At 65.3% G+C, this 57,342-nt stretch carries 52 protein-coding genes (1 of these 52 only partly in view); 23 read left to right on the forward strand and 29 right to left on the reverse strand.

Annotated elements, in window-relative coordinates:
- A partial coding sequence (locus ABB33_RS07355) for a ParB/RepB/Spo0J family partition protein (RefSeq protein WP_161809413.1) occupies positions 1–876 on the reverse strand: 876 nt, incomplete at its 3' end.
- A 78-nt stretch (positions 877–954) separates the two neighbouring features.
- Complete coding sequence (locus ABB33_RS07360; protein WP_056931701.1) at positions 955–1,779, reverse strand: DUF932 domain-containing protein; 825 nt, start codon at positions 1,777–1,779, stop codon at positions 955–957.
- Between the two features lie 600 nt (positions 1,780–2,379).
- Here ABB33_RS07360 and ABB33_RS07365 point away from each other — a divergent pair.
- From ABB33_RS07365 to arr, 3 genes are all read left to right on the forward strand, one after another.
- The gene (locus ABB33_RS07365; protein WP_056931702.1) at positions 2,380–2,592 is read left to right on the forward strand and encodes a ParD-like family protein; all 213 of its coding nucleotides are present in this window, start codon (positions 2,380–2,382) and stop codon (positions 2,590–2,592) included.
- Positions 2,589–3,356, forward strand: coding sequence for a type I methionyl aminopeptidase (gene map / locus ABB33_RS07370; protein WP_056931703.1), 768 nt, complete (start codon positions 2,589–2,591; stop codon positions 3,354–3,356). Before ABB33_RS07365 ends, map begins: the two co-directional genes overlap by 4 nt.
- A 114-nt stretch (positions 3,357–3,470) precedes the next feature.
- Positions 3,471–3,923, forward strand: coding sequence for an NAD(+)--rifampin ADP-ribosyltransferase (gene arr / locus ABB33_RS18180; protein ID WP_082595029.1), 453 nt, complete (start codon positions 3,471–3,473; stop codon positions 3,921–3,923).
- Positions 3,924–4,096: 173 nt separating this feature from the next.
- On the opposite strand, the gene radC is transcribed toward arr, so the two are convergent.
- Positions 4,097–4,603 (reverse strand): RadC family protein, encoded by a 507-nt coding sequence (gene radC / locus ABB33_RS07375; RefSeq protein ID WP_056931704.1) that lies wholly within the window; start codon positions 4,601–4,603, stop codon positions 4,097–4,099.
- A 433-nt stretch (positions 4,604–5,036) separates the two neighbouring features.
- Here radC and ABB33_RS07380 point away from each other — a divergent pair, with 433 nt between their 5' ends.
- From ABB33_RS07380 to ABB33_RS18185, 11 genes are all read left to right on the forward strand, one after another.
- Complete coding sequence (locus ABB33_RS07380; protein WP_056931705.1) at positions 5,037–6,131, forward strand: hypothetical protein; 1,095 nt, start codon at positions 5,037–5,039, stop codon at positions 6,129–6,131.
- Positions 6,132–6,174: 43 nt separating this feature from the next.
- Entirely contained in the window at positions 6,175–7,041 is an 867-nt protein-coding gene (locus ABB33_RS07385) for an antitoxin (protein ID WP_225546621.1), read from the forward strand.
- Positions 7,038–7,955 (forward strand): restriction endonuclease, encoded by a 918-nt coding sequence (locus ABB33_RS07390; RefSeq protein WP_056931706.1) that lies wholly within the window; start codon positions 7,038–7,040, stop codon positions 7,953–7,955. Before ABB33_RS07385 ends, ABB33_RS07390 begins: the two co-directional genes overlap by 4 nt.
- Before the next feature lie 12 nt (positions 7,956–7,967).
- The gene (locus tag ABB33_RS07395) at positions 7,968–8,744 is read left to right on the forward strand and encodes a Hachiman antiphage defense system protein HamA (protein WP_056931707.1); all 777 of its coding nucleotides are present in this window, start codon (positions 7,968–7,970) and stop codon (positions 8,742–8,744) included.
- Positions 8,728–12,249: a DEAD/DEAH box helicase gene (locus ABB33_RS07400; protein ID WP_056931708.1), complete on the forward strand. Its 3,522-nt coding sequence runs from the start codon at positions 8,728–8,730 to the stop codon at positions 12,247–12,249. Before ABB33_RS07395 ends, ABB33_RS07400 begins: the two co-directional genes overlap by 17 nt.
- Before the next feature lie 51 nt (positions 12,250–12,300).
- Positions 12,301–14,235 (forward strand): Qat anti-phage system ATPase QatA, encoded by a 1,935-nt coding sequence (gene qatA / locus ABB33_RS07405; RefSeq protein WP_056931709.1) that lies wholly within the window; start codon positions 12,301–12,303, stop codon positions 14,233–14,235.
- Positions 14,235–15,119: a Qat anti-phage system associated protein QatB gene (gene qatB, locus ABB33_RS19230; protein ID WP_056931710.1), complete on the forward strand. Its 885-nt coding sequence runs from the start codon at positions 14,235–14,237 to the stop codon at positions 15,117–15,119. Before qatA ends, qatB begins: the two co-directional genes overlap by 1 nt.
- Complete coding sequence (gene qatC / locus ABB33_RS07415) at positions 15,116–16,483, forward strand: Qat anti-phage system QueC-like protein QatC (RefSeq protein ID WP_056931711.1); 1,368 nt, start codon at positions 15,116–15,118, stop codon at positions 16,481–16,483. Before qatB ends, qatC begins: the two co-directional genes overlap by 4 nt.
- Before the next feature lie 13 nt (positions 16,484–16,496).
- Positions 16,497–17,246, forward strand: a complete 750-nt coding sequence (qatD, locus tag ABB33_RS07420; protein WP_056931712.1) for a Qat anti-phage system TatD family nuclease QatD — start codon at positions 16,497–16,499, stop codon at positions 17,244–17,246.
- Between the two features lie 70 nt (positions 17,247–17,316).
- A complete protein-coding gene (locus ABB33_RS07425; RefSeq protein ID WP_056931713.1) occupies positions 17,317–18,576 on the forward strand; it encodes a hypothetical protein in 1,260 nt (419 codons plus the stop codon).
- A gap of 112 nt (positions 18,577–18,688) precedes the next feature.
- Positions 18,689–19,093 carry a helix-turn-helix transcriptional regulator gene (locus ABB33_RS18185; RefSeq protein ID WP_082595030.1) on the forward strand — a complete coding sequence of 135 codons (405 nt, stop codon included), beginning with the start codon at positions 18,689–18,691 and terminating at the stop codon, positions 19,091–19,093.
- Here ABB33_RS18185 and ABB33_RS07430 read toward each other — a convergent pair.
- The 14 genes from ABB33_RS07430 to ndk all read right to left on the reverse strand — a co-directional run bounded on the left by ABB33_RS07430 (position 19,065) and on the right by ndk (position 33,643).
- Positions 19,065–19,586, reverse strand: coding sequence for a helix-turn-helix transcriptional regulator (locus tag ABB33_RS07430; protein WP_056931714.1), 522 nt, complete (start codon positions 19,584–19,586; stop codon positions 19,065–19,067). The two genes, ABB33_RS18185 and ABB33_RS07430, sit on opposite strands and share 29 nt — an antisense overlap.
- 4 nt (positions 19,587–19,590) lie before the next feature.
- The gene (locus ABB33_RS07435) at positions 19,591–19,866 is read right to left on the reverse strand and encodes a hypothetical protein (RefSeq protein ID WP_056931715.1); all 276 of its coding nucleotides are present in this window, start codon (positions 19,864–19,866) and stop codon (positions 19,591–19,593) included.
- Between the two features lie 60 nt (positions 19,867–19,926).
- On the reverse strand, positions 19,927–21,186 hold the full coding sequence (locus ABB33_RS07440; RefSeq protein WP_056931716.1) for a tyrosine-type recombinase/integrase: 1,260 nt from the start codon (positions 21,184–21,186) through the stop codon (positions 19,927–19,929).
- 300 nt (positions 21,187–21,486) lie between these two features.
- Positions 21,487–23,052, reverse strand: a complete 1,566-nt coding sequence (gene guaA, locus ABB33_RS07445) for a glutamine-hydrolyzing GMP synthase (RefSeq protein WP_056931717.1) — start codon at positions 23,050–23,052, stop codon at positions 21,487–21,489.
- A 109-nt stretch (positions 23,053–23,161) separates the two neighbouring features.
- A complete protein-coding gene (gene guaB / locus ABB33_RS07450; protein WP_054668697.1) occupies positions 23,162–24,619 on the reverse strand; it encodes an IMP dehydrogenase in 1,458 nt (485 codons plus the stop codon).
- Positions 24,620–24,814: 195 nt separating this feature from the next.
- Positions 24,815–25,699, reverse strand: coding sequence for a bifunctional methylenetetrahydrofolate dehydrogenase/methenyltetrahydrofolate cyclohydrolase FolD (folD, locus tag ABB33_RS07455; RefSeq protein ID WP_054666247.1), 885 nt, complete (start codon positions 25,697–25,699; stop codon positions 24,815–24,817).
- An 81-nt stretch (positions 25,700–25,780) separates the two neighbouring features.
- Positions 25,781–26,920, reverse strand: a complete 1,140-nt coding sequence (moeB, locus tag ABB33_RS07460) for a molybdopterin-synthase adenylyltransferase MoeB (protein WP_056931718.1) — start codon at positions 26,918–26,920, stop codon at positions 25,781–25,783.
- 99 nt (positions 26,921–27,019) lie between these two features.
- Positions 27,020–28,420, reverse strand: a complete 1,401-nt coding sequence (der, locus tag ABB33_RS07465) for a ribosome biogenesis GTPase Der (protein ID WP_056931719.1) — start codon at positions 28,418–28,420, stop codon at positions 27,020–27,022.
- Positions 28,421–28,432: 12 nt separating this feature from the next.
- Positions 28,433–29,629: an outer membrane protein assembly factor BamB gene (gene bamB, locus ABB33_RS07470; RefSeq protein WP_056931720.1), complete on the reverse strand. Its 1,197-nt coding sequence runs from the start codon at positions 29,627–29,629 to the stop codon at positions 28,433–28,435.
- Positions 29,629–30,270, reverse strand: a complete 642-nt coding sequence (locus tag ABB33_RS07475; RefSeq protein WP_054666255.1) for a YfgM family protein — start codon at positions 30,268–30,270, stop codon at positions 29,629–29,631. The genes bamB and ABB33_RS07475 overlap by 1 nt, the downstream gene beginning before the upstream one ends.
- Positions 30,271–30,328: 58 nt before the next feature.
- Positions 30,329–31,186, reverse strand: a complete 858-nt coding sequence (locus ABB33_RS07480) for a helix-turn-helix domain-containing protein (RefSeq protein WP_054666256.1) — start codon at positions 31,184–31,186, stop codon at positions 30,329–30,331.
- Between the two features lie 6 nt (positions 31,187–31,192).
- Positions 31,193–31,984 (reverse strand): type IV pilus biogenesis/stability protein PilW, encoded by a 792-nt coding sequence (gene pilW / locus ABB33_RS07485; RefSeq protein WP_056931721.1) that lies wholly within the window; start codon positions 31,982–31,984, stop codon positions 31,193–31,195.
- On the reverse strand, positions 31,977–33,194 hold the full coding sequence (gene rlmN / locus ABB33_RS07490; protein WP_054666259.1) for a dual-specificity RNA methyltransferase RlmN: 1,218 nt from the start codon (positions 33,192–33,194) through the stop codon (positions 31,977–31,979). Before rlmN ends, pilW begins: the two co-directional genes overlap by 8 nt.
- A gap of 23 nt (positions 33,195–33,217) precedes the next feature.
- A complete protein-coding gene (gene ndk, locus ABB33_RS07495; protein WP_054666262.1) occupies positions 33,218–33,643 on the reverse strand; it encodes a nucleoside-diphosphate kinase in 426 nt (141 codons plus the stop codon).
- Between the two features lie 209 nt (positions 33,644–33,852).
- Here ndk and ABB33_RS07500 point away from each other — a divergent pair, with 209 nt between their 5' ends.
- The 3 genes from ABB33_RS07500 (at position 33,853) to ABB33_RS07510 (ending at position 38,187) form a co-directional block, all read left to right on the forward strand.
- Positions 33,853–34,506, forward strand: coding sequence for a TetR/AcrR family transcriptional regulator (locus ABB33_RS07500; RefSeq protein ID WP_056931722.1), 654 nt, complete (start codon positions 33,853–33,855; stop codon positions 34,504–34,506).
- A gap of 31 nt (positions 34,507–34,537) precedes the next feature.
- On the forward strand, positions 34,538–36,910 hold the full coding sequence (locus tag ABB33_RS07505; protein ID WP_054666270.1) for a 3-hydroxyacyl-CoA dehydrogenase/enoyl-CoA hydratase family protein: 2,373 nt from the start codon (positions 34,538–34,540) through the stop codon (positions 36,908–36,910).
- Between the two features lie 68 nt (positions 36,911–36,978).
- Positions 36,979–38,187 (forward strand): acetyl-CoA C-acyltransferase, encoded by a 1,209-nt coding sequence (locus ABB33_RS07510; RefSeq protein ID WP_056931723.1) that lies wholly within the window; start codon positions 36,979–36,981, stop codon positions 38,185–38,187.
- A gap of 386 nt (positions 38,188–38,573) precedes the next feature.
- Here the strand turns inward: ABB33_RS07510 and galU are convergent, their stop codons facing one another.
- The 8 genes from galU to cmk all read right to left on the reverse strand — a co-directional run bounded on the left by galU (position 38,574) and on the right by cmk (position 46,859).
- Entirely contained in the window at positions 38,574–39,452 is an 879-nt protein-coding gene (galU, locus tag ABB33_RS07515) for a UTP--glucose-1-phosphate uridylyltransferase GalU (protein ID WP_056931724.1), read from the reverse strand.
- Positions 39,452–41,353: a polysaccharide biosynthesis protein gene (locus tag ABB33_RS07520; protein ID WP_056931725.1), complete on the reverse strand. Its 1,902-nt coding sequence runs from the start codon at positions 41,351–41,353 to the stop codon at positions 39,452–39,454. Before ABB33_RS07520 ends, galU begins: the two co-directional genes overlap by 1 nt.
- Before the next feature lie 3 nt (positions 41,354–41,356).
- A complete protein-coding gene (locus ABB33_RS07525) occupies positions 41,357–42,343 on the reverse strand; it encodes an MraY family glycosyltransferase (protein ID WP_056931726.1) in 987 nt (328 codons plus the stop codon).
- A 3-nt stretch (positions 42,344–42,346) separates the two neighbouring features.
- Positions 42,347–43,525: a lipopolysaccharide assembly protein LapB gene (gene lapB, locus ABB33_RS07530; RefSeq protein WP_056931727.1), complete on the reverse strand. Its 1,179-nt coding sequence runs from the start codon at positions 43,523–43,525 to the stop codon at positions 42,347–42,349.
- A gap of 6 nt (positions 43,526–43,531) precedes the next feature.
- Positions 43,532–43,822, reverse strand: a complete 291-nt coding sequence (locus ABB33_RS07535; RefSeq protein ID WP_054666284.1) for a lipopolysaccharide assembly protein LapA domain-containing protein — start codon at positions 43,820–43,822, stop codon at positions 43,532–43,534.
- A gap of 79 nt (positions 43,823–43,901) precedes the next feature.
- Positions 43,902–44,207 carry an integration host factor subunit beta gene (locus ABB33_RS07540; RefSeq protein WP_056931728.1) on the reverse strand — a complete coding sequence of 102 codons (306 nt, stop codon included), beginning with the start codon at positions 44,205–44,207 and terminating at the stop codon, positions 43,902–43,904.
- A gap of 89 nt (positions 44,208–44,296) precedes the next feature.
- The gene (rpsA, locus tag ABB33_RS07545; protein WP_054666289.1) at positions 44,297–45,988 is read right to left on the reverse strand and encodes a 30S ribosomal protein S1; all 1,692 of its coding nucleotides are present in this window, start codon (positions 45,986–45,988) and stop codon (positions 44,297–44,299) included.
- Between the two features lie 193 nt (positions 45,989–46,181).
- Positions 46,182–46,859 carry a (d)CMP kinase gene (gene cmk, locus ABB33_RS07550; RefSeq protein ID WP_054666292.1) on the reverse strand — a complete coding sequence of 226 codons (678 nt, stop codon included), beginning with the start codon at positions 46,857–46,859 and terminating at the stop codon, positions 46,182–46,184.
- Between the two features lie 189 nt (positions 46,860–47,048).
- Here cmk and ykgO point away from each other — a divergent pair, with 189 nt between their 5' ends.
- The 6 genes from ykgO to ABB33_RS07580 all read left to right on the forward strand — a co-directional run bounded on the left by ykgO (position 47,049) and on the right by ABB33_RS07580 (position 51,683).
- The gene (ykgO, locus tag ABB33_RS07555) at positions 47,049–47,174 is read left to right on the forward strand and encodes a type B 50S ribosomal protein L36 (protein ID WP_005409283.1); all 126 of its coding nucleotides are present in this window, start codon (positions 47,049–47,051) and stop codon (positions 47,172–47,174) included.
- A 234-nt stretch (positions 47,175–47,408) separates the two neighbouring features.
- On the forward strand, positions 47,409–47,741 hold the full coding sequence (locus ABB33_RS07560) for a hypothetical protein (protein WP_056931729.1): 333 nt from the start codon (positions 47,409–47,411) through the stop codon (positions 47,739–47,741).
- 118 nt (positions 47,742–47,859) lie between these two features.
- Entirely contained in the window at positions 47,860–48,894 is a 1,035-nt protein-coding gene (locus ABB33_RS07565; protein ID WP_056931730.1) for an agmatine deiminase family protein, read from the forward strand.
- Positions 48,895–49,030: 136 nt separating this feature from the next.
- Positions 49,031–49,915, forward strand: a complete 885-nt coding sequence (locus tag ABB33_RS07570; protein WP_054666300.1) for a carbon-nitrogen hydrolase — start codon at positions 49,031–49,033, stop codon at positions 49,913–49,915.
- A 15-nt stretch (positions 49,916–49,930) separates the two neighbouring features.
- Positions 49,931–50,461, forward strand: a complete 531-nt coding sequence (locus ABB33_RS07575) for a GNAT family N-acetyltransferase (protein WP_054666303.1) — start codon at positions 49,931–49,933, stop codon at positions 50,459–50,461.
- Entirely contained in the window at positions 50,454–51,683 is a 1,230-nt protein-coding gene (locus tag ABB33_RS07580; protein WP_054666304.1) for a TraB/GumN family protein, read from the forward strand. The genes ABB33_RS07575 and ABB33_RS07580 overlap by 8 nt, the downstream gene beginning before the upstream one ends.
- Positions 51,684–51,707: 24 nt before the next feature.
- Here the strand turns inward: ABB33_RS07580 and ABB33_RS07585 are convergent, their stop codons facing one another.
- The 4 genes in view from ABB33_RS07585 to ABB33_RS07600 are tightly spaced (at most 52 nt apart) and all read right to left on the reverse strand, a layout consistent with a single transcriptional unit that may run on beyond the window.
- Positions 51,708–52,127: a DUF6326 family protein gene (locus tag ABB33_RS07585; RefSeq protein ID WP_056931731.1), complete on the reverse strand. Its 420-nt coding sequence runs from the start codon at positions 52,125–52,127 to the stop codon at positions 51,708–51,710.
- A gap of 7 nt (positions 52,128–52,134) precedes the next feature.
- The gene (locus ABB33_RS07590) at positions 52,135–52,848 is read right to left on the reverse strand and encodes a DUF4386 family protein (RefSeq protein ID WP_056931732.1); all 714 of its coding nucleotides are present in this window, start codon (positions 52,846–52,848) and stop codon (positions 52,135–52,137) included.
- Between the two features lie 52 nt (positions 52,849–52,900).
- The gene (locus tag ABB33_RS07595; RefSeq protein WP_056931733.1) at positions 52,901–55,978 is read right to left on the reverse strand and encodes an efflux RND transporter permease subunit; all 3,078 of its coding nucleotides are present in this window, start codon (positions 55,976–55,978) and stop codon (positions 52,901–52,903) included.
- A 5-nt stretch (positions 55,979–55,983) separates the two neighbouring features.
- Positions 55,984–57,342 carry the 3' portion of an efflux RND transporter permease subunit gene (locus ABB33_RS07600; RefSeq protein ID WP_056931734.1) on the reverse strand. It continues 2,133 nt past the right edge of the window, so 1,359 of the gene's 3,492 nt are visible here — the last part of the coding sequence; the start codon falls outside the window, past its right edge; its stop codon occupies positions 55,984–55,986.

Below are 57,342 nucleotides of genomic sequence, written 5' to 3' on the forward strand. Positions count from 1 at the left end.
CGGAACTCTGGCCGGTCCACGCACGTCCTCGGCCAGCGTTGCCAGCTTGTCACGCACCAGCGTTTCCAGCACTGCGGTATCGGTGAGGTAGGTTCCGGCATCGCCTTCGGCGAACAGGTCGCGGCGGATGCCGCCGCCTGCCTGCCGGTAAGTGTCCAGCCCGACGAAACGCACCAGCGCGTGCGCGGCGTCGATTTCGCGCTCGGTCAGGCGCTCGCGCAGCTTGGACGGGCTGCGCTGCCATTCCGGCGCACCATAGAACGCGGCTTCCTGCGCGGCGTGGTCGTCGGTGATGGTCAAGGCCATCAACTGTTCCAGCGTCACGCCACCGGCCCGATAGTCGGCCATCAGGCGCGGCGAGACGTTCGCCAGCTTCAAGCGCCGCTGCACCACCAGCGGGGACACGCCGAAGTCGGCGGCAATGTCCTCGATGGGTCGGCCTTCCTCGACCAGCGCGGCGAACGCCTCGAACTGGTCGGCGGGGTGCATCTGCTCGCGCATCAGGTTTTCCGCGAGGCTGACGGTACGAGCGGAAGCATCGGGCACCAGCAGGCACGGCACTTCGTAGTCGGCGGGAATGCGCTTCTTCTTCGCCAGCAGCTTCAAGGCGGTCAGGCGGCGATCACCGGCCACCACCTCGTAAGTCTCGCCATCGGCGGAAAGGATGACGATCAGGTTTTGCAGCAGGCCGATGCGGGCAATGCTCGCGGCCAGTTCGGGGATGGACTGGCGCGGCGTCGTCCGCACGTTGCGCTTGGAACGGCGCGGGAGCAACTGCGAAAGGGGAACCAAGATCAGGTTCTTGGTCGGGTCGGCCACTTCCAGCGGTGCGGCGGTTTCGATGGCGACGGTTTCGGTTTTCAGGACTGCGTTCATGGTGATGACTCCTAGAGGTTGGGATGCAGCAGCGAGAGAAGCGGCAAGGGCTGCTGCCTGCCCCTGCCGCGTGAGGATTCAGGCTTTCAACTGGCGCAGGCCATCGGCCAGCAGCCACAGGGCGCGGTTCAGGCGCACGCTTTGGTCGATGCCCTGCACGGGCCGGGTGGTCTGGCGGCGGCCATTCGCGGCGCGGGCGGACAGGCCGCCTTTGGTCAAGTTCTCCTGCGTGCGGTTGAACACGCTCCACAGGTCGCGGCGGTCGTCGTCATGGCGGCGCGGCATCAGAATTTGCGATTCCGTGATGGGCGCGGGCTTGTCCTTGTCGTACTTCAACGCCAGCGCAGCGCGGGCGAACACTTCCGATTCCCCGGCGTCGAGCGTGATGGCGCGCATGGCATCGCGCGATTCCTGCGCCCGGTCGAAGCCGTGCAGGACTTCGTAGGCGCCTTCGATGACGTGCCCGGCTACGTCGCCCTTGTGGGGAACGCGCACGTCGGCCACGGTGTCGCCACAAACAAGGCCATTGCTGCAAACGAAGCGGAACATCCCGGCCAGCATCTGGTAGCTGCTGGTGCCGTCATGGGAGTTCAGCAGGATGATTTCGTTGGCCTCGCGGCCGTTGATCTGGCTCGCGTGACGCAGCCGGATCATGTGCTTGGTGTAGTCGCGGCGGTCGTCGTGACGCACGCGGGTTTGCGTCACCATGAAAGGCTCGAAGCCTTCCCCGCGCAGTTCTTGCAGCACGGTGGCGGTGGGGATGTAGCTGTACCGCTCGGAGCGGCTTTCGTGCGGGGCCTCCGCGAAGATGGACGGGGCCACGGCCCGGATTTGGTCATCGGACAAGGGACGTTCCGAACGCAGCACCGGGGAACGGGAAGCGAAGCGGGATGCGAGTTGCATGGCATTTCTCCTGACAAAGAAAAAAAGGTTTGCTGTTAACCGCACACCGGATTCCTAGATTCGGAAGCCCAGCCTTTCGGCTGTTCGGTGCGGTCGGCACGAGGAACCCGGTTGGCCCTGTTGCCACCGTCTTTCCTGAGTTCATCGCCCGCGACGGTCAGGAGCGCGCGAACGGGGGCCGTCAAGGAGGCAAGCGCAGGGTTGGTGCGGCCCGCAGCGAAGCGAGGACACGGCCCTGCGCGCCTTGACGGCACACAGGCGCGGGCTACAGTCGCGGCGAAGGTGATGAAGTCAGGGGAGACGGCTGGACATGGCAACGGCCTCCAGCACGCCGACCGCACGGCAAGCGAAGCGCGCAGGCCCGAAGCTGGAAGCCGGGCCGGAGGCGTCAGCCGAGCGGAGCGAGGGAACGATGGAAGCCCGTCAGGGGCGAGACGCCGCAGGCGGCTCGATGCGCAGCACGACAGCGCGGCCGGCCATGTTTCTTGGCCGGAAACGCCCAGACATCAATGCTCCAGTCTTTGGTCACGTCAGCAGTTCACTTGCGCCATAGCCAGACTGACTATATGATTCGTATATGTTTCATATAGATCAAAACACATGGGTATCGTGAACATCGACGACGATCTGCATGACCAACTGCGCAAGGCAAGCGCGGTGTCGTGCAGGTCGATCAATGCGCAGGCGGCCTTCTGGATCAGGATCGGCATGCTGTGCGAAATGAATCCGATGCAGAGCTTCAACGATATCGTTGCTCGTGAACTGCGGGCCGCAGGCGTTGTGGCGCAACCCATCAAGATGGGGTCGGCATGACCAAGCGGCCAGAAGAAATCGCGCTGATGGCGGAGTCGGGCCAGCTTTTGGCGCAGGTGTTCGGCCATCTTGATCGGCTGAACCTGATCGGCATGTCCACGATGCAGGTCAACGATCTGGTCGATGGCCTCATCGTCCATGAACTCAAAGCGCGCCCGGCCAGCAAAGGGCAATACGGGTACGCCTACGCGCTCAACGCTTCCCGCAACCATGTGGTCTGCCACGGCGTTCCTTCCACCGAGGACATCCTGCAGGACGGGGACATCGTCAATTTCGACATCACGTTGGAAAAGAACGGCTACATCGCCGATTCCAGCAAGACCTATCTCGTGGGAGAAGTGCCTCTTCCTGCCAGGCGGCTCGTGCAGACGGCCTACGAGGCGATGTGGAAAGGCATCCGGACCGTCCGCCCCGGCGCCACGCTCGGCGACGTGGGCCATGCCATCGAACGGCATGCCCGCCGCCATGGCTACTCGGTGGTCAGGGAGTATTGCGGCCACGGCATTGGCCGCGAGATGCACGAGGAACCCCAGGTGCTGCACTGGGGCCAGCCGGGCACCGGCCTGAGACTGCGGGAAGGCATGGTGTTCACCATAGAGCCCATGGTGAACCAGGGGAGGCACGCCGTGCGCACCGAAGCCGACGGCTGGACGGTCGTCACGCGCGATGGGCGGCTGTCCGCCCAGTTCGAGCACACCGTGGTCGTCACTGGGCACGGCGTACAAGTGTTGACCCTGCGTGCCGATGAAAACAGAATGTACTGAACCCCCGGGGGGGGGTGGAATTCAGCCTTGCGTATCCCATGTCGGCAACTTACCTCAGGTGAGGGTGTTGCGCTTCAAAGTTGAGACCGCCCCGATCTTCTCTTGGATCAAGCAATGACGACAGACTGGACGGCCATCACACATGAAAACTATCGTAGTGTAAGCGGTCCGTTCTATCACGGAACCAGAGCTAAATTGTCAGTCGACGATTTGCTTACGACTGGATATACATCGCATTTTGAAAGCGGAAGAATGCTCAAGCATGTATATTTTTCCGCGACGTTGGAGCCCGCCATTTGGGGCGCGGAGCTTGCAATGTCTTTGTCGTGCCTGCATGGCCGTGGCTACGTATACATCGTCGAACCAACCGGACCATTTGAGGACGATCCGAATCTTACGAACAAGAGATTTCCGGGGAATCCAACACAGTCATACCGAACACAGGAGCCATTAAGAATCATTGGCACTGTTGCGGACTGGCAAGGTCACTCTCCCGAAGCGATTCAGAAAATGCTTGATTCCTTGGCGGACCTTAGACGCCGCGGTCTGGCCGCTATTGAGGACTGACTGACATTGTCGTCCAGTATGCAACATCTAGGAAGTCGGCCCTGCTCGACTCAGTTTCGCTGCAGCTGTTCCTGACTGACGGCCAGAGGCCGCCAGCATGCTTGCGCGCGCAGGCCCGCGAGGGCCGGAGCTGCAACACCGGGCGCAGCAAAAGGGGGCCGAAGCCCCCAAGATCAAAGCAGGCCGCGTTCGGCGAATGACGTGGTACAGCTCCCGGAGACGATGATGTGATCCAGCGTGCGAACGTCCACCAACGCCAGCGCCTGCCGGAGCTGCGAGGTCAGTGCCTTGTCTGCCGCGCTCGGCTCGGGGTTCCCGCTCGGATGGTTGTGCGAAACGATGACAGCCGCCGCGTTGAGCCGAAGCGCCTGCTTGACGACCTCACGCGGATGCACCTCGGCAGCGTCGATCGTGCCGTGGAACATCTCCACGTACTCGATCAGCCGATGGCGCGTGTCGAGGAACAGGATTGCGAAGACCTCATGCTCGAAGCCGGCTAGCTTGGTGCGCAGGTACTCCTTGACCGTCGCCGGCGAGCTGAATTCGGTACCGCGCTGCATCTTCTGGTCGATGACCCGACGCGCGGCGTCCAGGATCTGATCGGCCGACGCCGGCCGATAGCGGCCACGGCCGTCACGCACCAGCAGCGAGGCATCGGAAAAGAGGGAGAACTGCGACATGATCGTGCTCCGGTTGCTCGGGCGGAATTGCCCGGAACCGGCACCAGCACGGCGCAGCGCAAGCAGTCAGGGGGCGAAGCCGGCCGTCAGGACGCCAGCGCGCAAGGCGCGCGCCGCCCTTGACGGCGAGAACGCCGTGGTACGGTGAAGGGAACAGCAAGACCGCCCCACTCCCTCACACCCCGGCCCTTGGCAAGCGGAGCGCGCAGGCCCGCCAGGGCCGGAGGCGCCAAGAATCAAAGCCGGATGGCCGCGACTCGAGGCGTGGGGTCAACCCGCAAGCCCGACGGCGAAACGCCAGAACGCGCGACAGGGGCTTAGTCGAGCCCCGGCAGGAGGCCATTCTTCACTGCGCAGTAAAAATTGCCATTTGGTCGAATATTCGGTAAAGTACCTATATTTACTGAACAGCAAACGAGCCACCACTGCCCGCATGTTTGAGTCCAGCCTAACCGAACAACAGTTGATTGCGCGCTTCCTTGACGCCCTGCGGGAGCTTCCGGGGGTGGAGGCCGACTTCGACCATTGGGAACCCGTCGGCACGCACGATGATCGTGGGCACGATGCTCAGGTCGATCTGCACGTCGCCGGCAAGTCCTTCGTCCTACTGCTTGAAGCCAAGAAGGCCGTTTTTCCCCGAGATGTGCGTCAGGTGATCTGGCAGCTTCGGGCGGCGAGCCACGAGAGGCCTGCTGGGCACGGGGAAAAGCCTTTGTCGTTCCTCGTTGCCGAATCCATCTCCCCAGGCGCGAAAGAACTACTCCGAAGTGAGCGCGTCGGCTACTACGACAGCGGCGGTAGCCTGTACTTGCCTGCGCCAGGTGCATACCTCTATATCGACAAACCGCCACCCAAGGCCCTGGCGAAGTCGGTGCGCACACTGTTTACCGGACGACGCGCCCAAGTGCTTCACGCCCTGTTGGTCCAGCATCAAAGCTGGTTCGGCGTCACCGAGTTGGCACAGCAAGCCATGGTGTCGCCCGCCACCGCCTCGCAAGTGCTGACCGAGTTGGAACGCTTTGACTGGCTGGAGGCGCGTGGGCAGGGTCCGAGCAAGGAGCGCTACCTACGGGAGCCGGCAGCCTTGCTGGACGCATGGGCCAAGGAACTTGCAACTATCCGTCAGCCGACCCTGCGCCGGTACTACGTGCCAGGCGCGAAGGCCGATACGCTGGTGGCGCAAATCGGCCAATTTTTCGACGCGCACGACGTCCAGCACGCGATCAGCCACGAGGCCGCCGCGCAGCGCTATGCACCATTCCTTTCCAGCGTCTCCCAGGTTCGTGTGCGGGTGCTAATCGGTGCGAGCGCTGATGCGGCGATCGGCGACCTCGATGCACGCGTGGTCAACGAAGGCGCCAACTTGGCCGTCATCGAAGCCAAGTCGCCGGGCGAACTGCTGTTTCGCGAGAAGATCGATGGCCTGTGGCTGGCGAGCCCCATCCAAATCTATCTCGACCTGTTGCGCGGCGAAGGCCGATCCAAGGAAATGGCCGGGCACTTCCGCAAGGAAAGGATCGGCTTCTGATGGCCAAGCCTGCAACGTTCGACGGCTACAGCGACCAATCACGGTGGACTGCGAACGTGTCCTTGTAACGCTGCTGCGCGGTCTCGGACCATGGAAGGATTCGGTATACCTGGTCGGCGGCCTCACACCACGGTATCTCGTCACCGCGCGACCGCCCGCGGTTCCGGCGCATGCTGGCACGCTGGACGTGGATATCGTAATCGACCTGCAGATCCTGGCCGACACCGAGGCGTACCACACGCTGGAGGACAACCTCAAGAAGATGGGCTTCGAGCGCGCCGAAAACGACGCGGGGAAGAAGCTCTCGTGGCGTTGGCAGACCCGCACCGAACACGGCGCGTTGATGGTGTTGGAACTGCTCGCGGACGCGCCGGACATCGCCGGCGGCAAGGTACAACCGCTGCCGACCGAGGGGACGATCTCGGCCTTGAACATCCCGCATTCATCCATCGTCTTCGACCTACACCAGGTAACCGAGATCCAAGCAGAGTTGTTGGGCGGCAATGGCATCGCCACCGAGAACATCAGGCACGCAAGTCTCGTCAGCTTCACTTGCTTGAAGTCCTTCGCGTTCGACCAACGCTTCGAGCGCAAGGACGCACACGACCTGGTCTACTGCATCGACCATGCACCAGAAGGCATGGACGCCGTGGTCGAGTCCTTCCGCAAAGAGCGATCCGGCAAGCATGGCGCGGTCGTCGAAGCATCGCTCACGATCCTTCGCAGCCGATTTGCAGGCGACGAGAAGACAGAGGGCTATCGCAAAGATGGCCCTATATCGGTCGCCAAGTTCGAACTTGGGGAAGGTGATGAGCCGGAGCAGCGCGAGGCGCGAGCGTTGCGCCAACGGCAGGTCAGCGACTTGATTGAACAGCTTCTTGCCCGGCTCGCTAGGGAGGGCACCGCATGAGTTTCCCCGCGGACATCAAGGGCTGCATGAAGGACTGCATCCTTTCGCTCTTTTGGCCTCGCAAGGACATCGTGGGCTTCTTCGAGAAGCACGGAAGCACCAAAGCAGAGATCGCGCCTCTTCAGCTTGATGGCGAGAACGCGCTCAAGCGGCCCGAAATTGTCGATGCTCTTTTCACAGCCCTCGCAGCGCGCTCCGATCAAGGCCTCGGTCCTTTCCGCGCGATGCTGCAGTCACTGCTGAACTGGTCGCACTTTGACCCATATTATTTCGACAAACTTCGTAAGCTCGACCGGGGCACTGCCAACAAGAATCTCGAGCACCTGCGCCAACTACAGGAAATTCGAGACGCGAAGATCAAAGCAGATCGCGAGCGCAGGGTCGCGCAGGAGGCCGCACGCCAGCAACCGACGGTATCGCTGGATCAACTACGTGCCGAGTACCTCGATCTCCTCTCCAACAAGACTTCGCGGCAACAGCGCGGGTACGCACTGGAGCGCATTCTGACCGAACTCTCGCGCCTTTCGACCCTGGAGGCCACCGAAGCTTTTCGGGTTCACGGGGAACAGATCGATGGCGCAGTCAAGTTCGAGGGAGAACACTATCTCATCGAGGCGAAGTGGCAAGAACGTTCGGCGAGCAATGAACCCGTGTACCAGTTTGCCGGCAAGGTCGCCGGAAAACTGTACGGACGCGGCTTGTTCATCTCCGTGAATGGCTTCAGCCCCGAGGTCATCCGCAGCCTCGTGATGGGCAAGGAAATCCAGACTCTTTTTATCGATGGAGAAGATCTGGTCCTCGTCCTGGAGGGACATTTGAGTCTTCGCGAAATGATCGATCGGAAGGTCAAGGCGGCGCAAACCAAGGGGCTCATCTATGTCCACCCGATCTCCGGCGCCGAAAAAAAATTCTAAGGACGATCAGACATGGCGCAATTCAACGATTGGTGCTTGGCGATCGATGTTCCGGTAGGCAATCACTTCAGCAGGGTTATGACGGGACAGGCGGAGCGCCTGCCGGTGGGTATCCAAGCTACCGCAGCCATTGTGCCGACACACTATGCATCGGAAGAACAGGTCGCACGCGCACTTGCACGTCTGGGAAAGCCGGCATCGGCTGCGCTGATTCAAGGCCGGCTACCGACCACGAAAGCGATCCGATCCGGAGACCTTGGGGAGATCTATGCGACTGAATGGATCGACGCGCATAGCGGCTATCGCGCGCCAATCAAGCGATTGCGCTGGAAAGACCATCGTAATATGGCGATGCGCGGCGACGACGTCATCGGCATCCTTCAGGATGCTCAGACGCAGCAATTGCTTTTTCTGAAGACGGAAGCAAAGAGCCGTGCCACCCTGACCGCACAAGTCCTTACGGATGCGAGGACCGCACTCGACAAGGATGGCGGCCTGCCCTCCGCACATGCGCTTTCGTTCATTTCCGCGCGATTGCTCGAACTGGGCAATCTACCGCTTGCCGATGCTATCGACGACGCATTGCTCAAGCATGGGATTCCGGCTCAGAACGTCCGGCATCTTCTCTTCACATTCTCAGGAAATCCGCCGGACACCCTGCTAACCGCTGCTCTCCAGACGTACCCAGGGGCGATCAACCAATGGGGTGTCGGACTGCGCGTCGAAGATCATGCCAATTTCATCGGAGCGGTCTATGACCGAGTGATCGCTGATGCCAACAACACCTGAAGCAATTGCGGCAGACATCGCGGAAGCGGCAACTGCAGGCTTTCGCGGAAGCCTCATCGCGCGAGGCCAAGCGCGAGCAATCATCTGGCGTGATGGGGCGCTACCGCCCGACGCCCCGGGCTTCGCGCCACAGCTCAGCTACGACTTGCATTCCTATGGCTACGCCCTTCTGGGGCTTGGCCTTCGCCTGCGCGAACTGAGCGGATCGGATGCACAGGCGCGAACCGCATTCGAGCAAGCCGCCACCGCCCTTGAGGCGGTGATCGCCAAAGGCAATCCGGATGAGGTCGATCGCGACTTTCACTTTGTAATGGCGGCGGCGAGCTACCATCTCGCGCACCTTTCCGCGCGCGCCTATTCTCTGCTGGCGATCGTCGCGGCAGACGGGAATTTTGCACCCACAGAACGAGTCCTGAGCTTGCTGATGAGGCGGGACTTTCGCACGCTGCGAACCAGTGTTCTCGACTTTCGAGCCTCTGGCGAAGGCAGTGACACCGAGATCGCCGGACGGATGCGGGTCAGGCTCGACATGGTCGGGACAGGGATCAACTTGGCCGGCGACGGGGAGGACATCCTCTTCGAAGGACTGGACAAGGCGCTGACGGACACGTTCATGGCAGGGATATCGCTATTCCTGCTGGCTCTCGACCGAGGCGAGCGGGCGCTGCTTGATCAGGCACTGGAGCGACTTCGTACGGGCCTTGCCGTCTGCAGCGAGATGAACATGCTTCCACAATGGTGGGTGCATCGAATCGCGATTCATCTGCTTTCTGACCTATGGTCTAGCACCTTTCATGAGAGGATTCCGTTTCAGCCGGCGGGCAGCGAGGCGGCCGACTGGCCCGCGCTTCGCAGATTATTCATCGCACTAATGCAGAGCCGCCCAAAGGCCGAAATAGATCTCTGGCCTTCGCAGACAGAGGCGGCCAACCGCGCTGTCGACCAGTCAGATGATCTGGTTGTCTCATTGCCGACCAGCGCTGGCAAGACGCGAATCGCTGAACTATGCATACTGCGCTGCCTCGCCGCCAATAAGCGAGTGGTGTTCATCACTCCGCTGCGAGCGCTATCTGCACAAACTGAAGCGAACCTTCAACGGACGTTCGGCCCGCTAGGCAAAACCATCTCGGCGCTCTACGGAAGCATAGGCGTCAACGGCTTCGACGAGGACGCAATTGGCGAACGGGACATCGTAGTAGCCACGCCTGAGAAGCTCGATTTTGCGCTGCGGAACAACCCTGCCCTTCTCGATGACGTCGGTCTTCTCGTCTTCGATGAAGGGCATATGATCGGGCTCAACGAGCGCGAGGTTCGCTACGAGGTGCAGATCCAGCGGCTTCTTCGCCGGCCGGACGCGCATGGACGGCGGATCGTTTGCCTCTCGGCAATCTTGCCGGATGGTGATCAACTCGACGACTTCGCGGGCTGGTTGAGACGAGACCATCCCGGCGGACTTATCAAGAACGATTGGCGTCCGACTCGACTGCGATTCGGCGAAGTGCTGTGGACGTCGCCAACAGCTCGATTGAACCTTCGCGTCGGCGATGAACGCCCTTGGGTACAACGCTTCCTTGTTGGGGAAGCTCCTCCCCACTGGATACCGCCGAAGCGCCGTCGCACGCGTCTCTTTCCCGACGACCAGCGCGAACTCTGCCTGGCGACAGCCTGGCGGCTGATCGAGGACGGCCAAACAGTACTCATTTTTTGCCCGGAACGGCGCAGCGTCGAACCCTTCGCCGACGTGATTGTTGATCTCCATGAGCGTGGTGCTCTGCGCTCATTGCTCCAAACCGACCCCGCGGCGCTCAACACCGCGATCGCACTTGGCGAGGAATGGCTTGGGCCAGATAGCGCGATCCTCAAATGCCTGCGCATTGGCGTCGCGCTTCATCACGGAGCCCTCCCAACCGCTTACCGCAAGGAGATTGAGCGCCTGTTGCGCGACAGCGTGCTCAAGGTGACCATCTCGTCGCCGACCCTCGCGCAAGGGCTCAATCTATCGGCCACGGCCGTCGTCATGCACTCTCTTCACCGAAACGGTGAGAGGATCGAAATCTCCGAGTTCAAGAACGTCATCGGCCGGGCCGGACGGGCCTACGTCGATGTCGAGGGTATTGTGCTTTTCCCGATGTTCGACGAGATCGCCAGGAAGCGGCGCAACTGGGAAGCGCTCATCACCGATCTCGGCGCAAGAGAAATGGAAAGCGGCCTGGTTAGACTGGTCGCAGCCTTGCTGATGCGCATGCACGCACATACTGGTGGCGACCTCAATCAACTGGTCGAGTACGTTGTCAACAATGCAGTCGCCTGGACCTTCCCCGAACTGGCAAACGAAGCGCCCGAGGATCGGGAGCGTGCCCTTGCCGATTGGGAGCGGCACATCGCGACACTCGACACCGCCATCCTCAGCTTGATCGGTGACAACAACATCCCCGAAGAGGGTGTTGAAGCGGCACTGGATGACGTTCTTCAGTTTTCTTTGTGGTACCGCCGACTCTTGCGTCAAGACGAGCATACCCAGCACGCTCTCAAGGCGGGTCTTCTCTCCCGAGGCCGGCTTATCTGGAGTCAATCGACGGCAGCGCGCCGCCGGGGCTATTTCCTTGCAGGGGTTGGACTGGCGACAGGGCATGCGCTCGATGCGATTGCTGAGGACGCCAATAGCCTTCTGATCCAAGCCAATGGTGGCATCCTTCAAGGCGACGCCGAGGCGGCGATCGCTGCCGTCACCGCGCTGGCAGAACGCGTCTTCACTTTTTATCCTTTCACGCCCGACCCTATGCCAGCAACCTGGCGAGACATCCTGCGTGCCTGGCTCCTCGGAGAGCCTCTTGCCGCCATCGCTGCCGGCCAAGAATCCGACACGTTGCAGTTCATCGAGGGGGGGCTTGTCTATCGTCTTCCCTGGGCGATGGAAGCGATACGCGTGCGCGCAATCGCGAACGGCGACACCGTAGACGAACTGTCTCTGGACGAATACGAGCTACGCTTGGCGGTGGCCGCAGTGGAAACCGGAACCCTAAACCGTTCGGCCACGATCCTCATTCAAGCCGGCTTCAACTCCAGGCTCGGCGCCATCAAGGCCGTGACGGACGCAGGAGCGATTTTCCAAACAGCTCAGGAACTTCGGCATTGGCTCAACTCGGAAGCCCATGCAGGATTGCTCGCAAGAGCTGACTGGCCGACACCAGAAACAAGGGAAATGTGGATGGAGTTCACGCGAAGCTTCGTCCCCCAGGAAAACAGCATCTGGGCCGATCGCCGCTACTGGGCGGGTGTTGAGTGGCTCGGCGTACCGCCGCCGCCACACACCCCTGTTCAACTTCATCAACGGAATGGTCAGATCAGCGTGCTCGCGGCAGACGGCACTCCGATGGGCACGCTACTGAATGCTTTGAACCCCAAGAGAGCCGGTTTGCTCATCGCTGAGGTTGCTCAAGACATTAGCCGACTCGACCTCATTTATCTCGGACCTGATGACTTTGTTGATATCCCGTCCGCATAGTAAAAGATTTCGAGTGATGTAAGGGCTGATAGAAAAACAAGGAAGAGAAGAATGATCCTGACCGATAACGAAACCAAAGTCGATCTGCTGAACAACGAGGCAATTGCCAGCACGATCATCGGGCTGCTTCGTGCTAAGCCCGACCATCCAGTGACGATCGGCGTACACGGCGACTGGGGTGCGGGTAAGTCCAGCGTGCTCGAAATGATCGAGGCTGGCTTCGCGAACCAGGACGATGTTCTATGCCTCAAGTTCAATGGATGGCGCTTCCAGGGCTTCGAGGATGCGAAGATCGCCTTGATCGAGGGGATCGTTACGGGCTTGGTCGAGAAACGTCCGGCCCTAAAGAAGGCGGCGGTAGCCGTCAAGGATGTCTTCCGTCGCATCGATTGGCTGAAGGTCGCCAAGCGGGCCGGTGGCTTGGCGCTGACCGCATTCACAGGCATTCCGACGCCCGAACAAATCGGAGCCATCGTCGGCTCGCTCGAAGCGTTGATGGCAGACCCTTCCAAGCTCGTCACTAAAGAAAACCTCTCGACAGCCATCGACGAGGTGAAGGCTGTGTTGAAGCCGGGAGAGTCCAAGAATGTGCCGGAGGAAGTGGAGGCGTTCCGAAAGGCGTTCGACCAGCTTTTGAAAGATGCAGGTATCAAACAGCTCGTTGTCCTGATTGACGACCTCGATCGCTGCCTGCCCGACACAGCCATTGAAACCCTCGAAGCGATTCGGCTGTTCGTGTTTACCGCACAGACGGCATTCGTCGTCGCAGCCGACGAGGCGATGATCGAATACGCAGTGCGCAAGCACTTTCCCGATCTGCCCGACAGCACCGGACCGCGAGACTACGCCCGAAACTATCTCGAAAAGCTCATCCAGGTTCCGTTCCGCATCCCTGCCTTGGGAGAGACCGAGACGCGGATCTACGTGACATTGTTGTTGGCTGGCGCTGAAGTCGGCGAGAGCGACGAGGAATATGAAAAGCTGATCGCCGTAGCGCGGGAGAAGCTGAAGCGGCCTTGGACCAGCGGTGGCCTGGACGCCGCGACAGTCAAGTCGGCACTCGGAAAACAGGCCGAGAAGGCGAACAATGCACTAGCGCTCAGCGACCAGATCGGCCCCATTCTGGCGAGCGGCACAAAGGGCAACCCGCGTCAGATCAAGCGCTTCCTCAACACGCTGTTGTTACGCGATCGCACCGCCACCGCACGCGGTTTCGGCGACGACATCAAGCTACCTGTTCTCGCGAAGCTCATGCTCGCGGAGCGCTTCATCCCAAGGCTGTTCGAGCAGATCGCGTTCATCGCTGCTGTCCATCCGCAAGGGCTGTGCGAAGACCTCGAAGCACTGGAGAGAAGCCTTGCAGCGGCTGACGACAAAGAGAGTGAGCCGAAGGAGAAGAAAGCCACTGAGCCCGCTCCTACACCCGACAATGCCGTGTTGACCGAGTGGAAGTCGTCGGAGACGGTGCGCGATTGGGCGCGCCTCTCGCCGAAGCTGTCGGGACTAGATTTACGCCCCTACCTGTTCGTGACTAAGGACAAGAAGGACTACTTCGGCCCCGTGTCGGTCCTGGGTCACCTAGCTGCTGTGGTCGAGAAGCTGTTCGGCGGCAAGATGACCGTCCAAGGCTACGAAGCCGAGTTGAAGCAACTCGTGCAGCCCGAAGCCGAGAAGGTGTTCGAGGCCGTACGCAGCAAGATCATGAGCACTGGCACTTTCGACAGCAGACCGGCAGGCGTCGACGGTCTCGCTGTCCTTGTGAAAGCACAGCCCGGCCTCCAGAGCCGGTTGATGGACTTCCTGGAGGCATTACCAAGTGGCAAGTGCGGGCCTTGGGTCGTCAGCGGCTGGCAAGGCGTCATCAAAGACACCGAATGCGCGACTCGCCTGACGAAGCTGCTCGGAGACTGGAGCAAAGTCACCGGCAATCCCGGCCTCAAAGCCAGCGCCGAAGCGGCACTCAAGGATATGAAGGGAGGGCGCTGATGGGAACCTCGACAGCTTACGGTGGCCCAGGCGGCGGGACACCACTCGTCCCGTCATGGCTGGGCGACGCAGGTGGCGGTGGTGCCCTTGCCGCCCCTCCGGGCGATGGTGCAGGCCCTGACGGCCAGCCGCCTGCGGACAGCACCGCGCCACCGGCGCCGCCGAATCGCCCGCCTATTCCCAAGACAGCGGACCCGCAACGCTTCTCTGGCGCGCGCAACAGCTTCACACGATTTGCCGGCTCCGGCGGCAGCGATCGAGCCAGTCTGGGCCGAGCCGTCTCCAGATACGTCTCAACGTCCGCCGGGGGCTCGCGCCAAGCTGCCCAACGCATGGGTGCATCTCGGGGAGCGGGCGCGCGGCTCCTTGGCTTCTTGGCCGACGCGCAAGCGCGGGGGGTGCGTGAGGCCCTGCGTGCCCTGGATCTGGAATCATTGGCAGGCCGCCCGATCACTGAGATTTTCGTGGGCCTGGCCGACTACGTCTGCCCAGGTGCGGGCACGGTTGATGAAGGCATTGCCCGCGAGGCATACATCGAAACCATCGTTGAACTGGCGAGCGAAGGACTCACCGATCTGACTACGTTTACCCCCGATCAAATGCAGACGGTATTCGAGCTGTATGCCACTCATGCGATCGAGGCGCGCATCTGCAACGACATCGGAACCAAAGCCGTAACCATGCCAACCGATGCGCAGGCTGCGCATCGCGTCGAGCAACAGTTGCGCGACTTCATCCGAGGCGGAGTGAGCGATGCACTGACGCGAGCACGGGCGGAGACACCCAATCTCACTCCAGAACGGATTCAAGGCTTCGTGGACGCTGTGTACGAGTCCGCATTTGCAATCTTGCAGACCCTCGGCGAAGCAGAGGCCAATCAATGAAGCGCCAACTCCTGGCGGGCCGCTTTGGCCCAGACGACCGCTTTGATGTGACGGCGGGCGTCGATGAACAGACGACTTACTTGCAACTCGTCGCCGGCGAGGAATCCTTAGACCACGGTATCGGAGGCGCACTCACGAGTCTGAAGAAGATCGGCGTGTTTCCTTCGGAAATCGGCATCGACCTGATGGTACTGGCCGCCCATGTCCATGCGGCAGATACTCGCATCTCACGCACGGAACAGTCCCAAGATTCGTGGACGCGCGAGATACGGTTGGTCGTGCCGGTCAGCGACCCGGCTCGCTGGAGCGCAGCAGCACCCATCCTCAAGAAGTCTCTGGACTTCTTGACGGGCGATCGCTGGACGATCGGCTTCAGGGCACGTCCAGATCGATTCGCGGCAATCGCCAAAGCGGCGCCCCCGAGTTTGATCGCGCCTCCCTTCGATTCCGTCAGCCTGTTCTCGGGTGGACTGGATAGCTTGATCGGAGCCATCGACCTGTTGGAAGACGACGCCACTCCCCTCCTGGTCAGTCACTTCGGTGAAAGTGCAATCAGCGACGCGCAGGGCAAGCTGTTCACAGATTTGAGAAAGCACTACACAAAGTCCTCTTTTGAGCGGCTGCGTGTGGGCATGACCTTCAAGAAAGGCCTGGTGGCGGATGTTGGTTCCGAGGACAGCACGCGTGGCAGGTCGTTCCTGTTCTTCGCGCTCGGCGTGTTTGCGGGCACTGGACTCGGGCACCGTTTCGTCCTGCGCGTCCCCGAGAATGGGCTGATCGCGCTGAATGTGCCTTTGGACCCCCTGCGGTTGGGGTCAAACAGTACCCGCACCACGCACCCGTACTACATGGCAAGGTGGAACGACCTGCTTGTCGCACTCGACATAGATGGAGAAGTTCGAAACCCGTACTGGGACAAGACGAAGGGCGAGATGGCCGCAGCTTGCCGCAACTCGACCCTCTTGAAAGAGTTGGTGACGGATTCGTTGTCGTGCTCATCCCCCGCCAAAGCACGATGGCTCGGACATGGCATTGAGCACTGTGGCTATTGCCTCCCATGCCTGATCCGCCGCGCAGCGTTGACGGCGGCTTGGGGTACTGGAAACGACCCGACAACGTACACCGTTCCCGATCTTCATGCGCAGCCCTTGGACACGCGCCAAGCGACCGGAGTACAGGTCAGGTCGTTTCAGTACGCGATCGAGCGCTTGAAAGGCAAGCCGCAGCTCGCAAACCTCTTAATCCACAAGCCTGGCTCGCTTGCGGATGAAGTGGCGCACCTAGATCAGCTTGCCGATGTCTACCGGCGTGGCCTCGGCGAAGTTGCGCGGCTCATCGACGGTGCCGAGGCGAGACCGAGTTGACGAGGATGCGCGCATGATCGCCACTGCGGGGCTCGTGGACTTCCACTGCCATCTTGACCTCTATCCGAACCATGCCGCGGCAGTCAAAGACGCGGAGGAATCCGGCGTGTTCACGCTGACGGTGACGACGACACCTCGCGCCTGGCCTCGCAATCACGAACTAGCGAAGCGCACGAAGCATGTTCGCGCGGCACTAGGGCTACATCCGCAATTGGTCGCGGAACGTGAAAGCGAGATCGAGCTATGGGATCAACACCTTGGGGAGACACGCTATATCGGCGAAGTCGGGTTGGACGCCGGTCCCCGGTACTTCAAGTCGCTCGATGCGCAGAAGCGGGTGTTCCAGCACGTTTTGCAGCGCTGCGCGCAGGCCGGTGACAAAATCATCACAGTCCACAGCATCAGGTCGGCCAAGGCGGTACTCGATCTCGTTGAAGCACATCTACCGCCCGAGCGCGGAAAAATCGTTCTCCACTGGTTCACCGGAACAAAGAGCGAGGCGAAGCGCGCGTTGGAGTTGGGCTGCTACTTCTCGATCAATGCGGGAATGCTGGGCAACGAGAGGCACGCACCGATGGTGCAGGCTATCCCTCTAGATCGGATGCTGACGGAAACCGATGGTCCCTTCACTCGCACTGGCGATAGACCTTCGCAGCCAAGCGATGTAGCGAGCGTCGTCGAGGAACTGGGGCGTTTGCATAGGCTACCTGCGATCGACGTGGCCAGTCTCATTCGTGACAACCTACGAGCGATTCTCGTATAGCTGGAGGTGGAACACTCCGAGAAAAAAACCCAAAGCTATCGGCATATATTTCCAACCCGAAGAGTGGTCCATGCCCGACATTCCCATTGCCGACGCTCTGTTCTCCGCCCTCCTCAGCCGTGACGCGGCTGCACTCGATGCGATCGAGGCAAACCACGCCGCCGAATGCGCATTCATTCGCACTGTCATCTGCACCGATGCTCCGGGTGCCGTTGACTTAGACCTCGGGCTCAGCGTGTCCTCCAGCGACTATGTGACCTCGTTTTTTGAAGGGCCGCGTGCGTTCTTCATGTCGGCCGGAACCAGCGTCCATGCCCGTCTCACAGGTGGTAGGTCGAGCGTGCTGATCGACTTCTCTCTCAGCTTCGACTCGAATTTCGCAGAGAAGCTGCGTGCAGTCATCGCCGGCGAGAACATTCAGCGGGCTGATCGCGATAGGGTCATCGAAATTCTCATGCTGAAGGCTCGAAACCGCCATGTGCAGTTCGACGTGATGCCGTTTCTCATCGAGAACACGCGCCTGGCCCGTGACGAGCCCTCAAACGAACGCCCCCTGAATACGCTGATCGCTTTCCGCATGCTCGACCACCTGAATTGGCATGCCTTTCAGAATGATCCCAGCCGCTTCGCTTTCGATGCTTCATACGAGGACCTGAAAGCCCTGCTCCGACCCGATGCCGAAGCCTTCCTGGCGGAGTTGCAAGCCAGTGAGCATATCGATCATCACGAAGCAAGGAGCGCTGGAGCGCAGGCGCTGCTACTGCGGTTCGCTCGACTTTGGCATGAGGAACGCAAACGGGACAAGAATCGCATCCTGCGTGAATTGCTCAGTTTCAGCATCCATAAGTTAGGGTCGATCCCGCTTACCGAATTGCGGCTGATCTGGAGTGGCATGACCTCTAGCCAGGGGTCGCCATTCTTCGGCCCCATCATGGGCAGGTCCCCTGAGATGTTGCAGAAGATTCGCGGCATGGCCTGGGACATGACATTGCTCCGCGTTATGGAGCAAATCGCCACAGCTAGCCAGGTCGGCTCCTTCTTCATCCCCTATTTCGTGTCAATGGATCGCCGCTGGCGCCATCTCCTTAGCTTGAATCCTGTGAGGCTGATGCTGATCGACGACGCGCATCGACGCGTGCTTTTCGCACGGACCGATGAACTGGAGTTCCAGCGCGTGCTGGGAGAGTGCATGCAGACCGCATTTCAGTTGGAGATGGCACCTGAAAGGGTCGAGGCTCGCCGCAGGGCGGCGCAGACCGTTGAATTGAACGCAATGAAGCAGCTCGTCGCCGAAGAAGAGCGCCATTGGCTCGAACAAGAGCTGCAGTAGCCGTCGAGTGGAATCAAAAGACACCGCAAGAGCGCTTGAGTTCGCTGTTCTACGCCGCAGCAAGTTGTCCCGATAGGCACTGAACTTCACCATGTCTCCATGCAGCGCACTCATGGAGTCCGAGGTGGAACAGCTATCGCAAACATCCAACGCGCTCCCCTTGCCGGGAACGGAAGCCTACGAGGCGCTGCCGCAGTTCCCGAAGCAAAGCCCCCTTCCCTTCCGACGCACCATCCGCCGGCAGGAACTGCGGCAAATCGTACCCCTGTCCGAAACAACGATCTACGAAATGGAGCGCCGCGGTGAGTTTCCGCGCCGCTTCAACCTGACGCCACGCTGCGTCGTGTGGGACTTGGCCGAAGTGGAAGCCTGGATTGAGCAGCGCAAGCAAGCCCCTCGCAGTGTCGTCTCGAAGCCGGATGTCCACCTACGAAAAACCCGCCCTGTCCGGGCGGGTTCGATTGAGGAATCAAGCCGAGCTAAAGAGCCTATCCCACCAAGGCTTCCAGCCCCTTAGAAGCCGAGCTCGGCAACCGGCGGCCTTCTTTCGCCACATTGACCTGCAAGGCCACCCGCGCCACCTCCTGAACGTCCCTGGTCAGCGAATAGTTCCCCTTGGCCTGCAACCAGGCCAGCACGTCCGCTAGGTGCCATATCGACGCACTGCCTTCATGCACCGGCGGCGGGAAGCTGCCCGGATGGGCCAGCATCAGCTTGCGCATGTTCTGCCGCGACACGCCGACGATCTCGGCCACGTCGGTCAACCCGACGAGATCCGGCGCCACCTCGATCAACCTGGCCGACGGCACGGCGCTGCGCACGTCGGCCAACGCGCTGCGTACCGCCGCGTCTGCGCTGTCCGCTTCTCGGGTGAACTCCAAGGCCAGCCGCCCCGGCTGGCCGATGCCGACCAAGGCATCGTCGCAGCCGGCCTCGCCCAGACGCTCGACCAGACCATCCGGGTCTCGGTCGTCGGCGAGCTGGTATTTCAGGGTGAAGGTGTATTCCATCGTGCTACTCCTCGGCACCGCCTTCAGCCTCGCGCTGCTTGCGATGCGTGGTGCAGTTGTCCACGACGCGCCGCAGAGCGCGCGCGTGGTTGTCGGGGTTCTTCGGCGTGCTCCACACGCTGGTGATGCAGAACTCGCCGCAGCGACACTCCTCATCGTTGTACGGGCAATAAATTCGCCCCCAGGCGTGGCTGCCGCCGACTTCGACACGCCAGCCCTGCCCTTCGGCATGCCTGAGAGCTTCCTCGACCTCTTTCTTCGGGTGAGAGGGACGGGCCATCAGTGGTCTCCACTATGAGGGTGATCAGACAGGTTGTCAAGCGACAACCTGTCTGACATTTCAGACCGTCGCGCTCAACACCGGCACGACCACGTTGTCCGGCATCAGCTTCGGCACGTAGGTCTGCCCGTCGATCCAGGCATCGACCATGTTGGCCCACTCCTGCAGCATGTGGCGCCGCTGCTCGGCGTACTCGGCCTTGTTGTAGACCGAGCGCGAGGAGCGTCCGCCTTCCTCATGCGCCAGGCACTTCTCGATCCAGTCGCGGTTGAAGCCCACCTCGTTCAGCAGGGTCGAGCCGGTGCGACGCAGGTCGTGCACGGTGAACGGTTCCAGCGGCAGGCCGGCGGCCTTGGCCCGCTCTGCCACGATCTGCGTGACCCGGTTCAGGGTCGCGTGGGACATGCAGCGGTCGGAGTCGTAGCGCGACGGCAGCACGAATTTGGAGCCGGCCGCGCAGGTGTGCAGGGCCACGAAGATGTCGAGCGCCTGGCGCGACAGATAGACCACGTGCGGATTGCGCCCCTTCATCCGCTGCTTTGGAATTGTCCAGGTCGCGCTCTCGAAATCGACCTCGTCCCAGGTGGCCTCGATCAGTTCGCTCTTACGCACCAGCGTCAGGACGATCATGCGCAACGCAAGCCGGATGGTCGGATAGGTTGCCACCGACTCCATCTGCCGCGACATCAGCCGGATCTCCTGCGGCGACAAGGCGCGATCTTTGGGCACGAAGGTCGCAATTGACGCCGCGCCCACGTCGTCGGCCGGGTTGTCCACCTTCTCGCCGTGCAGGATGGCGAAGGCGTAGACCTGCTTCACGATGTCGCGGATGTGGACCGCGGTGGCAGGCGCGCCACGCGCCTTCACCTTGTTGCAGAGGGCGCGCAGGTCATCGGCCGTGATTTCGTTGAGCTGCCGGTTCTGGAACGCCGGCAGGATGTCCCGATCGATGATGCTCTTGCGCATCGCCTTCGTGCTATCGGCCATGCGAGCGCCAGCCAGCCACTTCTCAGTCACGTCGCCAAAGGTCTTGGCGGCCGTCAACCGGCGCTTCTCGCGCTGCTTCTCCAGCGCGGGGGACTTGCCCTGGGCGACGGCCTTTTTGGCGTCGATCAGCTTTTCGCGGGCCATCGCCAGCGAAATACCCGCCGGCCCGTAGCGACCAATGGTCAAGGTCTCACGGCGGCCGTTGAGACGGTAATCGTAGCGGAAGGTGACGGTACCGACGGGCGATACCGTCACGTACATCCCGTCGCGGTCAAAAGCCTTGTAAGTCTTGGACTTAGGCTTGAGGTTGCGCAGTGCAGTGTCGGTGAGCATCGAGGTTTTCCTCCGGTTCGTGACGGCTTTTACCGTCAGGGGCCAGGAGACCTGCTGATGCTCGGAAAGCCGCATAAAACCAGCTTTCCCGAGAAGACTTTTACCGTCAAAGACGGTTTGGGTCTGAATAGTGAACGGGAGGGTCTTAATCCGGCTTCCGGTTCTTACCGCCACTTTCACCGCCAACCTGTTCCGCTGGCCGGTGATAGCCACCGATAGCTGACGTGACGTATTTTCTTATAAATCAATACGTTATGACAGATTTTCGATAGCTGGCGATAGTCCCCGAAGGACGTCAATTCACTCCCACTCGATCGTCGCCGGCGGCTTGCCGGAAATGTCGTAGACCACGCGCGAGACGCCGCGCAGTTCGTTGATGATGCGGTTGGACACGCGGCCGAGGAAGTCGTACGGCAGGTACGCCCAGTGCGCGGTCATGAAGTCGATGGTTTCCACCGCGCGCAGTGCGATCACCCATTCGTAGGCGCGCGCGTCGCCGACCACGCCCACCGACTTCACCGGCAGGAACACCGCGAACGCCTGCGAGGTCTTGTCGTACAGGTCGGCCGCACGCAGCTCCTCGATGAAGATCGCATCGGCCCTGGCCAGCAGCTCGGCGTACTCGCGCTTCACTTCGCCGAGGATGCGCACGCCCAGGCCCGGGCCCGGGAACGGGTGGCGGTAGACCATGGCGCGCGGCAGGCCGAGTTCGACGCCAAGGCGGCGCACCTCGTCCTTGAACAGTTCGCGCAGCGGCTCGACCAGCTTGAGCTTCATGTCCTCCGGCAGGCCGCCCACGTTGTGGTGGCTCTTGATCACGTGCGCCTTGCCGGTCTTGCTGCCGGCCGATTCGATCACGTCCGGGTAGATCGTGCCCTGCGCCAGCCACTTGGCGTTGCTGAGCTTGTTCGACTCCTCGTCGAAGATCTCCACGAACAGGTTGCCGATGATCTTGCGCTTGGCTTCCGGGTCGGACACGCCTTCGAGCGCCTTGAAATAGCGGTCTGCGGCATTGACCCGCACCACCTTCACGCCCATGTTCTCGGCCATCATCTTCATGACCTGGTCGCCTTCCTGGAAGCGCAGCAGGCCGGTGTCGACGAACACGCAGGTCAGCTGCGGGCCGATGGCCTTGTGCAGCAGCGCGGCGACCACCGACGAATCGACGCCACCGGACAGGCCCAGGATCACTTCGTCGCTGCCGACCTGCTCACGCACGCGGGCGATTTGGTCGTCGATGATGTTGGCCGCGGTCCACAGCGTGGCGCAGCCGCAGATTTCGGTGACGAAACGCTTGAGCAGCGCCGAGCCCTGCCTGGTGTGGGTCACTTCCGGATGGAACTGCACGCCATACCAGCGCTTTTCCTCGTTGGCCATCGCCGCCACCGGGATGCGGTCGGTCACCGCGGTGATGACGAAGCCCGGCGGCACGTGGGTGACGTGGTCGCCATGGCTCATCCACACGTCCAGGCGCGGCTCGCCATTGTGGTCGGACAGCCCGCCCAGCAGGCCGTCGTGGCCCAGCAGCCGCACTTCGGCGTGGCCGAATTCGCGCTGGTCGGCGGCTTCGGTGCCACCGCCCAGCTGCTTGGCCATGGTCTGCAGGCCGTAGCAGATGCCCAGCAGCGGCAGCCCGCTGTCGAACACTTCCTGCGGCGCGGCCGGCGCACCGGCCTGCGTGGTCGATTCCGGGCCGCCGGACAGGATGATGCCCTTGGCGCCGAAGGCGGCGATCTCGGCCGGATCATGGTCCCAGGCCCAGATTTCGCAATACACGCCGAACTCGCGGATGCGGCGCGCGATCAGCTGCGTGTACTGGGCGCCGAAATCGAGGATGAGGATCTTGTCGTTGTGGATGTTGGTCATGGGGCCTGGAACGGATCGATGAGTCGGGTTGCGGGGCGATGCGGGTGCCGGTGGCGTATAGAGAAAGAGGAACGGGACCGGGTCCGCGTTCCTCTTCGCTCGTTCCGCGTCAGGCGCGGTAGTTCGGCGGTTCCTTGGTGATCTGCACGTCGTGGACGTGGCTCTCGCGCTGGCCGGCGCCGCTGATCTTCACGAACTTCGGCTTGCTGCGCATGTCCTCGATGGTGCCGCAGCCCACGTAGCCCATGGTCGCGCGCAGGCCGCCGACCAGCTGGTGGATGATGCCGCCGACCGGGCCACGGTACGGCACCCGGCCCTCGATGCCTTCCGGCACCAGCTTGTCGGCGGTGGCCGCGTCCTGGAAATAGCGGTCCTTGGAGCCCTTTTCCATCGCCGCCAGCGACCCCATGCCGCGGTAGCTCTTGTACGAGCGGCCCTGGAACAGTTCGGTCTCGCCCGGCGATTCCTCGGTACCGGCCAGCAGGCCGCCGATCATCACCGTCGACGCACCGGCGGCCAGCGCCTTGCCGATGTCGCCGGAGTAGCGGATGCCACCGTCGGCGATCAGCGGGATGCGGTCCTGCAGCGCCTCGGCGACCAGGTCGATCGCGGTGACCTGCGGCACGCCGACGCCGGCGACCACGCGCGTGGTGCAGATCGAGCCCGGGCCGATGCCGACCTTGACCGCGTCCGCGCCGCTGTCCAGCAGCGCCAGCGCCGCCTCGCCGGTGCAGATGTTGCCGCCGACGACCTGTACCTGCGGGAAGTGCTTCTTGACCCAGCGCACGCGGTCCAGCACGCCCTGCGAGTGGCCGTGGGCGGTGTCCACCACCAGCACGTCCACGCCGGCGGCGACCAGCGCCTCGACACGGCGGTCGGTGTCGCCGCCGACGCCCACCGCGGCACCGACCAGCAGGCGCGTCGCCGCGTCCTTGGCCGCGTTCGGGTTGTCGCTCTTCTTCTGGATGTCCTTGACGGTGATCAGGCCGCGCAGTTCGAACGCGTCGTTGACCACCAGCACCTTCTCGATGCGGTTCCGGTGCAGCAGCGACAGCACTTCGTCCGAGGCCGCGCCTTCCTTGACCGTGACCAGGCGGTCCTTCTTGGTCATGATGTGGCGGACCGGGTCGTCCAGCTCGGTCTCGAAGCGCATGTCGCGGTGGGTGACGATGCCGGCCAGCTGGCCGTCGCTGCCCACCACCGGCACGCCGGAGATGTTGTGCGCCTGGGTCAGCGCCAGCACTTCGCGGATGCTGGTTTCCGGGCCGACCGTGATCGGGTCGCGGATCACGCCGGATTCGAATTTCTTGACCTTGGCCACTTCGGCGGCCTGCTGCTCCAGCGGCAGGTTCTTGTGGATGATGCCGATGCCGCCGAGCTGGGCCATGGCGATCGCCAGGCGCGCTTCGGTGACCGTATCCATGGCCGCCGAGACGATCGGCAGCTTCAGCCGCAGGTCGCGGGTCAGGCGCGTGCCGAGGTCGACATCCTTGGGCAGGATCGTGGAGTGGGCGGGGACGAGCGAGACGTCGTCGTAGGTCAGTGCTTCAGCCTGGATGCGCAGCATCGGCATACCCGAGATGTGGGGAAGCGCGTCATTTTACCCTTGTTCGGGCGCCGATGGCAGGGGGCCGGTGCGACGCAGTGTCGCGCCGGCGCCCGTGGTTCCGGGCCGCGGGACCGGACGGCCACCGCCCGGCGATCCCGCCCGGCGCGGGGAGCGCCTCGATTGCCGGTGGATGGCCGCCACCACCGCGGTGGTTCAGCCCGCCGCTTCGGCCGCCTCGATGGTGTTCTGCATCAGCGTGGCCACGGTCATCGGGCCGACACCGCCCGGCACCGGGGTGATCCAGCTGGCGCGCCGCGACGCCGCCTCGAACCCCACGTCGCCGACCAGGCGGCCGTCGTCCATGCGGTTGATGCCGACATCGATCACCACCGCACCCGGCTTGACCCACTCACCCGGCACCAGCTGCGGGATGCCCACCGCCACCACCAGGATGTCGGCGTTGCGCACCGCCCGCTCCAGTTCCTCGCGCGGGGTGAACTTGTGGCAGCTGGTGACGGTGCAGCCGGCAATCAGCAGTTCCAGCCCCATCGGCCGGCCGACATGGTTGCTGACCCCGACGATGGTGGCGTTGCGGCCGCGCACCGGCTGGTCGGTATGCGCCAGCAGGGTGATGATGCCGCGCGGCGTGCACGGGCGCAGGCCGAATTCGCGCAGTGCCAGGTGCCCCACGTTCTGCGGATGGAAGCCATCCACGTCCTTGCGCGGATCGATGCGCTGGATCAGCCGGTTGGCGTCGGCGATGCCCGGCAGCGGCAGCTGGATCAGGATGCCGTGGATCTTCGGATCGGCGTTGAGCCGGTCGATCAGGTCCAGCAGCTGCGCCTCGGTGGTGCCCTCGGGCAGGTCATGGTCGAAGGCCTCGATCCCGACCTTCTGCGCGGCACGGCGCTTGTTGCGCACGTACACCGCCGAGGCCGGGTCGCCGCCGACCAGTACCACCGCCAGCCCCGGCCGCGAACGCCCGGCCGCGATCCGCGCATCGACGCGCAGCTTCAGGTCGTCGAGCAGTTCTTCGGCGATGCGGCGGCCATCGAGGATGCGGGAAGTGGCCGCGGAGGCTTCGGCAGGCAGGGTCATGGGCGTGGAGGCGGGAACGGGCCGGCTATTGTCCCCGATTCGGCGCGGCACGACATCCCGCGCCGCGGCCGGCGGCCACGATCAGCCGCGATGGGCGCAGAACGCGGCGTAGTCGATGTAGCCGGGAAACGCGCGGCCCGGCGCGCACACCGCGCAACCGGGGTCGGCAGGCACGCGGGTCTCGGCAAAACGCATGCCCAGCGCATCGAAGCGCAGCAGCCGCCCGGCCAGCGGCTGGCCGATCTCCAGCAGCAGCTTGAGCACTTCGGTGGCCTGGATCACGCCGGCCAGCCCCGGCAGCACGCCGAGCACCCCGGCCTCGGCGCAGTTGGGCGCGAACTCCGGCGGCGGCGGCTCGGGGAACAGGCAGCGGTAGCATGGCGCCTGGCCACGCCGGCGGCCGGCATCGAACACGCCGACCTGCCCGTCGAACCGCTCGATCGCGGCGTACACCAGTGGCCGCGCGTGCTTGATGCAGGCGTCGTTGAGCAGGTAGCGCAGCGGGAAGTTGTCCGAGCCGTCCAGCACCACGTCCACGCCCTCCATCAACGCGTCGACGTTGGCCGATGTCACCCGCTGCGCGACTGCCTCCACCTCGATGTGCGGATTCAGCGCCAGCAGGCGCGCGCGCGCGGATTCGACCTTGGCGCTGCCGATCGCGGCATCGGCATGGATGATCTGGCGCTGCAGGTTGCTGCGCTCCACCACGTCGTCGTCGACGATGCGCAGCCGCCCCACCCCGGCCGCGGCCAGGTAGAACGCCGCCGGCGCACCCAGCCCGCCGGCACCGACCACCAGCACGCACGAGCGCTGCAGGCGCCGCTGACCGGCCTCGCCCACCTGCGGCAGCAGCAGGTGCCGCGAATAGCGGTCGTAGAAGTCGCGCTCGCCCGCATCCAGCCCGGGCTGCACCAGCGGCAGTCCCGCCGCCCGCCACGCGACCGTTCCGCCAGCGACCGACGCCAGTTGCGTGTATCCGGCTGCCTGCAGGGCCACGGCCGCATCCAGCGAGCGTCTGCCGCTCTGGCAGATCAGGATGATTTCCTGTTCCGGCGATGGCAGGACGCTGCCGGGCGCCGCCAGCAGCTCGCCGCCGGCAACCCCGCGCGCGCCTTCGGCCATGCCGGCGACGCGCTCGTGCGCCTCGCGCACGTCGATCAACGCCGCACCGGCCTGTTGCCGGGCGCGGGCCTGTTCCGGGGTCAGTTCGCGAATGCTCATGCCGGGATTATCGGTCATGCGCCCGCCGTGGGCGGTAGCGGCTGCCTTCAACCGCTGGCCACTACCGCAAAGGGCGGCCTTGCGGCCGCCCCGGGATGTTCACTTCCTGCCTTTGACGTGCTTCATCAGGCGCCGTTTGGCCTTGACCTGGCGCTCGGTCAGCACGTTCTTCTTGCCCTCGTAGGGGTTGGCGCCCTCGCGGAACAGGAAGGTCACCGGCGTGCCCACCAGCTTGAAGCGCTTGCGGAAGAAGTTCTCCAGGTAGCGCTTGTACGAGTCCGGCAGCTCCTTCAGGCGCGTGCCGTGCACGATGAAGGTCGGCGGATTGGTGCCGCCCGGGTGCACGTAGCGCAGCTTGGAGACATGGCCGCGGATGCTCGGCGGCGGGTTGCTCTCGTAGGCGATTTCCAGCGCCTTGTTCACTTCGCTGGTGCTGAATTCGTGGGTGGCCGAGGCATGCGCGCGGTGTACCGCGCGGAACAGTTCGCGCAGGCCCGAACCGTGCTTGGCGGAGATCCGCACCACCTCGGCCCAGGGCACGAAGCCGAGCTTGAGCGACAGCAGGGTTTCGGCCTGCTCGCGCTGGTAGTCGGTCAGCCCGTCCCACTTGTTGATCGCGATCACCAGTGCGCGGCCGGCATCGAGCACCGCGCCAAGCACGCTGGCATCCTGGTCGGTGACGCCCTCGCTGGCATCGAGCATCAGCACCGCGACCTGGCACTCCTCGATCGAGCGCAGGGTCTTGACCACCGAGAACTTCTCGACCACCTCGTCCACGCGCGACTTGCGGCGCAGGCCGGCGGTATCGATCAGCCGGTACAACCGCCCGTCGCGCTCGAGGTCCACGGAAATCGAATCGCGGGTGGTGCCGGGCACGTCGGAAGCGATCATGCGCTCCTCGCCGAGCAGGCGGTTCACCAGCGTGGACTTGCCGACGTTGGGACGGCCGACGAACGCGATGCGGATCCGCGACGGATCGTTGTCCAGGGTCTCGGTCGTGCCCTCTTCCGGCAGCCGCTCGACGACTTCCGCCAGCAGGTCGTCCAGGCCCTGGCGGTGCGCGGCCGAGACCGTGAGCATCTCGCCGAAGCCATAGCGCGCGAATTCCGAACGCACTTCCTGCTCGTCGGTGCCGTCGATCTTGTTGATCAACAGCAGCGTCGGGCGCGACAGCTTGCGCAGCCAGGCCAGGATCTCGTCGTCCAGCGCCGAGGTACCGTCGCGGGCATCGACCACGAACAGGATCAGGTCCGCCTCGGCGGCGGCGGCACGGGCCTGGCGCGCGGTGGCGCCGGCAAGGCCCTCCTCCTGCTCGGCGATGCCACCGGTGTCGACGATCAGGAACGGGTTGTCCTCGTCGAGCCGGCACACGCCGTAGTTGCGGTCGCGGGTGACGCCCGGCTGGTCATGGACCAGGGCGTCGCGCGTACGCGTCAAGGCATTGAAGATGGTCGACTTGCCGACATTCGGCCGTCCAACCAGGGCGACCAAAGGCAGCATCGCTTGGACTCCTTAGTTCGCCAACCGCCAGGCGGTCAGCTTGCCGTCCACGTTCTGCACCAGCAGTACGCCTTCGGCGACGATGGGTTGCGCGACCACCGGGTCGCCCCCGCTCTTCTCGCGGGCTGCCAGGGCGCCATCGCCCATCTGCAGCCAGTGCAGGTATCCCTTGTAATCGGCGACCACGACGTAATCGCCCTGGATCGCCGGGCCGGTCACCGAACGCCGCGCCAGCGCCTGCTGCGACCACATCGCCGCGCCCGAGGCCTTGTCCAGGCCGTAGACGGTGCCCTTGCCGTCGGTCACCAGCACGTGGCCGGAGGACACGGCCAGGCCGCCACCGCCACCATGGTCGCGCGACCACAGCGGACGGCCGCTCGGGCCCTCGATCGCCATGGTCTCGTTCTTGAAGCTGGTCACGTACAGGTTGTTGCCTTCCAGCACCGGGGCGCCGTCCACGTCGGCCATGCGCTCCAGCTCGGTGCGGCCTTCCGGCGTGCCGATGGCCTGCTCCCACAGCGGACGGCCATCCTGCATCGCCAGCGCCGCCAGGGTGCCATCGTCGTTGCCGATGAACAGTACGCCCGGCCCCGCGACCACCGGCGCATTGCCGCGCACGGTCAGCGAAGGCAGCTCCTGCGAATTGAACCAGCGCCGCTCGCCGCTGCCGGCGTCCAGCGCGGTGGTGCGGCCGTCGTTGCTGCGCACGAACACCAGGCCCTGCGCAACCGCCGGGGCGGCGATGATCTCGCCGGGCACGCGCGCGCGCCACTTCTCGCTGCCGTTGGCCGCATCCAGCGCGATCACCTGCCCGTCCAGGGTGCCGATGACGACCAGCCCCTCGCCCACGCCCGGACCACCGGACAGGCGCAGCCTGGCCTTCTTCTTTTCCTTGGCGGGCATGTATTCCCACACCTGCTTGCCGGTCTGCAGGTCCAGCGCATGCACGCCGCCTTCGACCGCCGCGGCGTAGACCCGGCCATCGGCCACGGCCGGCGCCTGGCGCACGCCGATCCGGCCTTCGCCCTTGCCGACGTTGGCCGACCAGATGCGGTTGACCTTGAGGGTGGGCTCGAATTTGACCAGTTCGGCCGGCTCCAGCGCTTTCTTGGCTTCGGCATCCTTGCCCGCGAACCAGCCCTTCACCGTCGAGCAACCGCTCAGCGCCACCGCGACCAGCGCGATGCCCGCCACATGCTTGAGTTTCATCAGTTCTTCTCCGCCGCAGGATCGGCGACGGTACCGCCGGCGTCCATCAGCTTGATTTCGAGCAGGCGACGCTGCGGCGCGGCGACGTCGAGCTTGGCCAGCGACTGCGCGTACAGCTCGCGGGCCTGCTCGCGCTTGCCCTGTGCGACCAGTGCGTCACCGCGGATCTCCAGGCCGGCACTGTCGTCGGCGTTGCCGAGCATCGCCTGCGCTTCGGCCGGCTTGCCGGTTTCGATCAGCAGGCGCGCGATGCGCTGGTCGATCAGCATCTTGAACTCGCCCTCGACCTTCAACCCGCGCAGGGTCTTGATCGCGTCGTCGTTCTTGCCGGCCTCGACCTGCGCCTTGGCCAGTTCCAGCGCCGCCAGGTCGGCATAGATGCCGGCCTTGCTGCCTTCCAGCGCCGCCACTTCCTTGGCCGCCTCGTCCAGGTTCTTGGACTGCAGGCTGCGGGAAACGGCATCGTAGCGGCTGTTGGCCTGGGCCAGCTTGCCTACCTGATCGTTCTGCCACCACTTCCAGCCCATGATCAAGGCCAGCGCAAGCACTACCCCGCCAATGATTCCAGCGCCGTTCTGGCGCAGCCAGGTGCGGACACGTTCGCCTTGTTCATGCTCGTCGAGCAGGTCGTCAATCGCCATGCGTAACTCTCGCTCCAATCCTGCCGGGGGAGCCTTGGTGTTTTGATCTGCGCTTGTTTCAGTGCGAAACCGGCGCCACGGAGCCGTCAGAGGATACCGTAAAGCGGGCCACATTATTACCGCTTGTATACGGCGCCAGGTCGACGCTGCCAGCGCCCTGCCGGAAGTCGACTTCCGAGGCGTTGCCTACCTTCATCCGGCCGACCTGGCCGGGGGTGTAACTGCGCTTCTCGCCAGCGCGGATCAGCGCTTTCTCGACGATGGAGCCGTCCGGTGCGGAGACCTCAACCCAGCTGTCGCCGCGGAACTCCAGGCTCATGCCCGGCGAGGCCGCCACCAGCTGCGGCTCGGCCGCCTGTCGCGCCAGCGGCGCCATCGATGCGATATAGGGCGCGCGCTCGGATGCCGGGCGCACCGCCGCGTCGTCGGCACCGGCGCCACCGGCAGCCGCAGCGACCGAGGCCGCATCCGGCACCACGTCCAGCGATGCGGTACTGGGCGCGGCCTCGCCGAACTTGCTCTGGAAGGCATACCAGACCGGTACCGCGAGCACCGCGGTGATCACCACGTATACCGCCCGGCGGCCAAGGCTTTCGGCCACGCGGCGGACGCGCGGGGTATGCGTATGACTGACCAGCCTGGGCGGCTCGACCGGCGCGATCCGCGCCTGCTGCAGCAGCCCGTCCAGGTTGACGCCCAGCAGGCGCGCGTAGCTGCGCAGCTGGCCACGCACGAACACCGGCGCCCCCAGCCGCTCCCAACGCTCTTCCTCCAGCGCGGCAACCACCTGCAGCGGCATGTGCAGCCGCCCTGCCACCTCTTCCAGCGACAGGCCGGCCGCTTGACGCGCCTGGCGAAGCTGCTCCCCGCAGCCCACCGCCCCCTCAAAAGCGTTCATACCCGGATCATTGCTCACAATGCATCAGCCCTGGGAATTCGGGGTTGCGCCGGCAGGAAATTCCTCACGCAACCGCTGCTGGTATCGGCTGACGGCACTGCTGTCGCCCAGCCGTTCTTCAATCTGAATGGCAAGTTGTAACACGGAAACCGTTGCTGGCGCAGCCGCCAGCCGCCGCTGGTAGAACGCCCGCGCCTCGAAATACCGCCCCAGCCGGAACTCGTTGCGCGCCATCGCCTCCAGCGCGTAGGCATTGTCCGGGTCAAGCTCGAGCGCCTGCCGCAGGTCCTGCCCGGCGCGCTCGCCCTGCCCCGCTTCCAGCGCGCAGCCGCCGGCATTTGCCAGCGCATCGGCACGCTGCAGGTAGCCCGGATCGGCCACGGCGCGATCGAACCAGACCAGCGCTTCGGCCGGATGCCCGTTGGCGCACAGCCAGGCACCATAGTTGTTGAGCACGTCGCCCTGGGCCGGCGCAAGCTCGGCGGCGCGCCGGTACAGCTTGCCGGCTGCCTCCACGTGGCCACGCCGCCCCTCGATGACCGCCTGCAGGGTGTAGGCCGCCGGATCGTCCGGCGCCAGTTTCTGCGCCGAGCGGGCGTGCTTGAAGGCACCATCCAGATCGTCGCGGCCCAGCCGGTCACCGACCAAGCGCAGCAGTTCCTGGTAACGCAGGCGCGCACGCACCTGGCGGTCGTCATGCACCTCGACCGGCTGCGCCATTTCCTGGCCCCAGCGGACCTTGGTCGCCTTGGTGCCATGCCCGCAGCCGGCAAGCAGCAGCAGGAGCAGCACCGACGCGAGCAGGCGCTCAACCAAGCGCGTCCCGCTGCGCCGGGAGCGCGTCCTGGGCCTGCAGCAGGCGGTTGAACTCGGCCTGGCGGCGGGTGCGGTCCATCACCTGCCCCTTGAGCTGGCCGCAGGCGGCATCGATGTCGTCGCCGCGGGTCCGCCGCACCATGGTCAGCACCTGCGCATCGAGCAGGATCTTCTGGAAGGCGCGGATCTGCTCTTCGTCGGAACGCTCGTAGCGGGTACCGGGGAACGGGTTGAACGGGATCAGGTTGACCTTGCCCGAGTCCCGGGCCTGCACGGCGTTGTCGAACTGGCGCATCAGCCGCGCCAGCTGGCGGGCATGCTCGGGCTGGTCATTGATGCCCTTCATCAGGGTGTATTCGAAGGTCACCGAATCGCGCCGCTTGTTGCCGCGCAGGTAGCGCGCGCAGGACGCCATCAGTTCGGCGATCGGATATTTCTTGTTGAGCGGCACCAGGGTCTCGCGCAGCTCGTCATTGGGCGCATGCAGCGACACCGCCAGCGACACGTCGCTCTCGACCGAGAGGCGGTCGATCTGCGGCACCAGCCCGGAAGTGGACAAGGTCACGCGCTTGTTGGCCAGGCCGTAGCCCAGGTCGTCGCGCATGATGCTCATGGCGCGCACGACATTGTCGAAATTCATCAGCGGCTCGCCCATGCCCATCATCACCACGTTGGTGAGGCGGCGCATCTGGTGCGGCACGTTGCCCAGGTGGCGGGCCGCGACCCACACCTGGCCGATGATCTCGGCGGTGGTCAGGTTGCGGTTGAAGCCCTGGGTGGCTGTCGAGCAGAACGTGCAGTTGAGGCCGCAGCCGACCTGCGAGGACACGCACAGCGTGCCGCGGGTCTTGTCCGGGATGTACACGGTCTCGATGGCATTCCTGCCATCCACGCCCATCGCCAGCAGCCACTTGTGGGTGCCGTCTGCGGAAGGCTTGTCGAACACGACATTGGGGACGACGACCTCGGCATGCTGCTGCAGCTTGGCGCGCAGCGACTTGCCGAGGTCGGTCATCTGGTCGAAATCGGTGACGTAGCGATGATGGATCCACTTCATCACCTGGTGGGCACGGAACTTCTGCTCGCCGAGGGTCTCGACGAAGAACTTCTCCAGGCCCGCGCGATCGAGGTCGAGCAGGTTCTGCTTGCCAGCCGCCGGCGTGGTTTTCGGCAGCGGCTGGATGGCGGGGGACTGTACGACCTCGTTCACGGATTCAACCTTTTACCTGCCGCTCAGCGCGAAACCACGTCGGTGGCGGCGAAGAAGTAGGCGATCTCGATCGCGGCGTTCTCGACCGAGTCCGAGCCGTGGGCGGCGTTGGCGTCGATGGATTCGGCGAAGTCGGCGCGGATGGTACCCGGCGCGGCTTCCTTCGGATTGGTGGCGCCCAGCAGTTCGCGGTGGGCCAGCACGGCGTTCTCGCCTTCCAGGGCCTGGATCATCACCGGGCCGGAGATCATGAACTCGACCAGCGCGTTGAAGAACGGACGCTCGCGGTGCACGGCGTAGAAGCCCTCGGCCTCGCGGCGCGACAGCTGCTTGTACTTGGCGGCCACGATCTTCAGGCCGGCCTTTTCGAAGCGGGCGTAGATCTCGCCGATCACGTTCTTGGCGACGGCATCGGGCTTGATGATGGAAAGGGTGCGCTCCAGCGCCATGGGAATTCTCCGGATTTGGGGCCGGTCGGCCCGAGGGTACATGAAAAAAACCCGCGTGCGGACGCGGGCTTAGCCTGAATTGCGGTTGCCAATTCTAACGGGTGGCCCGGGGCTTTGCACAGCGCCAGATGAACGATGCTGCATAGCAGCATGACCCGGGCACCCGCCGGGCGTAGCATCCAAACAATCGTTTGATTGATTCCATCGCCATGGGCAAACCCGCCAGCTTCTCCACCAAGGACCGCATCCTCGGCGCCGCCGAGGAGCTGTTCGCGCAGTACGGCTTCTCCGGCACCTCGCTGCGCCAGGTGACCAGCCACGCCGACGTCAACATCGCCGCGGTCAACTACCACTTCGGCTCCAAGGAAAACCTGGTCAACGAGGTGTTCCGCCGGCGCATGGACGAGATGACCGCCGCCCGCCTGGCGCAGCTGGAGCAGGCCCGCTCGGCCCGCCCGGGTGACCTGCGCGCGGTGCTGGCCGCCTTCGTCGAGCCGGCGCTGGCGATGGCCCAGGACCGGCAGAGCGGCGGCGCCTTCGTGCGGGTGATCGCCCGCGCCTATGCCGAGAAGAACGACAACCTGCGCAAGTTCCTGTCCGACCACTACGGCCACGTCCTGCGCGACTTCGGCAAGGCCATCGGCGCCTGCGTGCCTGGCCTGAGCAAGGAAGAGCTGTACTGGCGGCTCGACTTCCTGGCCGGCGCGCTGACCTACGCGATGGCCGACTTCGGCCTGATCAAGCGCCCGCACGGCATCAGCGAAGCCGCGCATCGCAGCAAGGCCGCCAACGAACTGATCCATTTCGCCGAGGCCGGGTTCCGCGCCAGCGCGCATGGCGCCACCCCGCCCGCCTCCCCCTGATTCCACCCGGTACCAACAAAGGCCCTACACCATGTCCAATTCCCTGCTGATCCGCCGCGCCGCCGTGCTGGGTGCCGGCGTCATGGGTGCCCAGATCGCCGCCCACCTCACCAATGCCGGCGTCGACACCGTGCTGTTCGACCTGCCTGCAAAGGAAGGCCCGGCCGACGGCATCGTGCTCAAGGCGATTGCCAACCTGGGCAAGCTGAGCCCGGCGCCGCTGGCCAGCAAGTCGCTGGCCGAAGCGATTACCCCGGCCAACTACGAGTCCGGTCTGGAACAGCTGAAGGACTGCGACCTGATCATCGAGGCCATTGCCGAGCGCATGGACTGGAAGCAGGACCTGTACAGGAAGATCGCGCCGTTCGTGGCCGACCACGCGGTACTGGCCTCCAACACCTCGGGGCTGGGCATCAACAAGCTGGCCGACGTGCTGCCCGAGCAGCTGCGCCACCGCTTCTGCGGCGTGCACTTCTTCAACCCGCCGCGCTACATGCACCTGGCCGAACTGATCCCGGCCAGCACCACCGACGCCGCCGTGCTCGAAGGCCTGGAGGAATTCCTGGTCACCACCCTGGGCAAGGGCGTGGTCTACGCCAAGGACACCCCGAACTTCATCGGCAACCGCATCGGCGTGTTCTCGATCCTGTCCACCATCCACCACACCCAGCAGTTCGGCCTGGGCTTCGATGAAGTGGACGGCCTGACCGGCCCGCTGGTCGGCCGCCCGAAGTCGGCCACCTACCGCACCTCCGACGTGGTCGGCCTGGACACCATGGCCCACGTCATCAAGACCATGGGCGACACCCTGCCGGACGACCCGTGGCATGCGTTCTTCAAGTCGCCGAAGTGGCTGGACGCACTGATCGCCAAGGGCGCGCTGGGCCAGAAGACCGGTGCCGGCATCTTCCGCAAGGTCGGCAAGGACATCGTCGTGCTGGACCTGGAAAAGCAGGACTACCGCCCGGCCGACCGCACCGCCGCGCCGGAAGTGGTCGAGATCCTGAAGACCAGGAACCCGGCCGAGAAGTTCGCCAGGCTGCGCGAGAGCCAGCACCCGCAGGCGCAGTTCCTGTGGGCGACCTTCCGCGACCTGTTCCACTACAGCGCCTACCACCTGGCCGACATCGCCGAGACCGCACGCGACGTGGACCTGGCCATCCGCTGGGGCTACGGCTGGTCGCTGGGCCCGTTCGAAACCTGGCAGGCCGCCGGCTGGAAGCAGGTGGCGCAGTGGATCGCCGATGACATCGTCGCCGGCAAGAGCATGAGCAGCGCGCCGCTGCCGGACTGGGTGTTCGACGGCCGCGACGGCGTGCACGCCGCCGAGGGCAGCTACAGCCCGTCGCGCAACGCCAAGCTGCCGCGCTCGTCGCTGCCGGTGTACCAGCGCCAGCGCTTCCCGGACCCGCTGCTGGGCGAGAAGTTCGCCCCGGGCGAGACCGTGTTCGAGAACGACGGCCTGCGCATGTGGCACGACGGCGACGGCATCGCCGTGGTCAGCTTCAAGACCAAGATGAACACCGTGTCCGACCAGGTGCTGGACGGCCTGCAGGAATGCGTCAGCCGCGCCGAGAAGGACTTCCAGGGCCTGGTGATCTGGCAGCAGAAGGAGCCGTTCTCCGCCGGCGCCGACCTGGCCGGTGCGCTGGGCCTGCTGCAGGCCGGCAAGGTCGACCAGTTCGAGCAGATGGTCGCCAACTTCCAGCGCACCAGCCAGCGCATCAAGTACTCGCTGGTGCCGGTGGTGGCGGCGGTGCGCGGCCTGGCCCTGGGCGGTGGTTGCGAATTCCAGATGCACAGCGCCAAGACCGTGGCCTTCCTGGAAAGCTACATCGGCCTGGTCGAGGCCGGCGTCGGCCTGCTGCCGGCCGGTGGCGGCCTGAAGGAACTGGCCGTGCGCGCCTCCCAGGCCGCGGGCCCGGGCGGCGACGTGTTCGCCGAACTGAAGAAGACCTTCGAGACCGTGGCGATGGCCAAGGTGTCCAACTCGGCGGTCAACGCCAAGGAGCTGGGCCTGCTGCGCGGCACCGACAAGGTGGTGTTCAACAGCTACGAGGCGCTGTACATCGCCAAGGCCGAAGCGCGTGCACTGGCCGAAGCCGGCTACCGTCCGCCGCTGCCGGCGCGCCGCATCCAGGTGGCCGGCGACGTCGGCATCGCGACCTTCAAGATGATGCTGGTCAACATGCTCGAAGGCCGTTTCATCAGCGAGTACGACTACGAGATCGCCGAGCGCATCGCCACCGTGCTGTGCGGCGGCAAGGTCGACCGCGGCACCCTGGTGGACGAAGAGTGGCTGCTGACCCTGGAGCGCACGCACTTCGTCGAACTGGCCCAGCAGGAAAAGACCCAGGCCCGCATCGCGCACATGCTGAAGACCGGCAAGCCGCTGCGGAACTGACGGAAGACAACGGCAGTGCCGGCCACTGGCCGGCCCCTCTTCCAACCCCTATTCGAGAGATCACCGCAATGACCAAGCAAATCCAGGACGCCTACATCGTCGCCGCCACCCGCACCCCGGTCGGCAAGGCGCCCAAGGGCATGTTCCGCAATACCCGCCCCGACGACATGCTGGCGCACGTCCTGCGCAGCGTCGTGGCCCAGGCACCGGGCGTGGACGTCAACCGCATCGATGACGCGATCATCGGCTGTGCGATGCCGGAAGCCGAGCAGGGCATGAATGTGGCGCGCATCGGCGTGCTGCTGGCCGGCCTGCCGAACACCATCGCGGCGCAGACCGTGAACCGCTTCTGCTCCTCCGGCCTGCAGGCCGTTGCCCAGGCCGCCGACGCGATCCGCCTGGGCAACGCCGACCTGATGCTGGCCGGCGGCACCGAATCGATGTCGATGGTGCCGATGATGGGCAACAAGATCGCGATGGCGCCGAGCGTGTTCGACAACGACCACGTGGCCATCGCCTACGGCATGGGCATCACCGCCGAGAAGGTCGCCGAAGAGTGGAAGGTCTCGCGCGAAGAGCAGGACGCGTTCGCCCTGGCCTCGCACCAGAAGGCCATGGCCGCGATCCAGGCCGGCGAATTCAAGGACGAGATCAGCCCGTACGAGATCGTCTCGCACCTGCCGGACCTGGCCGACGGCCAGCGCATCATCACCCGCAACCGGATCGCCGATACCGACGAAGGCCCGCGCCCGGATTCCTCGGCCGAAGGCCTGGCCAAGCTGCGCCCGGTGTTCCGCAATGGCCAGTTCGGCGGCACCGTCACCGCCGGCAACTCGTCGCAGATGAGCGATGGCGCCGGCGCCGTGCTGCTGGCCTCGGAGCAGGCGATCAAGGACTACGGCCTCACTCCGCTGGCGCGCTTCGTCAGCTTCTCGGTGGCCGGCGTGCGCCCGGAAGTGATGGGCATCGGCCCGATCGCCGCGATCCCGAAGGCACTGAAGCAGGCCGGCCTGACCCAGGACCAGCTGGACTGGATCGAGCTCAACGAAGCCTTCGCCGCGCAGTCGCTGGCGGTGATCCGCGATTGCGGCCTGGACCCGGCCAAGGTCAACCCGCTGGGCGGCGCGATCGCCCTGGGCCATCCCCTCGGCGCCACCGGCGCGATCCGTACCGCGACCCTGCTGCACGGCCTGCGCCGTCGCCAGCAGAAGTACGGCATGGTGACCATGTGCATCGGCACCGGCATGGGCGCAGCGGGTATTTTCGAGGCGCTGTAAGGTGCAAAGCGTTGCCGGCGGGCGTGTCTGTCTGCGGTGGTCCCGGGTGGGCAAGAGACCGCCCGGGACACGCCGTGAACCCGTCCATCGGGGTTTGGCAGAGCCCTCCGCCGCGCAAAGGGATCCGCACCCGGTTCAATACCCGTTGTGGAAACAGGAAAGGCAGCCGATGGCTGCCTTTCCCGTTTCTGCTCTGATCTTCATTCCGCCCTTCCCCTACGCGCCCACAGGAACTGTGCAGAGGCGTGGACAGGTCGCCGCGGGACCATTGGCATCATGGATGGCGCCAACGAATCCCGCGGATGGATCTACGGTGTGTCCTGCCGGACCTGCCCGCACGCCTCCCACGCCCGGCGGGAAGGCGCGACGGAGCGCCTGAAAACCCCTTATTCCGCCAGCATCGCCGCCAGCTTCTCGCGTGCAGGGCCCGCCAGCTTGGGGTTGTCCAGCGCGAAGCGGATCGTCGCCTCCACCAGCCCCAGGTGCGTGCCGCAGTCGAAGCGGGTGCCCTCGAAGCGGTAGGCATCGACCTCTTCGGTCTTCAGCAGCTGCGCGATGGCATCGGTCAGCTGGATCTCGCCGCCGGCGCCGCTGCCGGTCTGCTCAAGCAGGTCGAAGATCTTCGGGCTCAACACGTAGCGACCGACCACCGCCAGATCGCTGGGGGCATCTTCCGGCTTCGGCTTCTCCACGATCTGCGAAATACGGCCCTTGCGGCCATCGAACGCCTCGGTGGCGACAATGCCGTAGCTGGCAGTCTTGTCGTGCGGCACGTCCTCGACCGCGATCACGCTCGCACCGCTGGCCTCGTTGAGATCGGCCATCTGCTTCAGCGCGCCGTCGCCACGGTTCCAGATCAGGTCGTCCGGCAGCAGCACGGCGAACGGCTCGTCGCCGACCACCGCCCTGGCGCACAGCACCGCATGGCCCAGGCCCAGCGCTTCGGCCTGGGTCACGAAGACCGCCCGCACGCCCTCGGGCAGCACGTGGCGGATCATTTCCAGCTGTTCCTGCTTGCCGGCCCGCTCGAGCTTCTGCTCCAGTTCGTAAGCCTTGTCGAAATAGTCCGCAACCGCGTGCTTGTAGCGGTTGGTGATGAACACCAGGGTGTCGCAACCGGCCTCGATCGCCTCATCGACGGCGTACTGGATCAACGGGCGATCGATGATCGGCAGCATCTCCTTGGGAACGGTTTTGGTAGCGGGCAGGAAGCGCGTGCCGAGACCTGCGACAGGAAAAACCGCCTTGCGAATGCGTCGGGACATCAGTTCCTACCAGCCTCTTTGGGAAACGGGACAATATTGGTTTTCGTGCTCGGCTCCGTCGCTTCGCCCAGTGGCGAATACTCGGGGATGACGGCAGACAGGATCGCCTGCATGGCCTCGACATCATAGCCGGCTACCGCCTCGCGCAGGCGCGGCAGGCTGCCCAGCACGCGCTCGGTGGAGAATTCGCGGACACCGGCCTCGAGCACCTTGGGATGGGCGGTGGGCCGGCTGTTCTCGTCAGAATAGAACAGGCTTTCATGCAGCTTCTCGCCCGCACGCAGCCCGGTATAGACGATGGCGATATCGGTACCCGGCTGGTGCCCGGCAAGCCGGATCATCTGCTCGGCCAGCACCCGGATCAGCACCGGCTCGCCCATGTCCAGCATGTAGATCGCACCGCGCGACGAGGACGCCGCCGCCTGCAGGATCAGCAGGCATGCCTCCGGGATCGTCATGAAATAACGGCTGACTTCCGGATGGGTCACGGTCACCGGCCCGCCCTTGCGGATCTGCTCGCGGAACAGCGGAACCACGCTGCCTACCGAGCCCAGCACATTGCCGAAGCGCACGGTGACGAAGCGGGTCCCCTTCTTTTCGTTGAGGCTCTGGCAGATCATTTCCGCATAACGCTTGGTCGCACCCAGCGCATTGGCCGGGTCGACCGCCTTGTCGGTGGAAATGAACACGAAATTGTCCACGCCGTGTTCCTGGCAGGCGCGGGCCATGCATTCGGTCGCCAACGTATTGTTGCGGATGGCCTCCCGCATCTGCCCTTCGAGCAGCGGAACCTGCTTGTAGGCCGCTGCATGGAACACGGTATCCGGGCGGTACAGGCCCAGCGCACGGCGGGCGACGGCAGGATCGCCGCAGTCGCCCAGCACGCACTCGATTTCCAGGTGCGGGAAGTTGCGGCAGAGTTCGCTCTGGATGTTCAGCATGAGAATCTCGCTGATTTCCAGCAGCACGATCCTGCCTGCACCATGGCGCGCGCACTGGCGGCAGAGCTCGGAGCCGATGGATCCGCCGGCGCCGGTCACCATCACCGTGCGCCCGCGCAGCCAGCCACGGATCAGCGCCCAGTCCGGCTGTATGGGCTTGCGGCCGAGCAGGTCCTCGATGGCCACTTCCTTGAGCTGCCCGGGCAGCATGTTTCCTTCCAGGACATCGCTCAGCCTCGGCACGGTCCGGAACGGCAGGCCGGTGCTCTCGCACAGCGCCACGATCCGCTGCATCCCGGCCGCATCCAGGGTGGGAATGGCGATCACCAGCAGTTTCGCCGCCGTTTCCCTGGCCACGGACGCGACGTCGGAAATGGTTCCCAGGATCGGGATGCCCTGCAGCTTGGCCCCTTTCAGGTGCGGTGAATCGTCAAGCAGGCCCACCGGCTCGTAGTCGCCTGAGCGACGCAGGTCCTTGACCAGCGCCTCGGCGGCGTGCCCGGCCCCAAGTACCAGCACCCGGCGCGCGCGCGCGTCGGAATGGATCGACTGGTAGTCCTTCCACGCCCGGTACAGAAGGCGCGGCCCGCCGAGCAGGGCCGCCAGCGCGAACGGGTAGATCGCAAGCACCGACATCGGAATGCCGTTCAGGCGCCGATAGCTGAACACCAGGACGATCGCGCCCATGCCGATGAAACAGGCCTTGAAGATGTTGACCAGGTCGGTGACGCTGGCAAAGCGCCAAAGCCCGCGGTACAGGCCCACGTAATGGAACGCCATGGCCTGCAGCAGCATGACGATGACGAGATCGAAGCTGATCAGGGGAATGACAGGCGCGCCTTCCAGCATCGCATAGCGGGCGACGTGCAGCAGCTGCCAGCATGCCCACACCATCACCAGGTCATGCAGCATCACCGCGATGCGTGGAAAATTCCCTGCCAGCTGTCGCCAGACCGCCATTGGTCATCCTTCCCTATTGTTGGACGTGTTCCGTAGAGCGAACCAGAGACCCGCTGCCACCGCCCCCCAGGCCATGGCCGCCAGCTGGTTCCACGGCGAGGAAAGCCGGTGGGAAACCAGTGTCAGCGCGATTCCGGCAACGCCGAACAATGCGTAGCCCAACGTGACTGTGACGTGACTGTGGCCGGATTTTACCCAGCGTTGGTACAGATGCTGGGTGTGCGGCTCCATCCAGCGCTCCCCCCTGAGGATGCGGCCAGCCAGCGTCAGGCCGGCATCGACGAGGAACGCGGACAGCGGGATCAGCAGCACGGCCAGGGGCGCGCTGCGCGTCGCCAGCCCCAACGCGACCAGCCCGGCCAGCAGATAGCCCAGCGCGCCGCTGCCGACATCGCCCATGAAGATCCGCGCCCTGGGGAAATTGAATGGGAGGAACCCCGCTACGCCCGCCACCAGGACCAGCGCCAACGCGGCAACCGGGGTGGGCAGCAGCAGGGCGTAGGCCAGGGCTGCCAGCAACGCCTGCGTTGCAGCCAGGCCATCGATGCCGTCCATGAAGTTCCAGACGTTGATCAGACCAATCGCCAGCAAGGCGCTGGAAGCCGCCCGGAACGCATCCCCGGTCCAATGCCACACCAGGCCCGCCAGCAGCAGGCCGGCCAGCACATGCACGGCCAACCGCGGAAGTGCCGGCAAGGGCCTGTGATCGTCCCACCAGCCGATTCCCGCCACCAGCAGCAGGCCGGCGGAAAACACAGCCAGCGTCGCCGCCGCCGCGGGAAACAGGACGCCGATGCACAGGCAGGCGAGCAGCTGCGAGGCGACGATGGCGATGCCCCCCCCGCGCGGCGTCGCGACCGCATGGCTCCTGCGTTCCCCCGGCTGGTCCAGCAACTGCCGGCGCAGCGCATAGCCGCGTGCCATGGCCGTCAGCCATGCCGCGACCAGCACGACCGCAAGCAGCCCCGGGACCATCCATGCCGGCTGCATCGATCAGAGCACCGCGTAGTTCAGCAGCGGCTTGACCGTCCCCCATTCCTTGCAGCTCGGGCACTGCCAATGGTGGGTACGCGCACCGAAACCGCAGCGGGTGCAGCGATAGGCCGGATTGCGCACCAGCAACTGGTCGGTGATGTGCTTCAGGTCCTGCAACGTCGCCACCGGGTCGGCGCCCTCGGCCAGCGTGAGGTCGATGAGCGCCGATTCGCCGCGTACCGAGGGACGGTCCTTCAGCTGGCGCCCCAGATAGGCACGTGCGGGGCCGGCACCCTCCTGCTCTTCCATCAACCGCGACAGCGCCAGCACCGGGGCGATGCCGCGGTAGTGTTCGGTCATTTCCGCCAGGAACGCGCGCGCGCCGGTGAGGTCGCCCACGTTGCGGTAGTTCTTGAGCAGCTGCGGCAGGATCTCGGGCAGATAGTCCGGGTCGTTGCGCGCAGCCCGCTCGAAGGCACGCACGGCGGCTTCATCGTTGCCGAAATCGCTTTCCAGCCGGCCCTCGATGATGCCGGCGCGCACGCTCATGGCGTCGGCGGCGTTGGCGCGCTCGATCGCCGCACGCGCCTCGTCCAGGCGGCCGGCGGCACGATGGCGCTCGGCCAGCTCGCACTCGAACTGCCCGATCAGCTTGCCCATCGGTTCGTCGGTGACCTGCTCGTAGCGGGTCGCGTTTTCTATCGCCTTTTCCCAGTCGCGCTCCGCCTGGTAGATGCCGATCAGGTGCTTCAGTGCCTGCGGCGCGCGCTGGTCGATGTGCGCAAGATCGGTGAACACGGTCTCGGCACGGTCCAGCAGGCCGGATTTCATGTAGTCCTCGCCCAGCGCGAGCAGAGCCTGGACACGCTGGTGGTCCGACAGGTCCTGGCGGTTGGCCAACCCCTGGTGCAGGCGGATGGCGCGGTCCACCTCGCCGCGGCGCCGGAACAGGTGACCGAGCGCGAGCTGGGTCTCGAAGGTCTCCCGGTCCAGTTCGGCGATATGCAGGAACAGTTCGATGGCCTTGTCCGGCTGCTCGTTGAGCAGGTAGTTCAGGCCGCGGAAATAGGTGCTCGACAGGCGGCTGACCTGGTTCTCGCTGTGGCGCTGCCCGCCACGCCGGCCAATGACCCAGCCGCAGAGCGCGGCGATCGGCAGGAACAGGAAGAACCAGAACCACTCACTGATGAAGGCCATCGTCGATCAGCGTCCGTCGAAGGGAGAAGGTGCCTGCGGCGCGGGCGCGGCGGCAGGGGCTGCAGCGGCCTTGTTGGCTCGCCGGAGCCTGGAATAAAGAGGAATGACCACACCCGCCAGCACCAGGCCACCGCCAACCAGCGCCCCGAGCAGCAGCGACACGATGATCGCGAGCCCGGATGTGGTGTGGAGCGCCCAGAACGCCAGCCGGATATCGACGGGCTGCGAATTGAGCGAGCCTATCACCAGGCCGCCGACCAGCACGGCCAGCAGAATCAACAGACGGACAGCCTTCATGCGGCAGCCTGCTCCATGTCCACGGAGCCACTAGCTTAACGGCCGTGGCCTCGATCCGCAGCAGGCGGATCAAAGAAACTCAGGCCGGGTCGCTTTCCAGCGGCACGACGTCGCTCACGCGCTCGCGCAGCTCCTTGCCCGGCTTGAAATGGGGGACGTGTTTGCCCGGCAGGGCGACCGATTCGCCGGTCTTCGGGTTGCGCCCCATGCGCGGCGGCCGGTAGTGCAGCGAGAAGCTGCCGAAGCCACGGATCTCGATGCGGGCGCCGGAAGCCAGCGCGCCGCCCATCATCTCCAGCAACGACTTCACGGCCAGATCGACATCATCGGCCTTCAAGTGCGCCTGGTGGCGCGCAAGGATTTCGATCAGCTCGGATTTGGTCATTGCGGACTCGTCACGAAGGTAAAACCCCGAAGCGGCCCGGACTTTCGTCCGGGCCGCCCAGGTTGCATCTACGACAAGCTCAAGGCCGATTACTCGGACTTGTTGCCACCCAGCTGCGCGCGCAGCAGCGCACCCAGGCTGGTGGTGCCGGCAGCGGCTTCGGTCGAGGACTTGTTGTACTCGGCCAGCGCTTCGGCGGTCTCGGCTTCGTCCTTGGCCTTGATCGACAGCTGCATGGTACGGCCCTTGCGGTCCATGCCCACGAACTTGGCTTCGACCTTGTCGCCCACCTTCAGGTGCTGCGAGGCGTCGTCGACGCGGTCGTGGCTGATGTCGCGGGCCGAGACGTAGCCTTCGATGCCGTCGGCCAGCTCGATCACGGCGCCCTTGGCGTCGACTTCCTTCACCACGCCTTCGACCTTGGAGCCCTTCGGATTGGCCGCCATGTACTGGCCGAACGGATCCTGCTCCAGCTGCTTCACGCCCAGGGAGATGCGCTCGCGCTCCGGATCGACGGCCAGGACGACGGCGTCCAGGGTGTCGCCCTTCTTGAAGTTGCGAACGACGTCTTCGCCGGTGGTGTTCCAGCTGATGTCGGACAGGTGGACCAGGCCGTCGATGCCGCCGTCCAGGCCGATGAAGATGCCGAAGTCGGTGATCGACTTGATCTGGCCGGAGACCTTGTCACCCTTCTTGTGGGTGGCGGCGAAGGTTTCCCACGGATTGGCGGCGACCTGCTTCATGCCCAGCGAGATGCGGCGACGCTCTTCATCGACGTCCAGCACCATCACTTCGACTTCGTCACCGACCTGCACGACCTTGGACGGGTTGACGTTCTTGTTGGTCCAGTCCATCTCGGACACGTGCACCAGGCCTTCCACGCCCGGCTCGATCTCGACGAACGCGCCGTAATCGGTGACGTTGGAGACCTTGCCGAACACGCGGCTGTTGGCCGGGTAACGACGCGAGATGTTGTCCCACGGATCCTCGCCCAGCTGCTTCAGGCCCAGCGAAACGCGGTTGCGCTCGCGGTCGAACTTCAGCACGCGCACGTCCAGCTCGTCGCCGACGTTCACGACTTCGGACGGATGGCGCACGCGCTTCCACGCCATGTCGGTGATGTGCAGCAGGCCGTCGATGCCACCCAGGTCCACGAACGCGCCGTAGTCGGTCAGGTTCTTGACGACACCCTTCAGGATCGCGCCTTCCTGCAGCTTGTCCATCAGCTGCTCGCGCTCTTCCGAGTGCTCGCTCTCGACGACCGCGCGGCGGGAAACGACCACGTTGTTGCGCTTGCGGTCGAGCTTGATGAGCTTGAACTCCAGCTCCTTGCCTTCCAGGTAGGCCGGGTCGCGCACCGGGCGCACATCGACCAGCGAACCCGGCAGGAACGCGCGGACATCCTTGATGTCGACGGTGAAACCACCCTTGACCTTGCCGCTGATGCGGCCGGTGATGGTCTCGTTCTTCTCCAACGCTTCTTCCAGCTCGTCCCACACCATGGCGCGCTTGGCCTTCTCGCGCGACAGGACGGTTTCGCCGAAGCCGTTCTCGATCGAGTCGAGCGCGACCTTCACCTGGTCGCCCACGCCCACGTCGATTTCGCCAGCGTCGTTACGGAACTGTTCGATCGGCACGATGCCTTCGGACTTCAGACCGGCGTTGATCACCACCACGTCGCCGCGGACGTCGACGACGGTGCCGACGACGATGGCGCCCGGCTTCAGCTTGGCCAGATTGGCCTGGCTGGCTTCAAACAGTTCTGCAAATGATTCGGTCATTGGATTTACTCAGTTGAACACATGGGCAGGCCGCTCCCTTCGGGGAATGCGTGCCGCCCGCCTGTTGGTCGACCCCGTGCCGGCGGCCGTGTGTGGAGTGGAAAAACCGCCGTGCACCCTGCACGACGGAGCCTTGTACGACTTCGATTTGCGCGACGGCGGCCGTCACCGGCCGCTCTCACGGAACCGCGGGTCACGCTTCCGGCGAAGGAAGCAGGCCCAGCACCTTGGCAACGACGTCGTCGATGCCGATACCGCTGGTGTCGATGAGAACGGCGTCATCGGCCGGCCTCAGGGGCGCCACTGCGCGCTGTGCATCACGGGCGTCGCGGGCCATGATCTCGCGCAGGAGGTCATCAAAGTTAACCGAAACCCCTTTTTCTTTCAACTGTTTATGCCGCCTGTGCGCGCGCTCCTCGGCACTGGCGGTCAGGAACACCTTGAACGGGGCGTCCGGGAAGATCACCGTCCCCATGTCGCGACCATCGGCCACCAGCCCCGGCGCCATCCTGAATGCGCGCTGGCGCTCCTTCAGCGCGGCCCGCACCTCCGGGATGGCGGCGATCGCCGAGGCCAGGGCGCCGGTGGTCTCCAGGCGCAGCTCGTCGGTGGCGTCGGTGTCGTTGACCAGCACCCGCAGACTCTCGCCGCGCTCGACGAAGCGGATCCGGGTGTCGAACGTGCAGCGCACCAGCGCCGAGGCGTCGGAGGTATCGATGTCGGCCCAGCTGGCAGCCACGCCCACCGCCCGGTACAGCGCCCCCGAATCCAGGTAATGCCAGCCCAGCCGGTGCGCGACGATGCGGCTGACGGTACCCTTGCCGGCCCCGGACGGGCCGTCGATGGTAAGAACGGGGGGAAGTGGACTCATCTGCGGCCTGCGCGGGAACGGGAATCGGGCCATTCTAGCGCCCGCTCCGGCCCGGCTGACGCCGATTGCACGCAACCACTTGAACCCACATGGAATTGCCCGGTAGAATGGCGGGCTTGAACGAGCGTCAACCTGCATATCCGCGGCTACGCTCCCTGTAGAACTCCAACGTATCCGCCGAGGTATGCCATGAAAGTCCTGTCCTCCCTGAAGTCGGCGAAGGCCCGTCACCGTGACTGCAAGGTGGTTCGCCGTCGCGGCAAGATCTTCGTGATCTGCAAGTCGAACCCGCGCTTCAAGGCTCGCCAGCGCTGAGCCGTCTGGCGCCCGCCGCCAGCGGAATCCGCAAGGATTCCGGTATTCGCAGAAAGCCGCCCCAGGGCGGCTTTTTGCATCTTCGTCCCCTGCTCACGACCGGCCGCGTATCCTGCACCCGCCATGTCCGCCGCGCGCATTCCGCGCCCGGCAGCGCGGAACAGGGCTGCCTGCCGCTTTATCGACGCCGTTTTTTTGCTGTAATCGCCACTTGTCCTCCGGGGAGAAGCGACCATGAAGCAGACCATCCGGGCCCTGGCCCTGACCGCCACGATCATCGCGGCACCCACCACGGCGATGGCCGACACCCTGCTGATCGAGCGGGCGCAGGAAAAGCCGGCGGGCGCGCTCCCGGCGCGCGGCGAGTCGATGGGGCAGGTCCAGGCGCGCTTCGGCGCCCCGCAGGAGCGGCTGGAGCCGCGCGGCGGCCAGAAGCGGCAGTGGCCGACGATCAACCGCTGGGTCTATCCCGCCTTCACCGTCTATTTCGAGAAGCAGCGGGTGATCGACGTGGTCGCCAACCAGGCGGGCCCCGACGAGATCGGCCCCAAACCGCCGGTCCGCTGATCCACGCCCGCCGCCGCGTCGGCGGCCGGCACGCCATTACTCCCTGCACCTCCCGGCACCGGGAGGTGCGCCAACGCACCGGACTCCGCTCCGGGCATGATCCGAGCACCTACCCGCAATGACCGATGCACTTCGTTTTCCCGCCGAATGGGAGGCCCAGTCCGGCATCCTGATCGCCTGGCCGCATGTCGACACCGACTGGGCCGAACGCCTGGCCGAGGTCGAGGAGACCTATATCGCGCTGGTCGCCGCCATCACCCGCTTCCAGCCGGTGCTGATCTGCGTGGCCGACGACGACATCGAGACCTATGCGGAAATGCGCCTGCGCTCCAACCGCATCGACATGCAGCGCGTGCGCTTCATCACCGCGCCCTACGACGACACCTGGCTGCGCGACTCCGGCCCGATCACCCTACGGCGTGCCGACGGCGGTTTCCAGTTGCTGGATTTCCGCTTCACCGGCTGGGGCGGCAAGTTCGAGGCGAGCCTGGACGACCAGCTGGTCGGCGTGCTGCACGAGGCCGGCGCCTTCAACAACGCCCAGGTGCGCAGCATCGCCTTCGCGCTGGAAGGCGGCGCCATCGACACCGACGGCGACGGCACCCTGCTGACCACCTGGAAGTGCCTGCACGAGCGCCACCCGGAGCGCGACCGCGCATCGCTCGGCGCGGACATGGCGCAGTGGATGCACCAGGAACGCGTGCTGTGGCTGGACCACGGCTATCTGGAAGGCGACGACACCGACGCCCACGTCGACACCCTCGCCCGCTTCGCCTCGGCCGACAGCATCGTCTACCAGGACTGCGATGATCCGCAGGACTCGCACCATGCAGAGCTCAAGGCGATGGGGGCCGAACTGGCCGCGCTGCGCACCCGCGATGGCCAGCCCTACCGCCTGTTCCCGCTGCCGTGGGCGCAGCCGGTGATCGACGAGGGGCGCCGCCTGGCCGCGTCCTACGCGAACTTCCTGATCATCAACGGCGCGGTGCTGATGCCGGCCTATGGCGACCCCGCCGACGACGCCGCGCGCGAAGTGCTGGCGCGTGCCTTCCCGGACCGCGAGATCGTGCAGGTGCCATGCCGCCCGCTGATCTGGCAGAACGGCAGCCTGCACTGCATCACCATGCAGTTGCCGAGCGGCCTGATCGACTGAAGCCCGGCACCCTCGCCTGTTTCCCCGGCCTGCCTGGCAGGCCCGGGGTCCCGGCATATCGCCCCCCCACTCACGCCCTTGCCGCCAACCGCCCCGTGTGCAGGGGCGGTTGCTCCTCCCGGTTTACAATGCCCGCATGAAGACCCATTCCCTCACCGTCGCCCTGATCCAGGAGCGCAATCACGGCGATGCCGCCGCCAATCTGGCCGTGATCGAGGCCCGCGTCGCCGAAGCCGCGGCGCAGGGCGCCAAGCTGGTGCTGCTGCAGGAACTGCACAACGGTCCGTATTTCTGCCAGCACGAATCGGTGGACGAGTTCGACCTGGCCGAGTCGATCCCCGGCCCGAGCACCGAGCGCCTGGGCGCACTGGCCAGGCAACACGGCGTGGTCATCGTCGGCTCGCTGTTCGAGCGCCGCGCCGCCGGCCTTTACCACAACACCGCGGTGGTGTTCGAGAAGGACGGCACCCTGCTGGGCAAGTACCGCAAGATGCACATCCCCGACGACCCGGGCTTCTACGAGAAGTTCTACTTCACCCCGGGCGACATCGGCTTCAAGCCGATCGACACCTCGGTGGGCCGCCTCGGCGTGCTGGTGTGCTGGGACCAGTGGTATCCGGAAGCCGCGCGCCTGATGGCGCTGGCCGGCGCCGAGCTGCTGCTCTACCCCACCGCCATCGGCTGGGATCCGGACGACGTACAGGACGAGAAGAACCGCCAGCGCGACGCCTGGGTACTGAGCCACCGTGGCCATGCCGTGGCCAACGGCGTGCCGGTGCTGTCGTGCAACCGCGTCGGCCACGAGCCTTCGCCGCTGGGCGCGTCGGGCATCCAGTTCTGGGGCAACAGCCACGTGCTCGGCCCGCAGGGCGAGTTCCTGGCCGAGGCCGGCGCCGAGCCGACCGTGCTGGTCTGCGAGGTGGACCTGCAGCGCAGCGAACACGTGCGCCGCATCTGGCCGTTCCTGCGCGACCGTCGCATCGACGCCTACGGCGACCTGCTCAAGCGCTACATCGACTGACCGGGACACCTGCGCATGGCCGTGCACATCCGTGATGCCGGCGCGGCCGACATCGCCGCCATCGCCGCGATCTACGCGGTCGAAGTGACCGACTTCGTCAACACCTACGAATACGAGGTGCCGGACGAGGCCGAGATGCTGCGGCGCATGCAGGACATCCTCGCCCGCGGCTTTCCCTACCTGGTCGCCGAGATCGACGGCCAGGTCGCCGGTTACGCCTACGCCAACACCTACCGCAGCCGCATCGCCTACCAGTGGACGGTGGAGAACTCGGTCTACGTCGATGCGCGCTTCCAGGGCCGCGGCGTGGGCAGCGCATTGCTGCAGGCGCTGATCGACGCCTGCACCGCGCGCGGCTACCGGCAGATGGTCGCGGTGATCGGCGAGCCGGCCAATACCGCGTCGATCAGGCTGCACGAGCGTTTCGGGTTCCAGCTCGTGGGCGTGTTCCGCGGCCTGGGCCGCAAACACGGCCGCTGGCTCGACACGGTGCAGATGCAACGCGCGCTCGGCGATGGCAGCGAGCGCGCCCCCTCCAATGAATGACGCAATGACCGACACCCATTCCGAAAGCGGCAGCGAACTGCTCGCCGGCCAGCCGCTGCGCATCGTCGAACGCGATGGCGTGCGCTACACCCTGCTGGGCACCGCCCACGTCTCCGCCGCCAGCGTACAGGCGGTGGAACAGGCCATCGGCAGCGGCCAGTACGATGCCGTCGCGGTCGAGCTCGATCCGCAGCGGCTGCAGGCCCTGACCAACCCGGATGCACTGGCGCAGCTGGACCTGGTCGAGGTGATCCGCAAGAACCGGGTCGCCCTGTTCGCCGCCAACCTCGCCCTGGCCGCCTACCAGCGCCGGCTCGCCGAGCAGCTGGGCATCGAACCGGGCGCCGAGCTCAAGCGCGCGGTGACGCTGGCGCAGGAACGCGGCCTGCCGGTGCACCTGATCGACCGCGATGTCGGCCTGACCTTCCGCCGCGCCTCGCAGCGCCTGGGCTTCATCGGCAAGCTCAAGCTCGTCGCCGGGCTCGGCGCCGGCCTGTTCTCGTCCGAGGACGTGGGCGAGGATGAGATCGAGAAGCTCAAGCAGGGCGACATGCTCGAATCCAGCTTCGGCGAGTTCGCCAGCGAGAGCCCGGCGCTGTACGAGAGCATCATCGGCGAGCGCGACCGCTACATGGCCACACGCCTGCGCGAAGAACGCAGCGACAGCCAGCGCAACGTGCTGGCGGTGGTCGGTGCCGGCCACCTGGCCGGGCTGGCGCGCTACCTGGAAACCGACACCGTGGCCCCCGGCCCGCTGCGCCAGGCGCTGGAAGCGGTACCGAAGAAGCGCAACGTGCCGTGGATCACGCTGACCATCCTGGCCGTCATCCTGGCCGGTATCGGCGTCGGCTTCTGGAAGGGCGGCATGGGCATGGGCGCTGACATGCTCGCGACCTGGGCGCTCTACACCGGCGGCCTGGCCGGCCTCGGCGCACTGCTGGCCGGCAGTCATCCATTGAGCATCCTGACCGCGGTGGTGGTGGCGCCGTTCAAGCCGTTCCGCCTGAGCATCCCCACCGGCGCGTTCTCAGCGCTGGTGGAAACGCGGCTGCGCCGGCCGGCCTATGCCGACTTCCTGCGGCTGCGCGACGACGCGCAGTCGCTCAAGGGCTGGTACCGCAACCGGGTCACGCGCGTCGTGCTGACCTTCATGCTCACCAACCTCGGCAGCATGCTCGGCCTGTGGCTGACCGGCTTCACCGTCTACGGCAAGCTGGTGTGACCGGCTACGGCGCCACCGCGGCCATCAGGCCCGCGGCCAGCGCCAGGACAGGCCCACGATGAGCAGGCACAGCACGATCTCGATGCTGCTGTAGGCCAGGTAGAACCACCATGCGCCCGGCATGGTGAGCGCGACGAAGGCGGCGTAGAACAGGGCCAGCCCGATGCCGAGCCAGCGCGTCAGCCGCGCCGGCAGGGCCAGCGACAGGAACACCATCAATCCGGGCACGACCAGCAGCAGGGCCACGAACAACAACGAGCCCTGGCTGCTCGGCCCCATCGGACCGCCGCCATCGAGCATGTACTTCAGCTTGCCGGGCCGGTACAGGCCGAAGTAATCGCCGTACAGGTAGCAGAACGTCAGGCTGGCCCACAGCGCAGACAGCTTCAGGCGCAGGGGAAGCGGCGGATCGGACAGCACGGTCCGGGAAGATCGGGTCTGCATGATGACCTCACTGGGCAAGGGAACGTGATGCGGCGGGGCGCGCCGCGCGCAGGCCGAACAGCAGCAGCCACAGGCAGGTGCCGATCTCGCCGACGGAGGCCGGCAGCGTCAGGTGGGCCGATATCCACCAATCCGCGTAGCCGGGTACCAGCAGTTCCGCCAGCACATCCAGCACATAGCCCAGCCCGCCCAGCACCAGCAGCGCGCCCAGCAGGCGCGGCAGGCGCCGCGAGCGCAGCACCAGCCAGCCCAGCGGCAACAGCCACAGCCCCCAGAACACGCGCACCAGCTGCATGCCGCCGCGGTAGGCCTTCAACGCCGCATGCGCGAGCTGCTGGCGCTGCTCCGGCGACAACAGCTGCGCGCTGTCGACGTCGGTCAGCAGCGACAGCGCCTGCAACCGGTGCGACAACGCCGCCAGCGCCAACGGAACCGCCATCGCCACGAACGCCAGCATCAGCGTCGCCGCGCTGCGGCTGACATCCTGGAAGCTGCGGTACAGCACCAGTGCCAGCAGCAGGTACGCCACCTGCTCGACGACGAAAGCCGCCACGCCCTGCTTGAACAGCGCCTGCCTGGCGACCACGTTGTCCAGCATCGCGCCCGCGTCGGCGCCGGCCAGCTGCGCCGGCACGTAGGCCAGGCAGAAGATGCCGGTGACGACGACGATCAGGTACAGGACACCGGCAAGCCGGCCGCCCGGGTGAAGTGCATGTGGCATCCGCGGTCTCCCTGGAAAATGCTCCCGCCGGAGTGGCGGAAGCGCGACAGCCTTACTCCCGCACGGACGCCGCCCCGGCCGCCGGCAGCGGCGCCAGCCCGCGCGCGCGCCGCACCAGGCGCGCGGTTCCCGTGCGCAGGTCGTCGAGGATGGCGTAGATGGTCGGCAGGAACAGCAGGCTGACCACGGTCGAGAACGCCAGGCCGCCGGCAATGGCGCGTGCCATCGGGTAGTACGGCGGCATGCCGTCGGCGGTCTTGGTGTTCAGCGCGATCGGGATCATCGCCAGGATCGCGGTGCCCATCGTCATCATGATCGGGCGCAGGCGCTCGCGACTGCCTTCCACCAGCGCGTCGGTACGTGCCATGCCGCGCCGGCGCAGGTTGTTGATGTGCTCGATCATCACGATGCCGTTGTTGACCACCACGCCCATCAGCACCAGGATGCCGATCACCGCCATGATGTTCATCTCGGTGCCGGTGAGCCAGAACAGCCAGTACACGCCGAAGATCGAGAACAGCACGCATGACATGATCGCCGCCGGGAACAGCAGCGACTCGAACACCGCGGCCATGATCACCACCATCAGGATCAGCGCGATGAAGATGCTGTTCACCATCTGCTGCATGCCATCGAAGTTGATGTTGAAACCGGCGCCGGCGAAGGTATAGCCGTAGCCGGGCGGGAACTGCACGCCTTCCAGCGTGGTCTCCACCGACTTGCGCGCCTGGTCCATCGGCACGTCCTTGGCCAGCCCCGCCTCGATCCGCAGCATGGTCTGCCGGTTCAGCCGCTGGATCGAACTGGCCGCCGGGTTGACGCTCACGTCGACCATCGCCAGCAGCGGTACTTCCTTGCCGCCGGCAGTGCGCACCATGAACGACGACAGGTCCTCGATGCCATAGCTCTCAGAGCCGGCGAAGCGCACGTTGACCGGGATCTCGACGTCGTCGCGGTGGAAGTCGCGCAGCGAGGAGCCGCGCAGCGCCATGCCGACGAACTGCGCCACCTGCTGTGCGCTGAAGCCGTATGCGGCGGCGCGCTCACGGTCCACCCGCACCGCCAGTTCGGTGTTGGCGTCGCCGGTATCCACGCGCACGTCGCGCAGCTTCGGGTCGCGTGCCAGTATCGGCAGGATGTCGTCGGCCAGTTCCTTCAGCGTCTGGGTCGAATCGCCCACCAGGCTGAAGCGGATGCCCTGCCCGTCGCTGCCCATGCCACCGGGCCAGCCGATGCCGATCTTGGCGCGCGCCGACTGCGGCAGCCCCTTGCGCACCTCCTCCTTGATCTTCTCGCTCAGCGCCGGGTCCTCGGTGTCCAGGAACAGGCGCGTCTGCGCCCAGCCCTGCTCGCTGTAACGGCTGAACACGCGTTCGACGTGGAATTCCTTGCGGTGCGCATTGACGAACGCCTCCACCCGCGCCACTTCCCGGCCCATCTCCTCCTTGGAGTAGGCGCCGCGCCACTGGTAGAAGATGTTGATCTCGCTCGGATCGCCGTCGTCGCCGCCACCGGTGGTATGCGTCATCGGATACACACTGGCCAGGGAAATGGCGAGGATGCCGCCCACCGCCCAGCCGCGGTGCTGCAGCGTCCAGCGCAGCGCGCGCGCATAGCGTTCCTGCATCCGGTTGATCAGCGGCGACTTCAGCGCCGGCGGGGTCTTCATCCGCGCCGACAACATCGGGATCAGGCTCACCGCCACCAGCCACGAGGCCAGCAGCGAGACCGAGATCGTCACCGCCAGCTGCGACAGGTAGATGGTGATGATGTTCTTCTCGCCGAACATCATCGGCAGGAACACCACGCAGTGGCACAGGGTGCCGGCCGACAGCGCGATGGCCACGTGGCGGGTACCGATGATCGAGGCCAGCGAGGGTTGGTCGGGGTACTTCTCGCGCTCCTGGTAGATGCTCTCGACCACCACCACCGCGTTGTCCACCAGCATGCCCACCGCCAGCAGCAGGCCCATCATCGAGATGATGTTCATGGTGATGCCGGCGAAGTACATGAACCCCAGGGTCATGATGAAGCAGATCGGGATGGCCAGCGAAACCATCAGCGTCGACGGCCAGTGGCGCAGGAAGGCGTACAGCACGATCACCGACAGCAGCAGGCCGATCGCGCCGGCCTCGGCCAGCGCCAGCAGCGAACTGGTGACCGCCTGTCCCTGGTCGTCGGTGACTTCGATGCCGACGCCGCGCATCGCCGGGTCTTCCTGCAGCCGCTCGATCTCCGCGCGCACCGCGCGCGAGAGATCCACCAGGTTGGCCGAGCGCTCCTTGTACACGTCGACGCCGACGCTGGGCCTGCCCTCCATCTGCCGCACGTAGTTCATGCGCTGCGGCTGCAGGCTGACTTCGGCGATATCCGACAGCCGGGTGCCGCGCTTGTCGACCGGCAGGTTGCGCAGCGCCTGCAGTTCCAGCAGCTCGCCGCGCGGCTGCACGCGCAGGCGCCGGCCGGCCTCGGTGATCTGCCCGGCCGACACCGAGAAGTTGGCCGCCTGCAGCTTCTGCACCAGTTCGTTGAGCGCCACGCCATGCGCGCTCAGCCGGTCCTTGTCCAGCGCCACCAGCACTTCCTGCTTGGCGACACCCTCGACCTCGACCCGGGCCACCCCGGGCAGGCGTTCCAGGCGCTGCTTGATGCTGCGCTCGATCAGGTCCGCGCGCGCGGTCAGGTCCTCGTCGCTGGTCAGGCGCAGGCTCATCGCCTCGCGGTCGCTGGTGCTCCAGCGCTGCACGTAGTAGCGGCGGAAATCGTCCGGCAACTGGTCGCGCACCGCATCGATGCGCTCGCGCGCCTCGGACGCGGCCATGGCGATATCGCGGTTCCAGTCGCTGAATTCGACCTGGATCTGCCCGCCCTCGGCATTGGCGCGGGCGTTCATCGACTTGATGCCAGGCATCGTGGCGATGGCTTCCTCGACCGGCCGCAGCAGGTTGCGCTCCACTTCCTCCGGCGTCGACCCCGGGTACGGCAGCGACACGAAGAAGAAGGGGATGGTGGCTTCCGGCTCGGCCTCCAGCGGCAGCCGGAAGGCGGCGATCAGGCCGATCGCCACCATCGACACGAACAGCATGATGGTGGTGACGGGGCGGCGGATGGACAGCTCGGTGATGTTCATCCGTATCAGCCCTTCAGCCCGTCGCCGCCGGCGCTGCCTTCACCCAGCGCGTCATGCTCGTGCGCCAGCACCTGCTCGACCTGCTGTGCCTGCTGCCGCGCACGGCGGCCACGCTCGGCATAGAACGCGTCGGCCTTGCGGTCCAGCAGGTCGTACACCACCGGGATCACCAGCAGCGTCAACAGGGTCGAGACCAGCAGGCCGCCGATCACGGTGATCGCCATCGGCGAGCGCACCTCCGCGCCTTCGCCGAAGGCCAGCGCCAGCGGCAGGAAGCCGAACACCGCGCACAGCGTGGTCATCATGATCGGGCGCAGGCGCGAGCGCGCGCCCTCCACCAGCGCCTGGCGCTTCGCCACGCCTTCCTCGCGCAGCTGGTTGACCTTGTCTATCAGGATGATGGCGTTCTTCACCACCAGACCGACCAGCAGGATCAGGCCGATGAACACCACCACCGACACCGGCGAGCGCGACAGCAGCAGCGCCGCGACCGCGCCGACCAGCGCCAGCGGGATGGTGAACAGGATGACGAACGGGTGCAGCAGCGATTCGAACTGCGATGCCATCACCAGGTACACAAGGAACACCGCCAGGGCGAAGGCGAACAGCAGCGAGCGGATCGATTCGCCCAGCTCCTGGCCCTGCCCGCCGATGTGCATGCCGACATCGGTGCCCAGCGGGTTGTCGGCCACCATCTTCTGCACTTCGGTGATCGCCGTGCCCAGGTCGATGCCGCGCAGGTTGGCCGAGACGATCGCCACCCGGCGCAGGTCGGCGCGGTGGATCTCGCTGGGCCCGGTGGTTGCCACCACTTCGGCCACGGACGACAGCTCAACCGGCTTGCCACCGGTCGGGTGCACGATCAGGCGGCGGATGTCCTCGACCGAGGAGCGCTCGGATTCCTGCACGCGCACCAGCACGTCGATCTTGCGGTCGCGGAAGCTGTAGCGGGTGGCGACGTTGCCGCGCACCTTGTTGACCACCGCATCGGCGATCTGGCGCGTGGTCAGGCCCAGCGCCGCGGCGCGGTCCTGGTCGAACACCACCTGGATTTCCGGGAAGCCCTGCTCGACCGTCGACTTGACGTCCGCGTAGTGCGGATTCTGCCGCAGCATGCCGGCCAGGCGGTTGCCGGCCACCCGGATCGCGTCCAGCGTATTGCCCTCGATCTCGATCTCCAGCGGCGGCGACAGCGCGAACAGCTCCGGGCGCGCGAAATCCACCTGCGCGGACGGCCACGCCTTCATGGTCTGGCGCAGCTTCTCGGTCAGCTCCGGCTCGCGCGAGGTGTCGCTCATCACCACCGACAGCTTGCCGATGTTCTCGCCGCTCTCGGTCGGGCTGGCGTCCAGCCGCGTGCCGGT

Source organism: Stenotrophomonas acidaminiphila, from assembly GCF_001431595.1.
Lineage (GTDB): Bacteria > Pseudomonadota > Gammaproteobacteria > Xanthomonadales > Xanthomonadaceae > Stenotrophomonas > Stenotrophomonas acidaminiphila.

Excerpts from the sequence above, each read along its gene's own strand:
- ABB33_RS07360 (WP_056931701.1), bottom strand. The coding sequence starts at position 1,779 with ATGCAACTCGCATCCCGCTTCGCTTCCCGTTCCCCGGTGCTGCGTTCG.
- ABB33_RS07365 (WP_056931702.1), top strand. The coding sequence starts at position 2,380 with ATGGGTATCGTGAACATCGACGACGATCTGCATGACCAACTGCGCAAG.
- map (WP_056931703.1), top strand. The coding sequence starts at position 2,589 with ATGACCAAGCGGCCAGAAGAAATCGCGCTGATGGCGGAGTCGGGCCAG.
- arr (WP_082595029.1), top strand. The coding sequence starts at position 3,471 with ATGACGACAGACTGGACGGCCATCACACATGAAAACTATCGTAGTGTA.
- radC (WP_056931704.1), bottom strand. The coding sequence starts at position 4,603 with ATGTCGCAGTTCTCCCTCTTTTCCGATGCCTCGCTGCTGGTGCGTGAC.
- ABB33_RS07380 (WP_056931705.1), top strand. The coding sequence starts at position 5,037 with ATGTTTGAGTCCAGCCTAACCGAACAACAGTTGATTGCGCGCTTCCTT.
- ABB33_RS07390 (WP_056931706.1), top strand. The coding sequence starts at position 7,038 with ATGAGTTTCCCCGCGGACATCAAGGGCTGCATGAAGGACTGCATCCTT.
- ABB33_RS07395 (WP_056931707.1), top strand. The coding sequence starts at position 7,968 with ATGGCGCAATTCAACGATTGGTGCTTGGCGATCGATGTTCCGGTAGGC.
- ABB33_RS07400 (WP_056931708.1), top strand. The coding sequence starts at position 8,728 with ATGCCAACAACACCTGAAGCAATTGCGGCAGACATCGCGGAAGCGGCA.
- qatA (WP_056931709.1), top strand. The coding sequence starts at position 12,301 with ATGATCCTGACCGATAACGAAACCAAAGTCGATCTGCTGAACAACGAG.
- qatB (WP_056931710.1), top strand. The coding sequence starts at position 14,235 with ATGGGAACCTCGACAGCTTACGGTGGCCCAGGCGGCGGGACACCACTC.
- qatC (WP_056931711.1), top strand. The coding sequence starts at position 15,116 with ATGAAGCGCCAACTCCTGGCGGGCCGCTTTGGCCCAGACGACCGCTTT.
- qatD (WP_056931712.1), top strand. The coding sequence starts at position 16,497 with ATGATCGCCACTGCGGGGCTCGTGGACTTCCACTGCCATCTTGACCTC.
- ABB33_RS07425 (WP_056931713.1), top strand. The coding sequence starts at position 17,317 with ATGCCCGACATTCCCATTGCCGACGCTCTGTTCTCCGCCCTCCTCAGC.
- ABB33_RS18185 (WP_082595030.1), top strand. The coding sequence starts at position 18,689 with ATGGAGTCCGAGGTGGAACAGCTATCGCAAACATCCAACGCGCTCCCC.
- ABB33_RS07430 (WP_056931714.1), bottom strand. The coding sequence starts at position 19,586 with ATGGAATACACCTTCACCCTGAAATACCAGCTCGCCGACGACCGAGAC.
- ABB33_RS07435 (WP_056931715.1), bottom strand. The coding sequence starts at position 19,866 with ATGGCCCGTCCCTCTCACCCGAAGAAAGAGGTCGAGGAAGCTCTCAGG.
- ABB33_RS07440 (WP_056931716.1), bottom strand. The coding sequence starts at position 21,186 with ATGCTCACCGACACTGCACTGCGCAACCTCAAGCCTAAGTCCAAGACT.
- guaA (WP_056931717.1), bottom strand. The coding sequence starts at position 23,052 with ATGACCAACATCCACAACGACAAGATCCTCATCCTCGATTTCGGCGCC.
- guaB (WP_054668697.1), bottom strand. The coding sequence starts at position 24,619 with ATGCTGCGCATCCAGGCTGAAGCACTGACCTACGACGACGTCTCGCTC.
- folD (WP_054666247.1), bottom strand. The coding sequence starts at position 25,699 with ATGACCCTGCCTGCCGAAGCCTCCGCGGCCACTTCCCGCATCCTCGAT.
- moeB (WP_056931718.1), bottom strand. The coding sequence starts at position 26,920 with ATGAGCATTCGCGAACTGACCCCGGAACAGGCCCGCGCCCGGCAACAG.
- der (WP_056931719.1), bottom strand. The coding sequence starts at position 28,420 with ATGCTGCCTTTGGTCGCCCTGGTTGGACGGCCGAATGTCGGCAAGTCG.
- bamB (WP_056931720.1), bottom strand. The coding sequence starts at position 29,629 with ATGAAACTCAAGCATGTGGCGGGCATCGCGCTGGTCGCGGTGGCGCTG.
- ABB33_RS07475 (WP_054666255.1), bottom strand. The coding sequence starts at position 30,270 with ATGGCGATTGACGACCTGCTCGACGAGCATGAACAAGGCGAACGTGTC.
- ndk (WP_054666262.1), bottom strand. The coding sequence starts at position 33,643 with ATGGCGCTGGAGCGCACCCTTTCCATCATCAAGCCCGATGCCGTCGCC.
- ABB33_RS07500 (WP_056931722.1), top strand. The coding sequence starts at position 33,853 with ATGGGCAAACCCGCCAGCTTCTCCACCAAGGACCGCATCCTCGGCGCC.
- ABB33_RS07505 (WP_054666270.1), top strand. The coding sequence starts at position 34,538 with ATGTCCAATTCCCTGCTGATCCGCCGCGCCGCCGTGCTGGGTGCCGGC.
- ABB33_RS07510 (WP_056931723.1), top strand. The coding sequence starts at position 36,979 with ATGACCAAGCAAATCCAGGACGCCTACATCGTCGCCGCCACCCGCACC.
- galU (WP_056931724.1), bottom strand. The coding sequence starts at position 39,452 with ATGTCCCGACGCATTCGCAAGGCGGTTTTTCCTGTCGCAGGTCTCGGC.
- ABB33_RS07520 (WP_056931725.1), bottom strand. The coding sequence starts at position 41,353 with ATGGCGGTCTGGCGACAGCTGGCAGGGAATTTTCCACGCATCGCGGTG.
- ABB33_RS07525 (WP_056931726.1), bottom strand. The coding sequence starts at position 42,343 with ATGCAGCCGGCATGGATGGTCCCGGGGCTGCTTGCGGTCGTGCTGGTC.
- lapB (WP_056931727.1), bottom strand. The coding sequence starts at position 43,525 with ATGGCCTTCATCAGTGAGTGGTTCTGGTTCTTCCTGTTCCTGCCGATC.
- ABB33_RS07535 (WP_054666284.1), bottom strand. The coding sequence starts at position 43,822 with ATGAAGGCTGTCCGTCTGTTGATTCTGCTGGCCGTGCTGGTCGGCGGC.
- ABB33_RS07540 (WP_056931728.1), bottom strand. The coding sequence starts at position 44,207 with ATGACCAAATCCGAGCTGATCGAAATCCTTGCGCGCCACCAGGCGCAC.
- rpsA (WP_054666289.1), bottom strand. The coding sequence starts at position 45,988 with ATGACCGAATCATTTGCAGAACTGTTTGAAGCCAGCCAGGCCAATCTG.
- cmk (WP_054666292.1), bottom strand. The coding sequence starts at position 46,859 with ATGAGTCCACTTCCCCCCGTTCTTACCATCGACGGCCCGTCCGGGGCC.
- ykgO (WP_005409283.1), top strand. The coding sequence starts at position 47,049 with ATGAAAGTCCTGTCCTCCCTGAAGTCGGCGAAGGCCCGTCACCGTGAC.
- ABB33_RS07560 (WP_056931729.1), top strand. The coding sequence starts at position 47,409 with ATGAAGCAGACCATCCGGGCCCTGGCCCTGACCGCCACGATCATCGCG.
- ABB33_RS07565 (WP_056931730.1), top strand. The coding sequence starts at position 47,860 with ATGACCGATGCACTTCGTTTTCCCGCCGAATGGGAGGCCCAGTCCGGC.
- ABB33_RS07570 (WP_054666300.1), top strand. The coding sequence starts at position 49,031 with ATGAAGACCCATTCCCTCACCGTCGCCCTGATCCAGGAGCGCAATCAC.
- ABB33_RS07575 (WP_054666303.1), top strand. The coding sequence starts at position 49,931 with ATGGCCGTGCACATCCGTGATGCCGGCGCGGCCGACATCGCCGCCATC.
- ABB33_RS07580 (WP_054666304.1), top strand. The coding sequence starts at position 50,454 with ATGAATGACGCAATGACCGACACCCATTCCGAAAGCGGCAGCGAACTG.
- ABB33_RS07585 (WP_056931731.1), bottom strand. The coding sequence starts at position 52,127 with ATGCAGACCCGATCTTCCCGGACCGTGCTGTCCGATCCGCCGCTTCCC.
- ABB33_RS07590 (WP_056931732.1), bottom strand. The coding sequence starts at position 52,848 with ATGCCACATGCACTTCACCCGGGCGGCCGGCTTGCCGGTGTCCTGTAC.
- ABB33_RS07595 (WP_056931733.1), bottom strand. The coding sequence starts at position 55,978 with ATGAACATCACCGAGCTGTCCATCCGCCGCCCCGTCACCACCATCATG.